The organism is Candidatus Pelagibacter sp. PS_06, assembly GCF_059418045.1.
Map to the genome: position 1 here is coordinate 1031264 of NZ_CM182078.1, position 57671 is coordinate 1088934.

At 27.8% G+C, this 57671-nt stretch carries 55 protein-coding genes, 2 tRNA genes and 1 other RNA gene (2 of these 58 running past the window's edge); 23 read left to right on the forward strand and 35 right to left on the reverse strand.

The annotated features are described in order from the left end of the window. Together AC5SLZ_RS05310 and AC5SLZ_RS05315 are read left to right on the forward strand one after the other, a co-directional pair. Positions 1 to 339 carry the 3' portion of an ATP-dependent helicase gene (locus AC5SLZ_RS05310; protein ID WP_494615266.1) on the forward strand. 1698 nt of this gene lie to the left of the window's left edge, so the window shows 339 of its 2037 coding nt (coding positions 1699-2037); the start codon falls outside the window, past its left edge; it ends in the stop codon at positions 337 to 339. Then, positions 336 to 2030 carry a M24 family metallopeptidase gene (locus AC5SLZ_RS05315; RefSeq protein ID WP_494615267.1) on the forward strand — a complete coding sequence of 565 codons (1695 nt, stop codon included), beginning with the start codon at positions 336 to 338 and terminating at the stop codon, positions 2028 to 2030. The genes AC5SLZ_RS05310 and AC5SLZ_RS05315 overlap by 4 nt, the downstream gene beginning before the upstream one ends. Here AC5SLZ_RS05315 and ligA read toward each other — a convergent pair. From ligA to AC5SLZ_RS05415, 20 genes are all read right to left on the reverse strand, one after another. Next, positions 2013 to 4043: an NAD-dependent DNA ligase LigA gene (gene ligA / locus AC5SLZ_RS05320; protein WP_494615269.1), complete on the reverse strand. Its 2031-nt coding sequence runs from the start codon at positions 4041 to 4043 to the stop codon at positions 2013 to 2015. The two genes, AC5SLZ_RS05315 and ligA, sit on opposite strands and share 18 nt — an antisense overlap. A 1-nt stretch (position 4044) precedes the next feature. After that, a complete protein-coding gene (locus AC5SLZ_RS05325; RefSeq protein ID WP_494615270.1) occupies positions 4045 to 4884 on the reverse strand; it encodes an outer membrane protein assembly factor BamD in 840 nt (279 codons plus the stop codon). Between the two features lie 46 nt (positions 4885 to 4930). Then, positions 4931 to 5851 (reverse strand): UDP-3-O-acyl-N-acetylglucosamine deacetylase, encoded by a 921-nt coding sequence (lpxC, locus tag AC5SLZ_RS05330; RefSeq protein WP_494615271.1) that lies wholly within the window; start codon positions 5849 to 5851, stop codon positions 4931 to 4933. 64 nt (positions 5852 to 5915) lie between these two features. After that, positions 5916 to 6611, reverse strand: a complete 696-nt coding sequence (locus AC5SLZ_RS05335) for a hypothetical protein (RefSeq protein ID WP_494615272.1) — start codon at positions 6609 to 6611, stop codon at positions 5916 to 5918. Next, positions 6604 to 7272: a cell division protein FtsQ/DivIB gene (locus AC5SLZ_RS05340; protein ID WP_494615274.1), complete on the reverse strand. Its 669-nt coding sequence runs from the start codon at positions 7270 to 7272 to the stop codon at positions 6604 to 6606. Before AC5SLZ_RS05340 ends, AC5SLZ_RS05335 begins: the two co-directional genes overlap by 8 nt. Beyond that, positions 7253 to 8167: a D-alanine--D-alanine ligase gene (locus AC5SLZ_RS05345; protein ID WP_494615275.1), complete on the reverse strand. Its 915-nt coding sequence runs from the start codon at positions 8165 to 8167 to the stop codon at positions 7253 to 7255. Before AC5SLZ_RS05345 ends, AC5SLZ_RS05340 begins: the two co-directional genes overlap by 20 nt. A gap of 1 nt (position 8168) precedes the next feature. Further along, positions 8169 to 9074 (reverse strand): UDP-N-acetylmuramate dehydrogenase, encoded by a 906-nt coding sequence (gene murB / locus AC5SLZ_RS05350; RefSeq protein WP_494615276.1) that lies wholly within the window; start codon positions 9072 to 9074, stop codon positions 8169 to 8171. Then, the gene (gene murC, locus AC5SLZ_RS05355; RefSeq protein WP_494615277.1) at positions 9071 to 10468 is read right to left on the reverse strand and encodes a UDP-N-acetylmuramate--L-alanine ligase; all 1398 of its coding nucleotides are present in this window, start codon (positions 10466 to 10468) and stop codon (positions 9071 to 9073) included. Before murC ends, murB begins: the two co-directional genes overlap by 4 nt. Beyond that, complete coding sequence (locus AC5SLZ_RS05360; RefSeq protein WP_494615278.1) at positions 10458 to 11525, reverse strand: UDP-N-acetylglucosamine--N-acetylmuramyl-(pentapeptide) pyrophosphoryl-undecaprenol N-acetylglucosamine transferase; 1068 nt, start codon at positions 11523 to 11525, stop codon at positions 10458 to 10460. Before AC5SLZ_RS05360 ends, murC begins: the two co-directional genes overlap by 11 nt. 1 nt (position 11526) lies before the next feature. Continuing rightward, positions 11527 to 12654 carry an FtsW/RodA/SpoVE family cell cycle protein gene (locus AC5SLZ_RS05365; protein WP_494615280.1) on the reverse strand — a complete coding sequence of 376 codons (1128 nt, stop codon included), beginning with the start codon at positions 12652 to 12654 and terminating at the stop codon, positions 11527 to 11529. Continuing rightward, positions 12644 to 13945: a UDP-N-acetylmuramoyl-L-alanine--D-glutamate ligase gene (murD, locus tag AC5SLZ_RS05370; protein ID WP_494615281.1), complete on the reverse strand. Its 1302-nt coding sequence runs from the start codon at positions 13943 to 13945 to the stop codon at positions 12644 to 12646. The genes AC5SLZ_RS05365 and murD overlap by 11 nt, the downstream gene beginning before the upstream one ends. Next, positions 13945 to 15030 carry a phospho-N-acetylmuramoyl-pentapeptide-transferase gene (mraY, locus tag AC5SLZ_RS05375; RefSeq protein WP_028036543.1) on the reverse strand — a complete coding sequence of 362 codons (1086 nt, stop codon included), beginning with the start codon at positions 15028 to 15030 and terminating at the stop codon, positions 13945 to 13947. Before mraY ends, murD begins: the two co-directional genes overlap by 1 nt. After that, positions 15030 to 17873: a UDP-N-acetylmuramoyl-L-alanyl-D-glutamate--2,6-diaminopimelate ligase gene (locus tag AC5SLZ_RS05380; RefSeq protein ID WP_494615282.1), complete on the reverse strand. Its 2844-nt coding sequence runs from the start codon at positions 17871 to 17873 to the stop codon at positions 15030 to 15032. The genes mraY and AC5SLZ_RS05380 overlap by 1 nt, the downstream gene beginning before the upstream one ends. 2 nt (positions 17874 to 17875) lie before the next feature. Then, a complete protein-coding gene (locus AC5SLZ_RS05385) occupies positions 17876 to 19564 on the reverse strand; it encodes a peptidoglycan D,D-transpeptidase FtsI family protein (protein ID WP_494615284.1) in 1689 nt (562 codons plus the stop codon). Beyond that, the gene (locus AC5SLZ_RS05390; RefSeq protein ID WP_297681176.1) at positions 19564 to 19869 is read right to left on the reverse strand and encodes a cell division protein FtsL; all 306 of its coding nucleotides are present in this window, start codon (positions 19867 to 19869) and stop codon (positions 19564 to 19566) included. Before AC5SLZ_RS05390 ends, AC5SLZ_RS05385 begins: the two co-directional genes overlap by 1 nt. After that, complete coding sequence (gene rsmH / locus AC5SLZ_RS05395; RefSeq protein ID WP_494615285.1) at positions 19866 to 20876, reverse strand: 16S rRNA (cytosine(1402)-N(4))-methyltransferase RsmH; 1011 nt, start codon at positions 20874 to 20876, stop codon at positions 19866 to 19868. The genes AC5SLZ_RS05390 and rsmH overlap by 4 nt, the downstream gene beginning before the upstream one ends. A gap of 18 nt (positions 20877 to 20894) precedes the next feature. Continuing rightward, positions 20895 to 22373, reverse strand: coding sequence for a cell division protein FtsZ (gene ftsZ / locus AC5SLZ_RS05400; protein ID WP_494615286.1), 1479 nt, complete (start codon positions 22371 to 22373; stop codon positions 20895 to 20897). 3 nt (positions 22374 to 22376) lie between these two features. Beyond that, on the reverse strand, positions 22377 to 22844 hold the full coding sequence (gene mraZ / locus AC5SLZ_RS05405; protein ID WP_028036537.1) for a division/cell wall cluster transcriptional repressor MraZ: 468 nt from the start codon (positions 22842 to 22844) through the stop codon (positions 22377 to 22379). A 252-nt stretch (positions 22845 to 23096) separates the two neighbouring features. After that, positions 23097 to 23451, reverse strand: an RNA gene (rnpB, locus tag AC5SLZ_RS05410) — RNase P RNA component class A. Positions 23452 to 23492: 41 nt separating this feature from the next. After that, on the reverse strand, positions 23493 to 24224 hold the full coding sequence (locus tag AC5SLZ_RS05415) for an N-acetylmuramoyl-L-alanine amidase (protein ID WP_494615288.1): 732 nt from the start codon (positions 24222 to 24224) through the stop codon (positions 23493 to 23495). A gap of 104 nt (positions 24225 to 24328) precedes the next feature. On the opposite strand from AC5SLZ_RS05415, the gene AC5SLZ_RS05420 reads away from it, so the two are divergent. Next, positions 24329 to 25126 carry an MlaA family lipoprotein gene (locus AC5SLZ_RS05420; protein WP_494615289.1) on the forward strand — a complete coding sequence of 266 codons (798 nt, stop codon included), beginning with the start codon at positions 24329 to 24331 and terminating at the stop codon, positions 25124 to 25126. Between the two features lie 14 nt (positions 25127 to 25140). Then, positions 25141 to 25731, forward strand: coding sequence for an MlaC/ttg2D family ABC transporter substrate-binding protein (locus AC5SLZ_RS05425; protein WP_494615290.1), 591 nt, complete (start codon positions 25141 to 25143; stop codon positions 25729 to 25731). Here the strand turns inward: AC5SLZ_RS05425 and AC5SLZ_RS05430 are convergent, their stop codons facing one another. From AC5SLZ_RS05430 to AC5SLZ_RS05455, 6 genes are all read right to left on the reverse strand, one after another. Further along, positions 25732 to 26187 (reverse strand): hypothetical protein, encoded by a 456-nt coding sequence (locus AC5SLZ_RS05430; RefSeq protein ID WP_155242574.1) that lies wholly within the window; start codon positions 26185 to 26187, stop codon positions 25732 to 25734. It lies immediately after the preceding gene. A gap of 87 nt (positions 26188 to 26274) precedes the next feature. Continuing rightward, a tRNA-Ile gene (locus tag AC5SLZ_RS05435) sits at positions 26275 to 26351 on the reverse strand. A gap of 59 nt (positions 26352 to 26410) precedes the next feature. Then, positions 26411 to 26485: transfer RNA gene (locus AC5SLZ_RS05440), tRNA-Val, on the reverse strand. 7 nt (positions 26486 to 26492) lie between these two features. Next, entirely contained in the window at positions 26493 to 28319 is a 1827-nt protein-coding gene (gene rpoD, locus AC5SLZ_RS05445; RefSeq protein ID WP_494615291.1) for an RNA polymerase sigma factor RpoD, read from the reverse strand. Positions 28320 to 28386: 67 nt separating this feature from the next. After that, positions 28387 to 30162 carry a DNA primase gene (dnaG, locus tag AC5SLZ_RS05450; protein WP_494615293.1) on the reverse strand — a complete coding sequence of 592 codons (1776 nt, stop codon included), beginning with the start codon at positions 30160 to 30162 and terminating at the stop codon, positions 28387 to 28389. After that, positions 30162 to 30623, reverse strand: coding sequence for a GatB/YqeY domain-containing protein (locus tag AC5SLZ_RS05455; RefSeq protein ID WP_494615294.1), 462 nt, complete (start codon positions 30621 to 30623; stop codon positions 30162 to 30164). The genes dnaG and AC5SLZ_RS05455 overlap by 1 nt, the downstream gene beginning before the upstream one ends. A 127-nt stretch (positions 30624 to 30750) precedes the next feature. On the opposite strand from AC5SLZ_RS05455, the gene carA reads away from it, so the two are divergent. Beyond that, positions 30751 to 31944 (forward strand): glutamine-hydrolyzing carbamoyl-phosphate synthase small subunit, encoded by a 1194-nt coding sequence (gene carA / locus AC5SLZ_RS05460; protein ID WP_494615295.1) that lies wholly within the window; start codon positions 30751 to 30753, stop codon positions 31942 to 31944. Further along, the gene (carB, locus tag AC5SLZ_RS05465) at positions 31922 to 35146 is read left to right on the forward strand and encodes a carbamoyl-phosphate synthase large subunit (RefSeq protein ID WP_494615296.1); all 3225 of its coding nucleotides are present in this window, start codon (positions 31922 to 31924) and stop codon (positions 35144 to 35146) included. Before carA ends, carB begins: the two co-directional genes overlap by 23 nt. Positions 35147 to 35166: 20 nt before the next feature. On the opposite strand, the gene AC5SLZ_RS05470 is transcribed toward carB, so the two are convergent. The 4 genes from AC5SLZ_RS05470 to AC5SLZ_RS05485 form a co-directional block, all read right to left on the reverse strand. Further along, complete coding sequence (locus AC5SLZ_RS05470) at positions 35167 to 35592, reverse strand: SprT-like family protein (protein ID WP_494615298.1); 426 nt, start codon at positions 35590 to 35592, stop codon at positions 35167 to 35169. A gap of 14 nt (positions 35593 to 35606) precedes the next feature. Beyond that, the gene (locus tag AC5SLZ_RS05475; protein WP_494615299.1) at positions 35607 to 36662 is read right to left on the reverse strand and encodes a D-alanine--D-alanine ligase family protein; all 1056 of its coding nucleotides are present in this window, start codon (positions 36660 to 36662) and stop codon (positions 35607 to 35609) included. A gap of 176 nt (positions 36663 to 36838) precedes the next feature. Next, entirely contained in the window at positions 36839 to 37501 is a 663-nt protein-coding gene (locus AC5SLZ_RS05480) for a hypothetical protein (protein WP_494615301.1), read from the reverse strand. Beyond that, complete coding sequence (locus AC5SLZ_RS05485; RefSeq protein ID WP_494615302.1) at positions 37501 to 38445, reverse strand: mitochondrial fission ELM1 family protein; 945 nt, start codon at positions 38443 to 38445, stop codon at positions 37501 to 37503. Before AC5SLZ_RS05485 ends, AC5SLZ_RS05480 begins: the two co-directional genes overlap by 1 nt. 21 nt (positions 38446 to 38466) lie before the next feature. Between AC5SLZ_RS05485 and trxB the strand changes: the two genes are divergently transcribed. Both trxB and AC5SLZ_RS05495 read left to right on the forward strand, forming a co-directional pair. Continuing rightward, positions 38467 to 39411, forward strand: coding sequence for a thioredoxin-disulfide reductase (gene trxB / locus AC5SLZ_RS05490; RefSeq protein ID WP_494615303.1), 945 nt, complete (start codon positions 38467 to 38469; stop codon positions 39409 to 39411). 41 nt (positions 39412 to 39452) lie between these two features. Further along, positions 39453 to 40472, forward strand: coding sequence for an NAD-dependent epimerase/dehydratase family protein (locus tag AC5SLZ_RS05495; protein WP_494615304.1), 1020 nt, complete (start codon positions 39453 to 39455; stop codon positions 40470 to 40472). A 3-nt stretch (positions 40473 to 40475) separates the two neighbouring features. Here the strand turns inward: AC5SLZ_RS05495 and AC5SLZ_RS05500 are convergent, their stop codons facing one another. Together AC5SLZ_RS05500 and AC5SLZ_RS05505 are read right to left on the reverse strand one after the other, a co-directional pair. Beyond that, the gene (locus AC5SLZ_RS05500; RefSeq protein ID WP_494615306.1) at positions 40476 to 41129 is read right to left on the reverse strand and encodes an NAD(P)H-binding protein; all 654 of its coding nucleotides are present in this window, start codon (positions 41127 to 41129) and stop codon (positions 40476 to 40478) included. Next, entirely contained in the window at positions 41129 to 42328 is a 1200-nt protein-coding gene (locus AC5SLZ_RS05505; protein WP_494615307.1) for a pyridoxal phosphate-dependent aminotransferase, read from the reverse strand. The genes AC5SLZ_RS05500 and AC5SLZ_RS05505 overlap by 1 nt, the downstream gene beginning before the upstream one ends. 35 nt (positions 42329 to 42363) lie before the next feature. Between AC5SLZ_RS05505 and uvrB the strand changes: the two genes are divergently transcribed. From uvrB to pgsA, 5 genes are read left to right on the forward strand one after another with little or no spacing between them, the layout of a single operon-like run. After that, positions 42364 to 44535, forward strand: coding sequence for an excinuclease ABC subunit UvrB (uvrB, locus tag AC5SLZ_RS05510; protein ID WP_494615308.1), 2172 nt, complete (start codon positions 42364 to 42366; stop codon positions 44533 to 44535). Continuing rightward, on the forward strand, positions 44517 to 45269 hold the full coding sequence (locus AC5SLZ_RS05515; RefSeq protein WP_494615309.1) for an SDR family oxidoreductase: 753 nt from the start codon (positions 44517 to 44519) through the stop codon (positions 45267 to 45269). Before uvrB ends, AC5SLZ_RS05515 begins: the two co-directional genes overlap by 19 nt. Continuing rightward, on the forward strand, positions 45266 to 45691 hold the full coding sequence (locus AC5SLZ_RS05520) for a dihydroneopterin aldolase (RefSeq protein WP_494615311.1): 426 nt from the start codon (positions 45266 to 45268) through the stop codon (positions 45689 to 45691). Before AC5SLZ_RS05515 ends, AC5SLZ_RS05520 begins: the two co-directional genes overlap by 4 nt. Further along, positions 45678 to 47513: an excinuclease ABC subunit UvrC gene (gene uvrC / locus AC5SLZ_RS05525; RefSeq protein ID WP_494615312.1), complete on the forward strand. Its 1836-nt coding sequence runs from the start codon at positions 45678 to 45680 to the stop codon at positions 47511 to 47513. The genes AC5SLZ_RS05520 and uvrC overlap by 14 nt, the downstream gene beginning before the upstream one ends. Before the next feature lie 2 nt (positions 47514 to 47515). Then, the gene (gene pgsA / locus AC5SLZ_RS05530) at positions 47516 to 48100 is read left to right on the forward strand and encodes a CDP-diacylglycerol--glycerol-3-phosphate 3-phosphatidyltransferase (protein WP_028036516.1); all 585 of its coding nucleotides are present in this window, start codon (positions 47516 to 47518) and stop codon (positions 48098 to 48100) included. Here the strand turns inward: pgsA and AC5SLZ_RS05535 are convergent. Next, positions 48097 to 48978 (reverse strand): branched-chain amino acid aminotransferase, encoded by an 882-nt coding sequence (locus tag AC5SLZ_RS05535; RefSeq protein ID WP_028036515.1) that lies wholly within the window; start codon positions 48976 to 48978, stop codon positions 48097 to 48099. The genes pgsA and AC5SLZ_RS05535 overlap by 4 nt on opposite strands. Positions 48979 to 49050: 72 nt before the next feature. Between AC5SLZ_RS05535 and AC5SLZ_RS05540 the strand changes: the two genes are divergently transcribed. Genes AC5SLZ_RS05540 through AC5SLZ_RS05550 form a run of 3 tightly spaced genes read left to right on the forward strand, consistent with a single transcriptional unit; the run spans position 49051 to position 51458 of the window. Further along, positions 49051 to 49488, forward strand: coding sequence for a MarR family winged helix-turn-helix transcriptional regulator (locus AC5SLZ_RS05540; protein ID WP_494615313.1), 438 nt, complete (start codon positions 49051 to 49053; stop codon positions 49486 to 49488). Next, on the forward strand, positions 49481 to 50158 hold the full coding sequence (locus AC5SLZ_RS05545) for a response regulator (RefSeq protein ID WP_494615315.1): 678 nt from the start codon (positions 49481 to 49483) through the stop codon (positions 50156 to 50158). The genes AC5SLZ_RS05540 and AC5SLZ_RS05545 overlap by 8 nt, the downstream gene beginning before the upstream one ends. Next, positions 50139 to 51458, forward strand: coding sequence for an ATP-binding protein (locus AC5SLZ_RS05550; protein WP_494615316.1), 1320 nt, complete (start codon positions 50139 to 50141; stop codon positions 51456 to 51458). Before AC5SLZ_RS05545 ends, AC5SLZ_RS05550 begins: the two co-directional genes overlap by 20 nt. Here the strand turns inward: AC5SLZ_RS05550 and AC5SLZ_RS05555 are convergent. Next, positions 51436 to 51681 carry a hypothetical protein gene (locus AC5SLZ_RS05555; RefSeq protein ID WP_028036511.1) on the reverse strand — a complete coding sequence of 82 codons (246 nt, stop codon included), beginning with the start codon at positions 51679 to 51681 and terminating at the stop codon, positions 51436 to 51438. The two genes, AC5SLZ_RS05550 and AC5SLZ_RS05555, sit on opposite strands and share 23 nt — an antisense overlap. A gap of 32 nt (positions 51682 to 51713) precedes the next feature. Between AC5SLZ_RS05555 and lgt the strand changes: the two genes are divergently transcribed. The 7 genes from lgt to ychF are packed head-to-tail and all read left to right on the forward strand — an operon-like array spanning position 51714 to position 57634. Next, entirely contained in the window at positions 51714 to 52487 is a 774-nt protein-coding gene (lgt, locus tag AC5SLZ_RS05560) for a prolipoprotein diacylglyceryl transferase (protein ID WP_028036510.1), read from the forward strand. After that, positions 52474 to 53526 carry an SAM-dependent methyltransferase gene (locus AC5SLZ_RS05565; protein ID WP_028036509.1) on the forward strand — a complete coding sequence of 351 codons (1053 nt, stop codon included), beginning with the start codon at positions 52474 to 52476 and terminating at the stop codon, positions 53524 to 53526. Before lgt ends, AC5SLZ_RS05565 begins: the two co-directional genes overlap by 14 nt. Then, positions 53519 to 54277: a peptidoglycan editing factor PgeF gene (gene pgeF / locus AC5SLZ_RS05570; RefSeq protein WP_028036508.1), complete on the forward strand. Its 759-nt coding sequence runs from the start codon at positions 53519 to 53521 to the stop codon at positions 54275 to 54277. The genes AC5SLZ_RS05565 and pgeF overlap by 8 nt, the downstream gene beginning before the upstream one ends. Before the next feature lie 7 nt (positions 54278 to 54284). Then, positions 54285 to 55217 carry a ribose-phosphate pyrophosphokinase gene (locus AC5SLZ_RS05575; protein WP_494615318.1) on the forward strand — a complete coding sequence of 311 codons (933 nt, stop codon included), beginning with the start codon at positions 54285 to 54287 and terminating at the stop codon, positions 55215 to 55217. Positions 55218 to 55262: 45 nt separating this feature from the next. After that, a complete protein-coding gene (locus AC5SLZ_RS05580; protein ID WP_028036506.1) occupies positions 55263 to 55961 on the forward strand; it encodes a 50S ribosomal protein L25/general stress protein Ctc in 699 nt (232 codons plus the stop codon). Positions 55962 to 55997: 36 nt separating this feature from the next. Then, positions 55998 to 56561: an aminoacyl-tRNA hydrolase gene (gene pth / locus AC5SLZ_RS05585; protein WP_028036505.1), complete on the forward strand. Its 564-nt coding sequence runs from the start codon at positions 55998 to 56000 to the stop codon at positions 56559 to 56561. Next, entirely contained in the window at positions 56561 to 57634 is a 1074-nt protein-coding gene (ychF, locus tag AC5SLZ_RS05590) for a redox-regulated ATPase YchF (protein WP_028036504.1), read from the forward strand. Before pth ends, ychF begins: the two co-directional genes overlap by 1 nt. On the opposite strand, the gene AC5SLZ_RS05595 is transcribed toward ychF, so the two are convergent. Next, a protein-coding gene (locus AC5SLZ_RS05595; RefSeq protein ID WP_028036503.1) for a cytochrome c1 crosses the window boundary here: on the reverse strand, positions 57611 to 57671 show its 3' portion. It continues 719 nt past the right edge of the window; 61 of the gene's 780 nt are visible here — the last part of the coding sequence; its start codon lies off the right edge, out of view — the gene reads right to left on this strand; it ends in the stop codon at positions 57611 to 57613. The genes ychF and AC5SLZ_RS05595 overlap by 24 nt on opposite strands.

Genomic DNA, 57671 nt, shown 5'->3' on the forward strand with positions numbered 1-57671 from the left:
CCTGGTTGGGAAGAAGGTTTATTTCCACATCAAAAATCAATTGAAGAAAAAGGCCAAAATGGTTTAGAAGAAGAGCGCCGTTTAGCCTATGTTGGAATTACCAGAGCTAAAAAAAAAGCAATAATTTCATTTTCAATGAATAGATTTTACCAGGGTGATTGGATTGATAGCATGGCCTCAAGATTTATAGAAGAATTACCAGAAAAACACTTAGAAAAAAATTCTTTTTTTGATGATGAAGTTGATGTTGATCAGGATTTTGATTTTAATCAAGATTTTGAAATTGAAGAAGGAACAAGAAGCCCTGGGTGGATACGATACCAAAAGAGAATTAAATGAAAAAAGAAGTAAAAGAATTAAGAAAAAAATTTAAAAAATACGATATTGATGGATATATTATACCCAAAAATGATGATTATTTTACAGAATATTCAAAAATAAATAGATTAAAAATTATTTCAAATTTTACTGGCTCTGCTGGCTTAGCTATTGTTTTAAAAGATAAGAACTATTTGTTTACAGATGGTAGGTACACTATTCAAAGCGAAAATGAGAGTGGAAAATATTTTAAGATTATTAACTATGAAAAAATAATTAATTGTAATTTGTTTAAAAATCTAAAACTAGGAATAGACCCAAAATTATTCACACATCACCAGATAAATAATTATTTTTTAAAACATAACAAAGTTAAGTTTTTGTCAAATAACTTAATTGATGAAATAAAAATCTCAAAAATTACAAACAATGTTCCTTTTTTTTCAATCAAAGATGAAATTATTGGAGAAAACAGCAAATCAAAAATAAATAAAATTACAAAATACTTAAAAAAGAATAAAGCTGATAATTTATTTGTATCTGCTCCAGAAAATGTAGCTTGGATTTTAAACATTAGAGGTGGTGATGGTCCAAATAGTCCTCTACCAAATTCAAGACTAATCATAAATAAATCAAAAAAAATCTTTTTAATAACAGAACCTCAAAAAGCTAAAAAACTAATAAAAGAAAAAATAATTAATAAAAATCAATTAGTAATCACAAATGATTTGCCAAAAAAGATTATGACTTTAATTGGTAAAAACTTCATAATTGATAATAAATCTTGCTCTATTTTTTATGAAAATATTATTAAGTCTAAATTTAAGGTTATAAAAAGAGTAGATCCAACTTATCTTTTAAAAGCTATAAAAAATAATATTGAAATTAATAATATGATTAAATCTCATATTATAGATGGTGTGGCACTAACAAAATTTATTTATTGGATTAAAAAATTAAATAAAAAAAAGATTACTGAAGTTGATGCTCAGATTAAATTAGAAAAATTTAGAAAAAAAAGTAACAAATACTTATATCCAAGTTTTGAAACAATTGCAGGTGCTGGAGAAAATGGTGCTATTGTTCATTATAGAGCCAAAAAAAGAGATTGCAGAATAATAAAAAAAAATGATATTTTTTTATGTGATTCTGGTGGTCAATATGAATATGGTACCACTGATGTCACTAGAACTATCTGTTTTACAAAACCAAAACAGAGTATCAAGAATATTTACACTAAAGTATTAAAGGGACATATAGCTGTAGCAAATACTGACTTAAGATTTGATAATACAGGTCTAAAAATAGATAAAAGAGCAAGAAAATATTTAAAGGAAAGTAAATTGGATTATGCTCATGGTACAGGACATGGTGTTGGTTTCTTTTTAAATGTCCATGAAGGACCTCAATCAATCTCCAAACTAAATAAAGTCAAAATTCAAAAAGGTATGATTTTAAGTAATGAACCAGGTTATTATAAAAAAGGTTCGTATGGTATTAGAATAGAAAATCTTGTTTTTGTTAAACAAATCAAGAAAAAAATTTTTTTTGAAAATTTAACACTTGCTCCAATAGAAAAAGATTTAATTAATTATGATCTTTTGACTAGCTCAGAAAACAATTATCTATTTAAATATCATTTAGATGTTTATATAAAACTTTCTAAGTATCTTTCTCCAAATGAGAGAAAATGGTTAGCTAGTTATATTTAACAGCTTCAAAAAATCACTTTGATTTAATATTGTAACATGAAATTCTTTAGCTTTATCAACTTTCTTTTTAGTTGGTTTTTCACCTATGATTAGATAATTTAATTTTTTTGTTACAGTACTCACAGAAGTACCAGAATTTTCTTCTATTAAAGATTTTACCTCCGCTCTACTAATGCCATTTAACTTTCCAGTTACCATAAATGTTTTTTCATTTAATAATCCATTTTTATTTTTAATTATAGTATCTTTGACTTCTAAAATTTTTTGTAATTTCTTCAAAATATTTATATTAATTTTGTTTTCAAAAAATTTTTTTACTGACTTCAGCTGAGTTTCTCCAATTCCATCAATATTCAATATGTCATCTAAAATTTCTTCATTAGAAAAACTAATAAACTTTGAAAATGTTTTAAAATATTTTGATAAAATTTTTGCATTTTCTAAACCAATATGCCTGATACCTAATGAGTAGATCAATCTTTCTAAAGAAATATTTTTTCTTTGATTAATAGAGTATTTTAAATTTTCCATTGATTGTCTACCCCAACCTTCAAGATTTTCTATCTTTTTAAAATCTAGATTAAATATATCCTGTGGTAATTTTATTAAATTAAGTTTCCAAAAATTCTCTACAATTTTTTTTCCAAATCCATCAATATTAAATGCATCTTTTGAAACAAAATGTTTTAATTTTTCTATTGCAATTTTTTCACACTCATATCCTTCGTTAGAACACCTTCTTACTGCATCTTCTTTTTTGGTAATATTATTAAAATCTTTAATTGTTTTTGAGCCACATGATGGACATTTTTTTGGAAAAATAAATTTTGTTGATTTTTTATCTCTTTTAATTTTATCTACTGAAAGAATATGAGGTATTACATCACCCGCCCTTTCTATAGTTGCTAAATCTCCTATTCTTATATCTTTTCTATCAATCTCATCTTCATTGTGCAGAGTAGCATTAGATACAATTACTCCTCCAATATTAATTGGTTTGATTTTTGCAACTGGTGTCAAAGCTCCAGTTCTTCCTATCTGAATTTCAATATTAAGAATTTTAGATACAGCTTTGTTAGAGGAAAATTTATGAGCAATAGCCCACCTTGGAGAATTTGCAACATTTCCAAGTCTTTTTTGAAGTTCAAAGTTATTAATTTTATAAACTATACCATCAATATCAAAATCAATTTTTGCTCTATCCTTTTCTATCTTGGAATAATTAATCAACAAATCATCAACACCTACAAATAGTCCATTCAAAGGATTTGTTTTAAACCCCCAATCATCTAAATTTTTTAAAAAGTCTGTTTGATTTTTTGCCTTAAGACCTTTTTCATAACCAAAAGTATAGGCAATAAATTTTAGGGGAATTTTTTTTGTTTCATCTGAATTTTTTTGTCGTAATGATCCAGATGCAGCATTTCTTGGGTTTGCAAATTTTTCCTTTAAATTTTTAAAATCACTATTTTGTATAAATACTTCACCTCTTATATCAATTTCTTTAGGAAAATCTTTTAGCTGAATTTTTTTTGGAATGTCTTTAATAGTAGCAAGATTAGCTGTTATATCCTCACCTTCTTTTCCATCACCTCTTGATAATCCAATTTTAAACTCACCATTTTTGTAAATTAATGAGGCTGATATACCATCTATTTTTGGTTCAGCACTATAAGAAAGCTTATAGTCCTCATTCTTAGATAAAAAATTTAATATTTTTTTTTCAAAATTAATTAGATCTTCTCTTCCAAAAGCATTTGCCAAAGACAACATTGGAGCTCTATGAGTTATCTTTTGGAAATTTTTAGATGGTTTAAATCCAACAACTTTTGATGGTGATTTTTTCGAATTAAGAAAAGTATATTTACTTTCTAAAACTAAAATACTATTTTTTAAATCATCATATTCTTTATCTGATACTAATGGTTTACTAGTATCATAGTAGTTTTTATTATAGTTGGTTAATAACTTTATTTTTTTTTTATATTCAGATTCTAGATTTTTTTTTATCATCTCAACTAAATAGAGACTTAAATTTTTCTATTATAGAATTATTTTCTTTTTTGATATCTTTTATAATATTTTTTTTATATTTTCTGTTAAATATAATAAATGATTTTTCATACCACTCAGATGACTGGTAATTATATCCTAATAAGTTAGCATATTTTTTTGCTTCTGTTTCAATTCCTAGAATATAATAAATTTCAACCAATCTATGTATGGCTTCCTCCACATATATGGTAGTCTCATAATCATCGATAACAACTCTAAATCTGTTTATTGCTGGAATCCATTTTTTTTTATCAAAGTAGTATCTTCCTATAAACATTTCTTTACCAGCAAGAATTTCATTAATCAGATCAATTTTAAATGCTGCATCAGTAGCAAATTCTGAATCAGGATACTTAGATATAAGACTTTCAAAGGTTGTTTTGGCATTTACAATGGATTGAAGATCTTTTTTTGCATCAATAATTTGTTCGTAATAACACAATCCTAATAAATATTCTGCATAAGCAATATCTTTATGGTTAGGGTAAACTCTCGAAAATCTTATTAATTCAGCCATCGCATCTCCATAATAATTTTGAGAATAATATGAATAGGCCGCCATCAATGCAGATTTTGGTGCATACTCTGATTGTGGAAATAAAGTTTCTGCCTCATTAAATTTTTTTGCTGCGAACAGAACATCGCCAGCTTCTAATTCCTTCAATCCATCCTCATAAGCCTCTATCATTTGTGACTCTAAATTTACTTCATTGATATTAGATTTTTCAATTTCCTTTTTGGAACAAGAAAAACAAAATAAAATAATTATAAAAAAATAAAAATAATTCCGATAGATCATGACTAGTTATACCTTTAATTTATATCTTTGAAAATATATGTTTAGCTTAGGCTATTGATTTTAATAATTTTCTATGAATTAAAGTATGAGGAAGGTTTTTTTCTTTTATTTCAAGAATAGAAAAGTTTTCTTTGTTTTCGAATACTTTTCTCAATAATTGATTTGTAAGATAGTGGCCACCTTGAGAACATTTAATTTTAGCAATTATTCTATAACCTGAAGTAAACAGGTCACCTATACAATCAAGTATTTTATGATTAACAAATTCTTTGTCATTTCTTAAACCCTCTTTATTTAAAACTTTATTATCATTTACTACTATTGCATTTTGTAAGCTTCCACCTTTTCCTAGTCCTTTTTTTCTAATTAACTCTACATCTTCAAATAAACAAAATGTTCTTGAATTAAAAACATTAGTTAAATCATCTTCAAAAACTTTAACTTTGTTTCTTTGATTTCCTATAATTTGATTTTCATATTTTAATTCAAAATCTATATCTAAACTTAAAGTGGAAGGCTCTATCTTGATAAATCGATTGCCGTCTGAAAACTCAACCTCTTTATTGATTTTAATAACCTTAATAGGAGCTTCACTAACCTCAAGTCCACAATTAATAATTTTTTCAATAAATTCCTTCGCAGATCCATCTAGAATTGGAACTTCTTCATTATCAATTTCTATTAGCGCATTATCAATACCTAGACCAAATAATGCACCCATCAAATGTTCAATAGTTGAAACTTTAACCCCAAATTCATTTTCAATTGTTGTATTAAGCAATGTATTTGTGACATTCATAAAATTTGGGTAAACTAGATTGTTTTCTTTATAATCTGTTCTTTTAAAGACTATTCCAAAATTAGGCTCAGCTGGTTTAATACAAATATTTACTTTTAATCCACTGTGCAGTGCAATTCCGTTAAAGAGTACATTGCTTTTAATTGTTTTTTGAGTCAGATAAGACATTAAAGACTTTTAATTTGCTTTAGATAAATTTTGAAAACAACAATTATTACCAGAAAAAACAGTTTCAGCTAAATAGTTGAAAAAATCTTTCAAAAAAACGCTTATTTTTTGTATTTTTTGAAACAAGTCTAACCTCATTTTTATTAAAGCCATTATTTATTTGATTTGCCATTTTTGTTAATTCATTTTCGTTTTCACTTAAAAAACTTTTTATATAGCCACCTGACATATATTGTTCAATTCTGATTTGATGCTTTTCTAATAATTTATCATAAATAAAAGTAAAGCTATCTTGAATAGAAATAAAATTAACTTCTAAATAAAGATAGTCATCATTAATATTATCATTATTAGAGAGTAAATTATTTTCATTTTTATCTTTATTGATAATAACCATATGCATAACATTATGGTTCTGATAATTTTCTCTAAATATATCTTTTACTTCTTTTAAATTTTTTTCTAAATGTTTTTGATAAATATTTTTTTCATAATTTTTTTTTTTAAATGATATATCTACACTTAAAACTTTATCGTTCTCTATTATTAAAATTATACTTCTAATAAAGTTGTTTATCGTTTTTTCAATTTTATAAATATTTTCATCAAGAAATTTTGAAAGATTATAAAGCTCAATTTCATCATCAATTCTTATTTCTTCATTGTATATATTTTTTAAATTGTTTTTATCATAAACGAATATTTGATATTTGTTTTTAGAAATATAAAGAAATGTTTTAAAGTGAGATTCTTCAATCATTCAAAATAATTTGATTTTCAATTCTTGCATCTATTATTTTATCATCTTTAAATTTTCTATCATTCAAAAATTCTATTGCTAAATTAAGTGCAAGATAGGTATTATCATTTGGTAATTTTATAATAGTATTGTCCTTTAATTCTAAATCCCATCTTCTAGATGGAAAAAAATATAAATTTTTAATTTCTTTGTATGAAATTTTAGACTGATCAATAATTTTTTTAATACTGAAAAATTGAATTACATCTGGATTTCCAAAAATAAAAGGCAATTGTTTTTTTGAAAAATCATTTTTTATAAATTTTCCATTTGAACCTAAATAAAAAATTTCCTCATTTTTATTTATTTTTGCTAAAAATTTTGTTTTTTCTATATTTATATTTAATGAAGATGGGTATTTTTTAAGAATGAAATATTTTTCTACCAAAGCATTTGACTCAATTTCTTTTATTAGATCATCTTTATTAATTGAAAAAATATTGTATAAATTAAAGTCTACTTTATTAAGTAAATTTCTCTTATCTTCATTATCTAATCCAATAATATTAACATTGTGAATATTATGTAATTTTAAATCATTAAGATTGATATTGTTAATTGAGCCAACTAACAGCAGTAAAAAAAAATATTTTAAAATTTTTTTACTTTTTCGTTTTTGCATCTTTTAAAATCCACTCAATTAATTTTATAAAAGATATTCCATTATATTTTGCTATTTCTGGAACAAGAGATAGTTTTGTCATACCTGGTTGAGTATTAATTTCTAGTAAATAAAATTTATTTTCATAAAATTTAAAATCTGATCTTGTAACCCCATTACATCCAATAGTTTTATGTGCCTTCAGTGAAAGGCTCATCACTTCATTTAATTTATTATTTGAAAGTTCAACTGGAATTATATGTTCTGTTTTTGCATCAACATTATACTTAGCTTTGTAATCATAAAATTTTCTTTTTGGTTTAAGTTCTATTGCTCCTAATTTTTTGTTTCCCATAATTGCAACTTGAATTTCTCTACCACCAATAAACTCCTCTATCATTATCTGTTTATAGATTTTCATTGTGCTTAGGATTCGTGAAATATTTTTTTTTGTACAAATAAATACATTTACACTTGAGCCTTCATTAATTGGTTTTATTACAACTGGAAATTTTAACTTTTTTTCAATGTTTTTTATTAAATCAAAAATATTTTCTTTATAAGAATACTTAATATATTTTGGAGTATTGATTTTATTTTTTATAAAAATTTTTTTTGATATCTCTTTATCCATTGCTATTGAAGAAGCAATTACCCCCGAATGAGTGTATGGTATTTTAAATCCTTCTAAAATGGTTTGTATATAGCCATCTTCACCAAACTGTCCGTGTAACGCATTAAATATAACATTAGGTTTAAATTGATTAATATTTTTTGACAAATTTACATTTGGTTCACAAATTTTTACTTTGTAACCATTTTTTTTTAGTTCTTTTGCAACTTGTGCTCCCGTGTCCAGACTAATTAATCTTTCTTTCGAAACTCCACCAGCAAGTATTAATATTTTTTTTTTCAATTTATTCTAAAATTTTTATTTCAGTTTCTATCTTTACACCAGTTTTTTTCAAAACACTTTCAGATACAAATTCTATTAATTTTTTCATATCATCAAACTTAGCATTACCTTTGTTAACAAAAAAATTACAATGTTTTTCTGAAATACATGCGTCTCCAAATGATTTTTGCAAAGGGACCGATTCTTTTATTAACTGCCAAACTTTTTTATTCGATTGACCTAATGGATTTCTAAATGTGCTCCCACTAGTTTTAATTCTTGTAGGTTGTGATTTTTCTTTTTTTTCTTTTAATTTTATAATTTCATTTTTAATTAAATTTGATTTTTTTTTAAAACCCTTAAAAGATGCACTCAAAAAAATTAAATCATTTGATAGTCCGCTATCTCTATATTTAAAATTAATTTCTTTTGTTGGGATCGTAATAACCTGCCCTGATTTACTGATAGCTTGAACAGAAATTAGAATATCTTTAAATTCTCTATCAAAACACCCTGCATTCATTCTTATTCCTCCTCCAATTGTACCAGGTATGCAAGATAAAAATTCAAATCCACCTAGACTATTATCCATTGCAAATTTTGAAAGTGATTTATCACTAACGGCACTTCCAGCAATAATTATATCTTCTGATAAAAGCGAAATATTATTAAAATTTTTAGATAGTTTAACAACAACACCATCATAAGTTTTATCTGTAATCAGAGTATTTGATCCTCCACCTAAAACAAATAATCTCTCCTCGTTTCCAATTATTTTTAAAAATCTGATTAATTCTTTTAAATTTTCTGCTTGATAGAAAATCTTTGTATTACCACCAATATTAAACCAGTTTTTTTTTTTTAAATTATAATTAAATTTTATATTTTCATTAAATTCTATCAATAGATCATCTTGATTTATACTCATGATAAATATCTTGGCATTTCTCTCATCCATGTTGAGATGGTTCCAGCACCCATTCCAATAACTATTTTTTTTCCATAAATATTATTTTTAATATATTTTGATAATTGAAATTTATCATCTACTAAAAATAGTTTTACTTTTGAGTTTTTGATTATTTCTCTTGCAAAATTTTCATATTTAAATCCTAATGATATTTTTTCTCCAGCAGTATAAATAGGAAGTAAAATTACTTTATCTGCATTTTTGAATGCATAAGTGAATTCTTTTTTTAAATCTTTCAATCTTGAAATTCTATGTGGTTGAAAAATACATACTTTTTCATAACCTTTATAAACATTATTTACTCCATCTAATACGACTTTGATTTCTGTTGGATGATGAGCATAGTCATCAAAAAAATCAACTTTATTATACGTAAAAATTTTATTAAATCTTCTTTGAACTCCCTTAAAGTTTTTTAAACCTTTTTTAATATTTGAAACAGTCAGTCCAACAGTAATAGCCAAAGCTGATGCAGCAACTGAATTTCTAATATTATGCAATCCTAATAATGGAATTTTAATTTTTTTAATTAATTTATCTTTTTTATTAGGCAAAATTATTTTTAAATCAAACATAGAATAGTCTTTTGATTGTCTAATATTTTTAATGCAAAAATTTGATTTTTTTTCAATTCCATATGTATAAAAATTTTTATTACTTAGTTTCTTAATCAAATTTTTATTATTCTTATCGTCTATACAAATAAAAGATTTTCCAAATGATGGGACCTTATTTACAAACTTTATAAAATATTTATTCAAATCATCCATAGAACTATAAAAATCCATATGTTCTCTATCTATATTGGTTATTATTGAGTAGGTGGGTGGAATATATACAAAGCTACCATCAGACTCATCTGCTTCTAGGATCGACCAATCACTTTTGCCAAGTTTAGCAGAATTGTTGATGGAATTTATTACGCCTCCATTAATAATAGTTGGATCTATTTTAGTCTCTTCAAAAATGGAGGCTATTAGTGATGTTGTGGTTGTTTTTCCATGAGAGCCAACAACTACAATATTTTTTGTTAGAGAAACAATGTTTGCTAGCATTTCTCCTCTTTTATAAATTGGTAATTGTTTTTTTTTTGCCTCCATTAATTCTGGATTATTTTTTTTAATCGCTGAAGAAATTACAATAATGGTAGCTTTATTTATATTTTGTTTTTTTTGTCCAATTATAATTTTTATTTTTTCTTTTTTTAATCTTTCAATATTTTTATTGCTAGCGATATCACTGCCTTGAACCCTAAATCCTTTGCCCTTCATTATAAGGGATAATCCACTCATGCCTATTCCACCAATACCTATAAAGTGAATAATCTCAGATTTTGCTAATTTAATTTTCATTAATAATATTTAATAATTTTTGATTAACATTATTCCACGTGTTTTGATAATTTAATTTTTCTAAATTATTTTTTTTTAAAAGTATTTCGTCTTTATTGCATAATATATTTAATAATAAATCTTCAAATTTTTTTTTGTCAAAATCAATTTGATTCACAATCCAACAACAACCTTTATTTTTATAATAATTAGCATTTTCTAATTGATGATTATCCTTAGAGGTTGGTAATGGAATAGCTATAAATGGTTTTTTAGATAGAGAAATTTCAGCCAAACTAGAGGCACCAGCTCTCGTTATGCATAAATCTGCTTGATCTATTAATGAATTAAGATTTTGATCAAAACTAAAAACAGTATTATCAATCTTATTTTTTAAATATAGATTTTTGAGAACATCTATATTTTTTTGATTTGTTTGATGAATTACATTTAAAGGTTTAATTTTTGAAACTTTAATAATTGACTCATGTAAAATTTTATCAAATATTTGTGCACCTTGACTTCCACCAATTATTATTAAAGTAAATCTTTCATTATCATTTTCTTTTAATTTTTTGTTATAATATTTCTTTCTTATAAGTGGATTTGTAATCATTAATTTATTTTTATACTCTTTTGGAAAACCGATAATATTCTCTGAATAACATATAATTTTTTTACAAAATTTAAGAAAAAGTTTATTTGCTCTTCCAATTACCATGTTTGGTTCTAACAAATAAACTTTAATGTTTAGTATTCTTGCGGCTATACATAATGGTAACGACATATATCCACCTGTCGAAATAAGAATTTGAATTTTTTTATTTTTTAATATTATCAATGATCTTAGTGTTAAAAAAAATACTTTTAGAATTGATAAAGGCAGTAAAATTAAATTATTCAACTTGGGTGTATCAATAACTAGGATGTTATAAAATTTATCGTCAAGATATTTAAGACCTCTAATATCACTTGAGATTACTATATCATAATTTTCTATTAAATGATCATGTATTGTTATTGCGGGAATAACATGTCCCCCAGATCCTCCGGTGGAAATAAGAATCCTTCTTTTCATTTTAATTTTCTATTTTTCTTTTAGTTAAATTTAAGATTATTCCTGATAGTATTGAGATACTTACTATAGAAGAACCTCCATAGCTCAAAAATGGCAATGTCATACCTGTAGTAGGAAATAACCTAATATTAACACCTATATGAATCGTCGCTTGCATTAAAATTAAGCTTACACATCCAATCAAAACAAGTTTAATTTTGTCATCTTTTTCATAATTTATTTTTTTAAAAACCATGTGAATAAATATTAAAAATAATAATAATATTAATATTATGGCAACAACACCAAACTCTTCAGAAATTACAGATATAATATAATCGGTATGTGCTTCTGGCACACGATTTTTTAGGGTTCCTTCACCAATTCCTTTTCCAAAAAAACCCCCACTTGTAATGGATTCAATAGCTTTATCAGATTGAAAATTATGTGTACCTACATCTCTATTAAAAAATGAAAAAATCCTACTTTGAATATAATCAAACTTAGGAACATATATAATTAAATAAGCTAGTGAAATAAAAGCAAATATAGAAAGGCTAAAAAGAAAAAAGATATTGATTCCAGAGGTAAAAATTAAAACAGCCCAAGAAAAAATGATAAGAAGAGTCTGACCTATATCTGGTTGCATTACAAGAAATAAAGAAATTACCGAAACTATTATAATTGATAATAAATATTTTAAATAAAGGTTTGAACTTCTAACACTACAAAGAATGCTTGAAATTATGATAATTAAAAAAGGTTTTAATAATTCAATTGGTTGAAATCTTGGTAAGAAAAATAAATCTATCCATCTTTTTGATCCTTTTACTTCAACACCTATAATAGGAACTAAAAATAAAGAAATTAAAGCAATAAAAAAAAAGAAATATGAATAATAAAATAATTGATTAGTTTTCAAAGAAGAAAAAATAAAAATTATAATTATTCCAATAAAAATATAAATCAAATGCTTAAAAAAAAAGAAATAGCTATTTGTATCTAATTTATCTGAAGCAATTAATGAAGTTGAAACTAATGAAAAAAAAAGTCCAATTATAAATAACAAACTAATTAGTAATAATATTGACTTATCTATATTTTTCCACCACTGATAATAAAATTTATATAGAAAGCTATTATTTTGCATTAATAAATTTTTTAATTAATTGATTAAAATATTTACCTCTATCTTCAAAATTTTTAAAGTTATCAAATGATGCGCCTGCTGGACTAAAGAAAATAATATTTTTTTTTATTTTCTTATTTTTTAAATCAAGAAAAATTTCTTTTAATATGTCTTTCAAATATTTTAAATGCTTTACTGGTATCTTATTTTTAATATTTTTTTTAAATTCTTTATAATAATTACCAAAAATAAATGTTTTAAAATTCTTACAATTTTTCTTGGATAGATTTAACTGATCACCTTTTTTGGGAATACCACCTAAAATCCAATAAACATTTTTTAAGTTTTTTAACATATTTTCTGATGAAGCAAAACTTGTTGACTTAGAGTCGTTAATTATTGTTAAATTTTTATTTTCATAGATAATTTGCTGTCGATATTTTAATCCTTTAAATCTATTTAAAGTTTTGAGTAATTTTTTACTATTTAAATTTAATGTTTCAGAAATCTTTAGAACAAATGACAAATTTTCTAAATTTCCTGCTGACATAAAATACTTATTTTTTAAATGTTTAATTACCTTATTTGCTTTTTTTAAATCAACTTTGATAATTTTAGGATTATATTTTTTACTTTTTAATTTTTTATTTATTAGTAAATCGCCTTTTTTTACAAATGATATAGATTTCTTAGACTGATAATCTAATAATTTAAATTTAGCGCTAACATAATTTTTTAAATTTTTATGTCTCTCTATATGATCTGGGCTAATATTAAGTATTGCTGAGTATTTTGAAGTAAATAATTTGCTATAATCTAATTGGTATGATGAGGCTTCGATCACAAATATAGTGTTCTTAGTAATTTTTTTTTCAGATAATGCTGGGTTACCAATGTTTCCAATCAATCTACAGTCATAGTTTTGATCTAATAAAACCTCATGCAATATTTTAGATGTAGTTGATTTTCCATTAGTTCCCGTAATGGTGATACTTTTATTTTTATAAAATGAATAGAATATATCCAAATCCGTATAAATTTTAGAATTATTTTTTTTAAGAAATTTAGATAATTTACAATTTAAAATATCAATTCCTGGACTAATAATAACCTTATCAAACTTGATTTTGGATATTTCTTGAATATTTCTTATCTTTTGATTTGGTTGATGTCCAAATTTTTTTTTAAAAGTATCATCAAACCAATAAACCTTAGCTTTGTTATTTAAAAATTTATATGATGAAATTCCACTTTTACCTAAACCGTAGATTAATATCTTTTTTTTCAAAAAAATATTTCTATTGTTTGTCATTATCTTAATTTTAAAGTAGCCAGACCAATCATTGCTAAAATAATTGAAATGATCCAAAATCTAATTACAACTGTTGACTCAGGCCATCCTTTTTTTTCGAAATGATGGTGTATTGGTGCCATTCTAAAAATTCTTTTTCCTGTTAATTTAAAAGAGATTACTTGTATCATCACAGATACAGCCTCAAGGACAAATAGCCCACCAGTAATTGCTAATACTATTTCATGTTTTGTTATTATTCCAACAGCGCCTAAAGAGCCACCAAGTGCTAAAGAACCTGTGTCACCCATAAAAATTTTTGCTGGTGGCGCGTTAAACCACAAGAACCCTAAGCACGATCCTATTATTGCACCACAAAAAATAGAAACTTCACCAGTACCTTCAATGTATGGGATTTGTAAATAATCAGAAAAAACAATATTGCCAGTTACATAACTTATAAAAGCAAAACAACCAGCAACTAAAATTACCGGTACAGTGGCCAATCCATCAAGCCCATCAGTTAAATTAACTGCGTTTGAGGAACCTACAATAACAAATACCGAAAAAGGAATAAAAAACCATCCAAGATTAATTATTAAATTTTTAAAAAATGGAAAATATAAATTTGTAATTTCTTTATAATCAATAAAATAAAAAAATAAGCTAATACCTATCGTAGCTAACAAAACTTGTGATATTATTTTAAATTTAGATGAAATTCCTGAAGAATTATTTTGTTTTATTTTTTTATAATCGTCAAATGCTCCAAGTACACCAAATGAAATGGCAATATAAATGCAAAATAAAACACTAGTGTTAGATAGATCCCCCCAACACAAAACAGAAAATAGCAATCCAAACAAAATTATTACTCCACCCATTGTTGGAGTACCAATTTTTTTTATAATATGATCTTGTGGACCATCATCACGTATAGGATTTACAAATTTTCTATTTGAAAAAAAATTTATAAAAGGTCCTCCAATTAACAAAACTATAATTAATGAGGTAAATAAGGATAATCCTGTTCTAAAAGTGATGTATTTAAAAACATTTAAAAATCCAAAGATATCAACAAAATTAAGTAAAAATTGATAAAGCATTATTTCGAACCTTTAAAACTATTGATTATCTTATTTATTCCTGTCGCATTTGAGGCCTTAACCATAAGATAATCATTATTATTTAAATCGTTTTTAATCAAATCAATAATTTGTGAGTTGTTGTTTAATACCCTACCTTTTTTCTTTTTTGAAATAGAATTGTATGTGAACAATACCTCACTTCCTTTAACAAAAATTTTATCAATTTTTGTATTATTGATTATTTTTCCAATAGATTGATGAAGTCTTTTTGAGTGTTTACCAAGTTCTAGCATATCACCTAATAATAAATATTTTTTTCCTTTTTTAATTTTAATTTTATCAAAATTTAAAATTGCGGATTTAAGTGACAACGGATTTGAATTATAACTTTCATCTATTAAGTATAAATTTTTATTATTAATCTTAATTTTAGTAATATCCCCCCTCCCATTGGGTGTTTTAAAACCCATAAAAATATTTTTATTTAATTTAGATATATCTAAAAAAATACTCAAAACAGTCAAGGTAGCCAAAATATTTAAGATATTATTTTGAAAATTATTAGAGATAAAAAAATAAGTCTTAAAATTATTTATTATGATAGTTGCTTTAAACTTATTAGAAATTTGTTTGATACTTATAAGTTTTATATTTGCATTTTGATTTACAATACCAAATGATAAGATTTTAAGCTTTCTTTTACTGGCTATATTTTTATGTAAAGCAAAGAAATCATCATCGGCATTAAGGACAATTGAACCATTAACTCTTGTATTGTTAATTATTTCTGATTTAGCTAGAGCAATTTGTCTTAGATTCTTAAAATTTTTAGCATGGGCATAATTAATGTTAGTAATCACACTAACATCTGGTTTAACAATTTTAGAAAGATAATCAATTTCACCTTTTTTATCCATTCCAATTTCTAAAACGCCGTAATTATTTTTTTGATCTAAATTAAAAAGACTTAAAGGAACTCCAAACTTATTATTATATGATTGAGGTGAAATACCTACTTTTGATAATTTTTTTAATGAGTTACCTAATAATTCTTTTAATGTGGTTTTTCCACAACTTCCAGTTATAGCAATTATTTTTGTTTTAATATTTTTTCTATATAACTCTGAACTTTTTGTTAAAAATTTTAATGGATCTTTAACTTTAATTTGACAAGAGATATTTATTTTTTTTTCAATTTTATTAACTACTGCAATCGACGCATTTTTTTTAAAAGCTTCACTTATAAATTGGTTACCATCATTTTTTTTTCCCTTAATCGCAAAAAAAACATCGTTTTTTTTTATCTCTTTAGAGTTAATTCTAGCCTTTTTGAAAATAATATTACTAGATATTTTTTTTTCTCCACTAAGTTCATTAAATATATTAACCTTTAGATTATTTGATAAAGAAAAATTTTTAATTTTTATTGCATCAAGAATAATTTTTTTATCTGAAAAAAAAAATTTTTTCCCACCTATTTCTTGAACTTTTTCGTGACCTTTGCCAGCAACGATTAAAATTTCTCCTATTTTTAAGTGTTTTATTGCTTCTGATATTGCCTTTGCCCTATTTGGAAACTCTAAAACTTTTTGTTTTTTTATTCCTTTTTTTATTTCTTTTCTTATTTTACTAGCCTGTTCTAACCTTGGATTATCATCAGTAAGATATATTTTGTCTGAAAAAAGGTCAGCAATTTTACCCATTTTTGCTCTTTTATTTTGATCTCTATTCCCCCCACAACCAAATACTAAGTTAATTTTGTGACCTACAAATTGATCTCTTATATCTTTAAGACAAGTTTTTAATGCATCTGGTGTGTGTGCATAGTCTACAATTACTTTTGAGTTATTTTTAATTTTGCCAACTTTTTCAAACCTTCCCTCTACAGATTTTATTTTTGGTATTACATTAAGTATGTCTTTGATATTGATATTACTTCTGATTGACGCAATAACCGCCATTAATACATTTTTAAATTGAACTTTTCCTATCAAGTTAAGTTTGATTATGTGTGTTGAATCATTATATCTAATCTCTAATAATTGGGACTCTCCTTTATATTGATGAGACAAAAATTGAAAATTATTTTTTTTTTCCAATAATGAAAAAAGGTTTAGGCCTTTATTAGATGCTATATCTTTAATTTTTTTAAATTCAGGTATTTTTTCATCAGTTATTATATTTCCATTTTTTTTTAGTAATTTTTCAAACAAATAAAGTTTAGCTTTAAGATAATTTTTTTTATTCTTATGATAATCTAAATGGTCTTGAGATAGATTTGTAAATATCCCTGTGTTAAAGGATAAACCATCCAGTCTGTTTTGGCTCAATCCATGGCTGGATGCCTCCATAATAACATTATTAACTTTTTGTTTTTTTAAATTACTTAAAATTTTACTTAATTGAATTGGATCTATAGTAGTATTTGATAAATCCTTTTTAAATTTTTTTGATTTAATTCCCAATGTTCCAATTGATGCAACTTTTTTATTATTCAAATCTAAAATTTGATAATAAAAATCTGCAATAGATGATTTTCCGTTTGTACCAGTAACAGCAATAATATTGTTTGGAATTTTTTTAACGATTTTAAACGATATTTCAGCTAATAATTTTCTGATATTATTTGATTGAATAAATAAAATACCGTTTTTAAGTCTATTTATTTTTTTTTCAGTTATAATTATTTTTGCACCATTGGAGATTGCAGATGATATAAAACTATTACCATCTATCTTATTTCCTTTGATTGCAAAAAAAATATTATCTTTTTTTATCTGATTACTATTAAATGAAATTCCTGAAAAATAAACTTGCTTATAATTTTTTTGAATATTGTTGAAGTAATCACCTAGAAACATAGTTATTTAATTTCTAGATATTTTGTGGCTAAAATAGGCCCAATTTTATCAATTATTTTTCCAGCCACTTCTACTGATGTCCATCCAGCTGTATTGTATAAAGTTCCTTTCCATCCACCCTTTTGATGTCTATATTTATAATAATAATCTTTCGCCTTTTGAGGAGTATCTAACATAACAATAAATACAAATTGTGGATTTGATGTTGGAAATATTGAAGCAAACGTATTTATCTTTGCTTCAGAATAAGAGCCTTCTTTTGGTTGGTCTGCAGTCCCTGTTTTGCCACCAATTTCGTAGTTTAAAACATCGGCAAATTTTGCTGTTCCTTCGTCTGTGCTAACAATTTTTCTTAAAGCTTTAACAACTTGGTTGGAAACATCTTTATTAATTAGTCTATTCTTTTTTTCATTTTCAATTTTTTTATCAATTAAAGTTGGTTTAACTTCATAACCTCCATTAGATATTACCGCATAACCTCTTGCTAGCTGCAAGATTGTAGTTGCGATACCATGGCCAAAGGAAGATGTGGCTAATTTACATTTCCCAAAATTATAATCCTTCTGAGGAGCAACTTCCTCAATGTCAAAATCAATTGAGCTCAATACTCCAACTTTTTTTAAAAACGACTTATGTTTTTCTGGTCCAACTAATTGAGCAATTCTTACCGAACCAATATTTCCTGATCTAATTAAGATCTGTTCTGCTGTTAAATCAGATGGAATTTTATTATCATACTCTCCAATTTGGTGTTTATCACAACTAATAGATTTTGGTAAATCTAAAAATTCAGTTTCAGGTTTTATTAATTCTTCATTTAAAGCACTTGCAAATGTAAATGGTTTGAAAACTGAACCAAGCTCATAAGTTCCTTTAGTTACTCTATTTATAAAATTAACATCAGTTATATTTTGTCTTTTATTTGGATTAAAATCAGGTAATGAAATTAGTGAAAGTATATTTCCATTATTACTATTCATTAATAAAGCAGCGCTACCCTTGCTTTTAAAAATTTCTTGATATTTGATTAACTCTTTTCGAATTAAAAACTGTATATCTTTATCGACTGTAAGTTTGATGGGATTTTTTGAATTTCTAAGGGCTCCATTAAATGATTTTTCTAAACCTGAAATTCCAGTGTTGTCATCATCTATTTGACCAATAATATGACTAAAAAGATTTTTTTGCGGATAAATTCTTAATACCTTTTCCTCAGGTTTAATAGATTTATCTCCAAGTTTCATTAATTTTTCATAATTTTCTTCTGAAATTTTTTTTTCTAACCAAAAAAACTTTTTTGTATCAAGTTGTTTATTAATTTTTTCAAAATCTTTATTTGGAAATATAATATTTAAACTTAATAAAAGTTTTTTCTTATCTATTATATCTGATGTCTTAATACCTATATCAATAGATTTAACTGTTTTAGCTAAATAATTTCCATCTATATCAATTATATCTGCTCTATAAAGTTTATTACTAAATGTAGGCAAAATATCTTTCATTTCTACATTTGATTTCCGTGATCCAAGATGAATTAAATGAATAGTGTAAATTAGATAAATAATAAAAAAAAAGAAAAATATAAAAGCTACTCTATTAAATTCTATATCTAAATTAATATCATTTTTTTTATAATCAAAATTATTTTTATAGTCTTCAATAATAATTTTTGATCCTAATTTTTCCATTAATCTTTAATTATTTTTAAATTTTTAATCTTTTTATCTTTCTTTGTGATTTCAAAAACTTTTATATTTTCAATTTTTTTTTGTACTAAATCATTTTCAAAATATAATGATTGAAATTCCAGCAATTTATCTGAGGAGCTTAAATAATCGAATTCTAGTTTGATTTTCTCGAATTCTGAATTTAAAACTCTAATATTTTCTTTTACTGTAAAAATTTTATCCTCATTTTTTTTTGCAGAATTCTTAATAATAGCTGTTGATAAAATTAATGAAAAAATGACAAATACTAAGACGATTTTTTTCATAGTTTGTTCCCAAAGTTTTCTATCTCAATTAAATTTCTAAATTGATCTAGAATGTCAGTTTCAAAATCATAAAAGTCTTTTTTTTTAATCGCATATCTAAGTTTAGCCGATCTTGAAGGTGAATTTTCTTTAATTTCATCATCAGATGGCACGATTGGTTTTTTTTTGGTTAATTTAAGTAATGTTTCAGGTTGCTCGGTAATAGGGGCATATCTTGATATACTTTTTTTCTCAGATAGACTTTTGAAAAAATATTTAACAATTTTATCCTCCAAAGAATGAAATGTAACTACTGCTAGAACACCATCTTTTTTTAAAACCTTGGTTGCATTAATAAGACCAATAATTAATTCACTTATTTCTCTATTAACTAAAATTCTTAAAGCTTGAAAAACTTTAGTGGCACTGTGAACTTTGTAATTTTTTTTTCTTTTTGTATTCTCTATGATCTCAACAAGTGTTTGTGTATCTATCTTTTTCTTAGATCTCTCCTTAATAATATTTCTAGCTATAAATTTACTTTCTTTTTCTTCACCAAAAAACTTAAATATTTTATCAAGTTCTTTTTCTTCTAACTTGTTAATTACATCTTCAGCAGAATAATTATTTAAACCCATTTGCATATTTAAATTTCCTTTAGACTCAAAAGATAGTCCTTTTTTAGGATCTTTTATTTGAACATAAGAATAACCAAGATCAAATATTACTCCTTTAACATTCTCGTTTTTAAGTTTTAGATTATTCAGTTGGCTAAATTTAATATTTTTAAATAAAAATCTGTCTTCAAATTGATTTTTAATTTGATAAGCTTTTGACTCACTTTCAATATCTCTATCTAAAGCGATTACTTTAGTATTTTCAAAATCTAGGATTTTTTTTGAATAACCACCTTGACCAAAAGTACAGTCAATAAATGTGCCACCATATTGAGGGGAAATAATGCTAATAATTTCTTTTAGCAGTACCGGGTAATGCTTTCGCACTTTCGGTACTATGGTGGCTTCCATTTATTTCTTTAAAGACCATTAATTTTTTTGTCTTCTTAAAAATGCTGGTATCTCAAGATCATCATCTTCTTCATCGCTTGAAGATAATAAACCCTCTGAGCTTGAATTTTCAGTTTCTGAACTAAATAAATCTGGTGCATCCGAATCTACACCAAATTCTTTTAGATCATTTGAAACATCTTCTTCTACACTCTCTTCAACCATTTGTTCTTGGGGTGTTTCTACGGCTTCTTGTGTAAAAGATTTTTCCATTTCATTTACAGAACTATCTTCAACAACACTTTCAGTTTCAAGATTATTGTTATGTATTGCCTCTTCAGATGAAACATTTGAGCTAAAATGATCTTGATTTTGTTCTTGAACAACCTCATTATCTAGTTTTAGCGCATTAGCTCCATGTGAAACAGGATTTGAAATTGAATTTGAAAAGTTAAAAGATGCAGATGATCCAAGATTTGAAAAATCTGAATAACCTGGGTTTCTATTTTGAATACGGTGCACCATATTTATCACAGATTTGGTTTCTGGTTGTTGACCATCTAAAGATGTAGCTACAATCGAAACTCTCATTTTTCCATCTAATTCAGCGTCAGTAATTGCTCCAATAATTAATTCTGCTTCTGGATCAACTTCAGCTCTAACCTTATTGACTGCTTCATCAACTTCAAAAAGTTTAAGATCTTTACCACCAGTAATATTAACTAATAATCCTTTTGCTCCCTTAAGAGTATAATCATCAATTAGTGGGTTACTCACCGCCATCTCTGCTGCTTTAAGTGCTCTACCTTCTCCTTCTGCTTCACCAGTTCCCATCATTGCTTTACCCATTGAAGCCATAACAGTTTCTACATCAGCAAAATCAAGATTGATTAAACCTGGTCTCACCATTAGATCAGTTATACTTTGAACACCATGCATCAAAACATTATTTGAAAGATTGAATGAGTCTTCAAATGTTGTTTGTTCATTGGCAATTTTAAATAAGTTTTGATTTGGAATTACTATAATTGTATCAACATGCTTTCTTAATTCTTCCAAACCTTGTTGTGCTCTTCTCATTCTAGAGGGGCCTTCATATAAGAATGGAAGTGTCACAACACCTACAGTTAAAATATTTAGTTCTTTTGCAGCTCTGGCGATTACATGAGCAGCACCAGTGCCCGTTCCACCACCCATACCAGCAGCAATAAAAACCATGTTTGCACCTTGCAAAGTATTTATAATTTCGTTTAATGACTCGTCTGCTGCTGCTTGACCAATATCTAGTTTTGCACCAGCTCCTAAACCCTTAGTTAAATTTAATCCAATTTGAATTCTTGTTTTGGCTTTACTTAACTTTAAATCTTGCGCATCAGTATTGACTGCAATAAATTCTACACCTTGTAGATTACTTTCAATCATTTCATTAATCGCGTTTCCACCTGCTCCACCAACTCCCATTACTAAAAGTCGTGGCTGTAGCTCCTTAATTTCCGGTGCTTTAAAGTTAATTGTCATCTGTTATTTCCCCTCGTTATTGTTAAAATGTTTTTCCCATTTAAGGTTTGCTCTGTTTAAATTTGCTTTTTTTTTTGCTGTTACCTTAAATTTTTCAAATGTTGCTGGCTCCCAAATTTGAAAGGTTTGGCCTTGGCCAACAAATAGCATGCTATTTTTTATTTTTGCATGTTTTAATAATTTTGATGAAATTAAAATCCTTCCTTCGCTATCAAATTGTAAATTAGTACTCTCAGCTAGAATAGATGTGGCAAAAAAATCTCTTTTTTCTTCAAATGGATTTAAAGAATCTATAGCTGTTGAAATTTTTTCAATTCTATCTTGAGAGCATGCTTCAATTGATGAATTATTAAATGATGGATAACAAATAACTCCATTGTATCCTAAATTAGACAAATGAGATCTAAAACTAGCAGGCACAGAAACTCTCCCCTTTTTGTCTAATTTGTTCTCGTAAGTTGATAAAAACATATATTTTATAATTATAAAATTCCATAATTGGGAATATATGGGAATATATGGGTTATTTAATATTGTGTCAAATACTGATTATTATTGATTTTTCACAGTTATTTGTAATTTTTTTTGATATCAAACGTTTAATAAAAATCAAATTAAAATGACAGATTACAAATGATAAAAAGAATAAATAAGAACAAAGCTGACTCAATAGTGAATCAAAGTAAGAACATTTGCTTATGTTGAAAATTATCTTTAAGGACTTTTGCCAGATAAACTATAAGCCGGGTTCTGTCATTTAAACCTATCATTTGTCTAGGCTTAAGATCACTCTTAAGCTCAAGCAACTAACCCTGATGACTAGCCAAGGATGGCTTTTAGTTTTGCAACAATGTCATCTCTACTTAGTCTTGCTCCCAGTGGGGTTTTCCAGCGTTCATTGTTACCAATAGAACCGGTGTGCTCTTACCACACCTTTTCACCCTTGCCATGTTATGGCGGTTTATTTTCTGTGGCACTATCCCTAGGGTTACCCCCGCCAGGTATTATCTGGCACTGTATCCTTGTGGAGCCCGGACTTTCCTCTTTAATATTTTAAAGCGATAAATCATTTATCTGGCAACCAAAACATATTACTAAACCTAAAAATTTCAAGAAAATTTAATTAAATTTTTTAATTAGATTATGGCTTATTAATAAACATTCTTTATCAATAGTCCCGTTTATTAACTCTTGTCTAAATCGTCTTTGAAAAGCTTTTGTTAAAATTTTAGTATATCTAGTTTTGGGAATTTTGATATTTCTTGGATATCCCATCTTATATAAATAACTAATAAAATTTTTTTTATCCAATTCTTTTATATTTTTCATTCTTTCTTCTTTAATCTTTTTATAATCTAAATCATGCCATAGACCAATTTTTTTTTTAGCCAAATATTTCCAAGGAAATTTTTCTCCAGGATCCATCTTTCTATCTGGAGCAATATCTGAATGTCCTAAAATAAAATTAGATTTTATTTTATATTTTCTTATTAAAAAATTACTCAATCTTGCAATTGATTTTATTTGTTTTTTATTAAAATTTTCATAATCATAATCATGTCCAATATTACTAATTTCAATACCAATAGAATATCTGTTTATAGATTTAAATTTTTTCCAACTTGAAATTCCAGCATGCCAAGAAGTATATAGATCGGGAACCAGAGTTAATATTTCTCCATTCTTTTTTATAAAATAATGACTACTTACTTTTGACCCTTCGTTTGTTAATTTATTAATTGCATCAATTTCTTTTTTCATTCCTGTATAATGAAAAATTATAAATTTGATATTCTTTGGCTTTCTTTTTTTTGGGTCAAAATTTGGTGAATATTTTATTTTCGTTTTCATATATGTGTAGAGGTATAATTTTGACTTTTTATCAACACTTTAAAGACATCATTTATAATTAAAAAAATATTTAATAATTAACTTTAATATAATATAATAAATATATGTTTAAAAATTTAATTCTTATAATAATAGGTATTTGTTTAGTGTCTTTTAATGTCTATGCGGGTTCGGATGGAGAATTGACTTTAAACAAAGAGCAGCCTGAAAAAATAAAAGATTGCTTTGAAAAACTTAACAGAGTTACATTTTCATTTAATCAAAAAATTGATAAATCGATCATTAAACCAGTCGCCAAAAGTTATAGAAATTTACCTGATCAAATCCAGAAAAGTGCTGGTAATGCTGTTACTAACTTATCCAATCTAATAACAATACCTAATAATATTTTACAAGGAGACATGCGTACGGCAATTATAAATACCGCAAGACTAGCTCTAAACTCAACTCTAGGACTTTTTGGTACCATCGATGTTGCAAACAAATTAGGTTTTCCAAAATATGAGAGAGAAGATTACGGTCAAACTTTGGGTGCTTGGGGTTTTGGACCTGGTTGTTATTTTGTTCTTCCAGTCTTAGGTCCTTCAACAATTAGAGATACTGCTGGATCTTTTGTAAATGTAATGGGTGGAGACCCTTGGTATAACGCATCAGTTCATGGAAATAATGAATTTTTAAGTGAAGGATTATTCATGGGCTCCAAGGCTGTTAGTGGTATTGATTTTAGAGCAAATAATATTGAGTCATTTGACAACCTTGAAAATAATTCCTTAGATTTTTATGCTTCTATAAGGAGTTTATATTTGCAAGATAGAGAAAATAAAATTAAAAATAATCAACAAGGAAATTTAGAAATACTTTATAAAGATGAAGACGGTTGGGAAGAATTAGAAAATCAATAAAATCTAAATAATCAATGAATATTAAAAAAATTTTTATTTTATTACTATTGTTAAATTTAAATTATGTTTATGCTCAATCTGTTGAGCCAGATGTATTTGTTCAATCTACAGTAAACAGAGCTTCAGAGGTTCTTGCTAAAAACATTTCTAAAGAGGATAAAATTAATAAATTAAAATTAATAGCTAAAGATACTGTTGATATAAGAGGTATTGGATTTTATACGCTAGGATCCTTTAGAAAAAATTTAAGTGAAAACCAAAAAAATGAGTATTTAGATTTATTTGAGGATTATTTTTTAAAAAGTTTTTCAAGTAGGTTATCTGAGTACACTAATCCAAAGATTGAAGTCCAAAATAAAAAAGTTTTAAGTAAGAACTACACGATAGTTAACAGTTTGCTAGTTGGAACATCTGAAAGACCAGAAGTTAAAATTGATTGGAGAATCTACACAAAAAATCCTGATAATCCATTAATTAGAGATTTAATTATTGAAGGACTTAGTTTGGTAAGAACTCAAAAAGAGGAGTTTGCATCTATTCTAAATTCAAATAATGGAGAGATTAATTCTTTATTTAAAGTATTAAAAGAATTTATAATTAAATAATTATTTTTTGCTAGCTAATTGCTGTAAAAGAAAAATCTCTTTATCAGTAAGAGAATTCCTATCCTCTTTAATTAAATCAACTAAGCTAAATAATGCTATCAAATTGACTATTCCTGCAATTCCACTCAGAACTATAAATGAGATTAAACTTGGATTTACAATTATTAATATAATAAATAAACTAGACCATCCAATGAAAATACCTCTAATAATTGTCCTCTGACTTATAAGATCTTTAATTTTTATAAATTGAAAAAAGAAAACAATTAACAATAACATTACACCTGCAAGTGCTGCTCTTAGAGATACTAAAACATCCATGCCATCTCCATAGAGCTCTTTATGAATTAAATAAGTAACAACTGCTTTATATGAGAAATAAAAAAAAATAATTGAAGCAATTAGAGATGAAACTAAATAAGCATATTTTGGTAGTATTTTTAAATTGATATTCATCTGAAAAACATCTTTTATTATAATAAATAAATTTAATACATTTTAAATTAAATTATTAATAAACCTCTAGTTGAATTAATAAATTTTTGGTGGGCCCGCCAGGACTCGAACCTGGGACCAATACATTATGAGTGTACTGCTCTAACCAACTGAGCTACAGGCCCAAAATTTACTTTTAACTATACCATTTTTGTTAGGTTATCAATTACAGATAATTATAAAATGGTGGGCCGTGTTGGTTACGCTCCAACTACCCCTGCAATGTCAATGCAGTACTCTACTATTGAGCTAACGGCCCAGTAAGATTAACTTTCTAAGAAACTTTTTAACTGTTTAGATCTGCTAGGGTGTTTCAGTTTTCTAAGAGCTTTTGCCTCAATTTGTCTAATTCTTTCTCTAGTAACAGAAAACTGAAGACCAACTTCTTCTAATGTATGATCTGTGTTCATTCCAACTCCAAACCTCATTCTTAAAACTCTTTCTTCTCTTGGAGTTAATGTCGATAAAATTTTAGTTGTTGCTTCTCCAAGATTAGATTTAATAGCTTGCTCCAAAGGTGCTAATGCCTTTGTGTCTTCTATGAAATCTCCTAAACTGCTATCCTCTTCATCACCTACTGGTTTTTCAAGAGAAACTGGTTCTTTTGAAATTTTTAAAACTTTTCTTACTTTATCTAGTGGCATTCTAAGTTTTTGAGCTAATTCTTCAGGGGTTGCTTCTCTTCCAAACTCACTTAAAATTAATCTTTGTGTTCTAACAATCTTATTGATTGTTTCAATCATATGAACTGGAATTCTAATAGTTCTGGCCTGATCAGCAATTGATCTTGTAATAGCTTGCCTAATCCACCAGGTAGCATAAGTAGAAAACTTGTATCCTCTTCTGTACTCAAATTTATCAACCGCTTTCATCAAACCAATATTACCCTCTTGAATTAAATCTAAAAACTGAAGACCTCTATTCGTATATTTTTTAGCAATTGATATTACTAATCTTAAATTAGCTTCAACCATTTCTTTTTTAGCAATTCTTGACTCTTTTTCACCTTTTTGAACTCTGCTAACTAATTTTTTAAAATCAGTTACAGACATTCCTAATTTATAACTAATCTCAATTAATCTTTCTCTAATATTTTTGAATTCATCCTTATTTTTTGCAAAAAACTGTTTCCAAATTGAATTGGTATCTAAAAATTTTTTTAGATTAGGGTTAATTTCATTACCAATATAAAACTTAATAAATTCATTTCTTGGAATGTTGTGATCCATCGCTAATCTTAAAAGATTTCCTTCTAAAGATATAATTTTTTTATTTTCAACATAATGTTTTTGAACTAACCCCTCTAAAACTGAAGGCGATAATTGAAGCGATTTAATATTTTCCAAGATATCATCTACAATTTTTTGATATCCTTTTTCTTTTGCGGGAGAAAAATTTTGAGAATTCAAAACACAATCAAGTTTTTCTTTTTGGTATTTTATTAATTTTGTATATTCTTTAGTTAATGTATTAACTGTTTTTAAAACTTTTGGTTTAATTTCAGTTTCCATGGCAGCAAGTGTTGGGTTAAAATCATCATCATCACCATCACTAGAGTTTTCATCTTTGTCTGTCTCACCTGCATTTTTTTGTTTTGCGCTAGGTCCTGTCGACTCGTCTTCCATATAATTAGTATCAATATCAATAATTTCTCTAACTAAAATTTCATCTTTCTGTAATTGATCATTCCATTCGTAAAACTGTTGAGCGGTCATAGGGCTCTGAGACAATGCAATCAACATTACATCCTTCCCAGCTTCAATTCTTTTTGCAATTGCAATTTCACCTTCTCTTGAAAGTAACTCTACACCTCCCATTTCTCGTAAATACATTCTGATAGGATCATCACTTTTCTCCATCGTCTTGCCTTCTTCTTTAGACGATCCTTCTTTTTTTCTTAAAACCTTGAAATCAGATTTCTTTTCAACTAATGCAACACCTTCATCCAAGATATGAATGAATGCTTGTGATAAATTTTCATCAGATAGATTTCTTTTTCCTAGTGATTTATTTAATTCTTCGTAAGTTATGAATCCTCTATGGGTTCCACGACCCATTAATCTAGCAAATGATTTAGTAATTATTCTTTCCACAGCAATATAAGTTTGAAAGACTTATATAATATCAAATTAACAAAAATCCATTGCTAATTTATTCAGATTAATTGATTTTTCTCTCGTTTTTAAGCTCTTTTAGCTCATTAAATGTTGTTTCGCTCATATCCTTTGAAAACCTAGATTCTAATTCTTGTATTCTGAACTCTAAATCATAATTGAATAAATCTTTTGAAATATCATCTAGCAGTTCAATCACTTGATCATCATTATCAGGTTTATTTTTAAGAATATGTTTGATTGGAGCAAACTTATTTATTTTATCTAATAGTTGTTTATCCAAATTTAGACCTTCGATAGTCATTTGCTCACCAGTCTTTAATCTCTCTATAATAGAGTTGAATATTTGTTTATTTATTTCTGTGAATAATTTAATGTTTTCAATTAAGTGAATATTTGCTTGGAAAAAAGATAGGTTATTCAAAAGTAAATACAGTAAGGAAAACTCTTTCAACTCTACACCTGATATGGACTGGCTTTCATTAAAATATTTTTTAGTTGAATCAAGTGATTTTGTATTTTTTACATAAAACTTTTTTTTATTTTGATTAGAATGAGGTGTTAACTCTGCAATTTTCTCCAAAAAATATTCAAGGACGTATTTTTTAATAAAATCATCTTTAATCGTGTTTGCTATAGATCTAAGTTTTTTCTCAAATATTGCCATTGAAGAAGGATTATTTTCAGTTTGTTTTTTATAGTGACCAAAAATAAATTGATGAATGGATAGTTTGCTTTGTTTTGTAAAATCTACAAAATAGTTTTTGCCGTGTTTATTAACATAACTATCAGGATCTTCTTTATCTGGTAAAAATAAAAACGATATTTGTTTTTCAGGTTTTAATTCCCTTATAGAGTTTTCAGCAGCTCTAACAGCAGCTTTATATCCGCTCTCATCACCATCAAAACAAATTATAATATCATCAAAGAACTGATTTAAAGTAAGGATTTGTTTATCTGTAAGTGATGTTCCAAGGTTAGCAACCACATTTTCAATTCCATTTTTACTCAATCCAACAACATCCATATATCCTTCAACTAAATAAATGTGATCTAATTTATTAGATAATTTTCTAGCTAAATCTAAATTGTATAGATTTGAACCCTTTTTAAAAAAAATTGTTTCAGGTGAATTAATATATTTTGCTAAGTAATCTAAATTTTCTATTATTCTTCCACCTAAAGCAATGGGTTGTCCAGAAATATTATTTATTGGAAAAATTAACCTGCCCCTAAATCTCTCTACATATATATTCTTTTTTTCATCTAGATAAAACAATCCACTTTCCACTAAAGCTTGTTCGCTGAATTCATTTTTTAATTTATCAAAAAAACTAGGATTTTTTTCTATGTAGCCAATTTTAAATTTTTTAACTTCTTCTCTGCCTAAAGATCTATTTTTTAAATAGTCTCTAGCGTTTGAATATTTTTCATTTTTTAAAAGCTCACTATGATAAAAATCAACATATTGGCTATAAATTGATAAATATTCTTTCCATTTTTTTTCTCTCTCCTCATCTTGTTTTGAAAACATGTAAGGTTGCATGCCTGCTAATTGAGCTAAATGTTTAACTGCTTCACCAAACTTTAAATTTTGAGTTTTCATTACAAAATCAAAAATATTTCCATGCTCTGAGGTTGCAAAACAATGGTAAAATTCTTTTTCGTCATTGACAGTAAAAGAAGGAGTTTTTTCTGTTTTAAAAGGAGAGAGGCCAACATATTCTTTGCCTCTTTTTTTTAAAGCTACGGACTTAGATACAACTGTTGAAACTTTGAGCCTTGTTTTAATTTCATCAAGATACTCTTTTGGGTATTTCATTAACTATTTAATAATTCCTTAATTAGAGGACCTGCTTTTGCAAAATCAATATCATCAGCATGTATTTTTTTTAGTTCTCCCATTACCTTGCCCATATCTTTCACTGAACTTGCCCCAAGTTTTGAGATAACATCAGCGCATATTTTTTTCGTTTCTTCTTGACTAAGTTGCTTAGGTAAAAAACCCACTAAAATATCAAGTTCATTTTGTTCAACTTCTAAAAGATCTGTTCTGTTATTTTTTTTATAGATATCTATCGATTCGGCTCTTTGCTTAACCATTTTTTTTAAAAGCTTCTTGATATCCTCATCATCAGTATCTTTCTTGTTAGGACCTGACCTGTTCACAATATCTAAATCTTTAATCGATGATAAAATTAACCTGTAGGTTGATATTTTAGTTTTATCTTTAGCTTTTAAAGCATTTTTGTATTCAGTCTCGATAGTTTCTTTCAATGTCATAATTTTTTTAATCTACTTGAAAGATAAAATTCTTCAAAAGAAAAATTGTTTTTTTACAATTTTATAATACATCTCTGTTGAGATAATAATGCAATTATTGTATTAACCTCTAACTCAAGAGTTGTAATTGATTAAAAAAGCAAAAAAATCTAACTCAAATAATTCACAAATCAGCACAGGCATTTTAGTTCTTGAAAACAAAAGGGTTTTTAAAGGAATAGGGATTGGTTACCAGGGTAATGCTACAGGAGAAGTTTGCTTTAATACATCATTAACAGGCTACCAAGAAATTATGTCAGATCCTTCTTATGCTGGGCAAATCATAAACTTTACCTTTCCTCATATTGGAAATGTTGGAACAAATAAAGAAGATCACGAGTCTGATAAAATATGGACTAAAGGAGTAGTGATTAATTCAGAGATAACTTCTCCCTCGAACTATAGATCTTTTCAAAATCTAGATGCGTGGCTGAAGAAGAACAAAATAGTTGGAATTACAGGATTGGATACCAGAAGTTTAACTAATTTCATAAGAGATAAAGGTGCCCCAAAAGGAACTATTGCTTACAACAAACATGGTAAATTCAATATTAGCAAATTAACTAATTCAACAATTAAGTGGAGTGGATTAAAAAATCTTGATCTTGCAGAAAAAGTTACAACACCAAAGAGTTATATTTGGAAGGGCCTTAAAACTTGGAAAAAAGAGGCAGGTTTCATTAAGAATTACAATAATATATTTCATGTAGTTGCAATTGATTATGGGATTAAGAAAAATATTTTAAGATATTTTTCTGACTTTAATTGTAAAGTAACTGTTGTCTCATGCAAAACACCTTCTGATAAAATTTTAGCTCTTAAGCCAAACGGTATATTTTTATCTAATGGTCCAGGAGATCCTGCTGCAACTGGCAAATATGCAATTAATATAATTAAAGATTTAATTAAAAAAAATTTACCAATATTTGGTATTTGTTTGGGTCATCAAATTCTTGCATTAACATTAGGTGCTAAGACCAAAAAAATGAAATTGGGTCATAGAGGAGCTAACCATCCAGTTAAAAATTTAATTCATGATAATGTTGAAATTACTAGTCAAAATCATGGCTTTGAAGTAGTTAAAGAAAATTTACCAAAGAGTATTCAGGTTACACATAAATCTCTATTTGATAACAGTATTGAGGGTATCAAATTAAAAAACAAACCAATATTTTCTGTTCAATATCACCCTGAGTCAAACCCTGGACCACAAGACAGTGTTTATTTATTTCAAGAATTTATTAACAACATGAAAAAAAATGCCAAAAAGAAAAGATCTTAAAAAAATATTAGTTGTTGGAGCTGGCCCAATTATTATTGGTCAAGCTTGTGAATTTGATTACTCAGGAACACAAGCTTGCAAAGCTTTAAGAGATGAAGGTTATAAAGTTGTGCTTATCAACTCAAATCCCGCAACGATAATGACTGATCCTGATGTTGCAGATAAAACTTATATTGAGCCTATTACTTTAGAAGTTTTAGAAAAAATTCTTAAAAAAGAAAAGCCAGATGCAATTCTTCCAACGATGGGTGGTCAAACAGCCCTTAACCTTTCAATGGAAGCTGAGAAAAAAGGAATTCTTAAGAAATATAAAATAGAATTAATTGGCGCAAATTCTAAAGCTATATCTAACGCTGAAGATAGAAAGAAATTTAGAAAAAATATGATCGATATTGGTTTAGATCTACCTAAATCTGAAATCGTCAATAACATCAACCAAGCATCTAAAGTTTTAAAAAAGATAGGATTGCCAGTGATTATTAGACCTGCTTTTACACTTGGAGGTCTTGGTGGTGGAATTGCTAAAAATGAAAAAGAATATCTAAAAATTATAAAAAGCGGATTGCACGAATCTCCTGTCAGCCAAGTTCTAGTTGAAGAATGCTTAGAAGGTTGGAAAGAATTTGAGATGGAGGTTGTAAGAGATAAAAAAGATAATTGTATCATTATCTGTTCAATTGAAAATATTGATCCGATGGGAATTCATACCGGGGACTCAGTGACTGTTGCCCCTGCTCTCACCTTAACCGATAAAGAATACCAAGTAATGAGAAATGCATCTATTGCATGTTTAAGAAAAATTGGAGTTGAGACAGGTGGATCAAATGTTCAGTTCGCAATTAATCCAAAAAATGGTCGAATGGTTGTAATTGAGATGAACCCAAGAGTTTCACGTTCATCTGCACTTGCATCAAAAGCAACTGGATTTCCAATTGCAAAAGTTGCAGCAAAACTTGCTGTTGGTTACACTTTGGATGAATTAAAAAATGAAATCACAAAAGTAACACCCGCATCATTTGAACCTAGTATTGATTATGTGGTAACTAAAATTCCAAGATTTACATTTGAAAAATTTTCAACTTCTCCTGCAACTTTAGGCACATCAATGAAATCTGTTGGTGAGGCAATGGCAATCGGTAGAAACTTTAAAGAGTCGCTTCAAAAAGCACTGGTTTCTCTTGAAACAGGGTTTTCAGGATTAGATAGAATATTTGATCTAAACAAAAAACAAATTGAAAAGAAACTTAAAGAAAGTATTCCAAATAAAATCTTACTAGTTGCTGAAGCAATTAGAAAAAAGATCGATTTAAAGAGAATATTTACATTATCTAAAATTGATCCATGGTTCTTAGAACAAATTAAAGAAATTGTAGATAATGAAACTAAAATTAAAAGCAAAGGATTACCTAAAGAATTTAATGAGTTTAACCGTATTAAATCAATTGGTTTTTCTGATAAAAAGCTGTCTGAACTTACAAAAACTTCTGAAGATGTTGTTAGACGAAAGAGAACAGCACTTAAAATATTACCGGTATTTAAGAAGGTTGATACTTGTGCAGCTGAATTTAAATCGTTTACTCCTTATATGTATTCAACTTATCAAAGAAATTTTTCATTAAATTCAGAATGTGAAGCCGATCCATCAGCTAAGAAAAAAATCATAATATTAGGTGGAGGACCCAATAGAATAGGACAAGGAATAGAGTTTGATTATTGTTGTTGTCAGGCAAGTTTTGCATTGAAAGACGCTGGTTTTGAGACAATTATGATTAATTGTAACCCTGAAACAGTTTCAACCGATTATGACACCAGTGACCGGTTATACTTTGAACCTTTAAAAGAAGAATATGTCTTTAATATTATAAAAAAAGAAAAAGAAAAAGGAAACCTAATTGGGATTATTGCTCAATTTGGAGGCCAAACTCCAATTAAACTTGCTAAATTTTTACATGAAAACAAACTTCCAATTTTAGGAACGCAGTACACATCAATTGATTTAGCAGAAGATAGAAATCTATTTAGAAATCTTCTTAATAAATTAAAGTTAAAGCAAGCTGAAAGTGGAATTGCCAAAACATATAAGCAAGCTATCCAAATAGCAGAGAGAATTGGTTTGCCATTAATGGTTAGACCCTCTTATGTATTAGGTGGAAGAGCAATGGAAATTGTTCATGAAAAAAGTCAGCTTAAAAACTTTGTGGAAGAGGCCTTTAAGGCAGCTGAAGAAAACCCAATTTTAATTGATAAGTTTATCGATCATGCAATGGAAGTTGATGTTGATGCAATATCAGATGGTAAACAAGTTCATGTGGCAGGTATCATGCAACACATTGAAGAAGCTGGAATTCACTCTGGAGACTCTGCGTGTAGCTTACCACCAATATCAATTAAACCATATTTAATTAAAGAAATTGAAAATCAAACTAAGAAATTAGCTTTAGCTTTAAAAGTTAAAGGTTTTATGAATATTCAATTTGCAATTAAAAAAGATGAAATCTATGTAATTGAAGTAAACCCTAGAGCAAGTAGAACTGTGCCATTTGTATCTAAAGCAAAAGGTCTTCCGCTTGCTAAAATTGCCTCACGGGTAATGGCTGGTGAAAAATTATCTAAATTTAATTTAAAGGATAAATCTAAAGGAATGTATGCAGTAAAAGAAGCAGTATTTCCTTTTAACAAATTTCCAAACAGTGATTTACTTCTAGGGCCTGAAATGAAATCAACCGGTGAAGTAATGGGATTTGATAAAAACTTTGGAATGGCATTTGCTAAAAGTCAAATTGGTGCTGCAAATTCTCTTCCTAAACAAGGGCTTGCATTCATTTCATTAAAAGACTCACATAAAGATGAAGGAATAGATTTGGCAAAAGAGCTAATTAAATTAAATTTTACAATTTGTGCAACCAAAGGTACTGCAGAATATTTTAGAAAGTATAAAATTAAATGCAGAGTTATCAATAAAGTAAGTAGTGGATCTCCTCATATTGTAGATGTTTTAGATTCTAAGAAAATTGCACTAGTTATAAATACTGGTGGTGGAAATAGTGAACACAGATTAAATGATGCTATAGCACTTAGAAGAGCAACACTAAAAAATAAAGTCCCTTATTGTACCAATATGTCTACCGCTCAAGCATGTCTTGAAGCTATTAAATCACTAAAAACTAAAAAATTAGAAGTAACTGCACTTCAAGATATCTGAGTATAAGTAATAATTTTTAATTAATAGCTAAGAGTTAAATTTAACTTTTTAAATTTTGGCTTAAAACTAAAAAAAAGCTTATTATGACTACCAGTATCCTTCATAACAGTTTGTTGCCAAAGATGAACCATTTCATGAGAAAGAGTATTTAAAAACTCTAATTTATTTTTATATTTAGGCATCATTTCAAGAACAAAAAAACTTGTTCCCTTATAATAATCAATATTTTCAACACATTGACCTGAAGCTTTAACTAATCTTTTGATTTGAATATCATTAAAGCTGTTGAGCTTATCTTTAAATAAAATTTTATTAAAATATTTAAAGTATTTTTTAATATCCCTATAGGTCGCAATATATTTTTTATCAGATAACTCTGTCTCTTTTAAAATTTTTTTTTTTACTCGAATGATAATTCTTCTATTTCGGTCTTTAATTTTATTCATGAAATAAATATAATTTAATGAGAGGATAAACCCGTATTTGCTATACTAAAAATCATATCATCATAACTCATATCAAGATTTAATACACAAGATCTATAAAAGTATCCTTTTCTAAGACCTGGCATTAAATTAGCTTCAATAAAATGAGGCTCACCTAAGTGGTCCATTTTAATATCAATTCTTCCCAAAGATTTTCCCCCTAAAGCTACAAAAGAATTTTTTGCAATCTCTGAAAGTTTCTTAAATATTTTTTTGTCACTTACTAAAACTACTTCCTCCTCATCATTTTTTTTTACATCAAAATCAAGTATGCAATAACCATCTATATTTTTTTTAACAATAATTTCAATAGGCATTGCTCTTAAACTACCATCAATACTATCTTCAAAAATACCTACACTGTATTCTTTTCCAGCTAAATAAGTTTCTACTAAAGATGAAGTGTTTAACTTCAATTTAATATCTAATACTTTTGCTGTAAATTCCTCAAAATTAAATACTAATGAATTTTTGTCTACACCTCTACTGTCACCACCGGTTATTGGTTTAATAAAAAGAGGAAATTTTATTGGAATTGAGGACTCTTTTATATATTCGCCTGGGTTTGTAATAAAATAATCTGCAGTTCTAATATCATTTTGTTGCATAATTTTTTTTGCTCTATTTTTATTACTTTCATTATCAAGAGCAGCTTTGCTAGAAGCAATGTATGGAATTAAAAAAATTTCTAGATAATCATTTAACCATATTTTTTTATTGTTAAAACAAAAATACTTTACCCCTGAGAAAACTAAATCAGGCTTTCTTCTTGCTAGTTGCTCAAGGTCATCCATAGAATTAATTTCAGTAATTAAAACATGTTTATATCTTTTAGATAAAATTCTTTGAATTTTTTTTTCTTCAAGAATAATTCCCACATTATCTTGATGGGAATTTGGTTCTCCTAAGTTTGGAACGACGACTATTTCTATTTTCTTATCAATTTTTATTGGAATAATATTATCTTTACTTATTGGTAAAATGTTTCCTGCTATTGGAATTTGCTGTTTGTTTATGTCTTTTATAATCATAATGGGACCAATTCATTATTTATGCAAAAATACATAAATGATGAATTCTTTTAATTAAATTGTTTTCTAAAAAATTATTGCCCGAATGATGCTGTTTATAATTATCTGGCAGTATCTAAAAAACTAAGTGTACGATTTATAGATATAGAAAGATACAAGTCATTAAGGCTTAAATATTACTCAACTTTCCAATCCGTAGGAAAAGTTACATAATTTAGCTGTATGCAACGTCTTTCTTTAACTATTGTCTTTTTTTCCATGCCATGCCAGGTATTAGGTCCACTTGTAAACATATATCCGTAGTTATTTCTATAAGGAACTGTTTTAACTTTTTCTAATTTTTCATTATAAAAGTCTGTGCCTAAATCCTCAGATTCGTTAGCATTATTTACAAATATTAAGCCTGACATTAGCTTTTCTTTAATATCACAATGAGGCTTTAGCCAAAAACCCTCTCGATCACAGATAACTTCAACTCTTACAAATGAGTTTGATAAATCTTTATTAATCATTTTTGAGATAGTTTGATGTACTTCTTTGGATTGTAATTCATTAATAAATTTAACTAAGTGTGGAAATTGTTTTCCATTCTCTTTAGTAACAAAACATCTAAATTTAATTGCCTCACCCCCTGATGCTATCCCTTCTCTAAATTCAGCTGCACCACCATCGATTGCTCTCGTCCCATCATAATTAAGATTATGTTTACTAACATCAGGAATATCTGCTTTAATAATTTCTTCAATACCACCATCAGATAATGCATTATTATATTCCCAATGATCAAAAGGAAATTCATGTTTTTTGGATTGATTTTGAATTGAATTTAAAAATGACATTAAGAATTAATTTTTTGTTTGATAATACTTGCCACTCTATTTGTTTCATCTAGCTTTTCATAGGTCCAATTTTCAACTTCTTCACCTAAATTTCTAGTTATATTTAATTCCCTAAATAAATTTCTAAAACTTTGAAATCTTTTATCATTTTTTCTAGGCAAAATGCTGGCAATATAAATTGGCTTACCAGTTAAGGCTGCTTCAGAAATCATTGAACTAGAATCGCATGTAACAATAATATTTTCAGATAATGCTAAAGCTGATAAATAGGCTTTTTTATCAACATCCATTATAATGGTGTGATTATCTCCAAAAAATTCTCTAGCATAATGTATAGTATTTATTGGTGTTCTCATTGATGGAATTACTACAAGCTGAAAATCATGTTTTTTTAATAATTTGTATAGAGATGTAAAAATATGTTTCATATTTTTTGTTGAGTAATCATAATACTTTGTTGGACCACCTAATATTAAAGTCCAAATCTTTCTTTCATCCTTTTTAATAAATGAATTTAAATAATCTTTATTTTCACTAATCTCATTTTCAGTAAGATAATGAATAGCACCCTTTGTGCTAATAACATTTTGACCTTGTATTGCATCATGTTCTGGGGCAACAATAAAATCAAAATTATCTAAATCTACTTTTGGATCTTGAATGTGAATATTAAATACCTTTTTATTGGCTGTATTTTTTAAATGAATAGAAGGAATAACACTTTTACGCCCACATGAGATAATCACATCAAAATCATCATGATTAATTTGTTTAAATACATTTTGTGAAACTGGACTTAGATTTGGTGGAATGAATTTCCATATATGATTTAGTTCAACCTTGTGGTGTGTAAAATCTACATCTAAGGCTTTAGCCAAACCTTCTACTTGGCTAATCATGCCATGCATACCTTCGGTCAATAATATCCCTTTTAATTTTGCCATTTATCCTTATATAACTTTTGTATGAGTGATAATCCAACAAAACACACAAAAGTGTTGATAATTGGATCCGGTCCAGCCGGATACACTGCAGCTGTTTATGCGGCTCGTGCAATGTTAAATCCTGTTTTAGTTTATGGTTCTGCACCTGGTGGACAATTAACAACAACTACTGATGTTGAAAATTATCCAGGATTTTCAGATGTTATTCAAGGTCCATGGTTAATGGATCAAATGAGAGATCAAGCTAAAGCTGTTGGAACAGAAATGATTGAGGATCATATCTCATCTGTAAATTTAAAATCTACACCCTTTGAAGCTATAGGTGATAGTGGTCAAAAATATACCGCAGATAGTATAATTATTTCAACTGGTGCTCAAGCAAGATGGTTGAATTTAGAGTCTGAGCAAAAATTTAGAGGTTTTGGTGTTTCTGCTTGTGCAACATGTGATGGTTTTTTCTTTAAAGAGAAAGTTGTGGCAGTTGTTGGCGGTGGTAATGCTGCTGTTGAAGAAGCAATGTTTCTTACAAAATTTGCATCAAAGGTAAAACTTATCCATAGAAGAGATGAATTAAGAGCTGAAAAGATGCTTCAAAAGAAATTAATGGAAAATAAAAAAATTGAAATTATTTGGGATAGTGCAGTCGATGAAGTAATTGGGGACGGTGAACCCAAAAATGTTACAGGTATCAAAGTTAAAAATCTAAAGACTAATAATGTAGAAGAAATGAAAATTGATGGTTTATTTATTGCAATTGGTCATGATCCAGCAACTGCTTTATTTAAAGAACAATTGGATATGGATAAAGAAGGTTATTTATTAACTAAACCCGATTCTACCGAAACCAATGTCCCTGGAGTTTATGCTGCAGGCGATGTTAAAGACAAAACTTTTAGACAAGCCGTTACAGCTGCAGGAATGGGTTGTATGGCAGCATTAGAAGCCGAAAAATTTCTATCTCACTAATTCGAGATTAATAACTAATAATAAATAGAAGGGTAAATATAATGGCAGATAAAGTATTATTAACTGGAATAAGTGGATGGATAGCAAAACATATAGCTATTGAATTATTAAATGATGGATATGAAGTTTTAGGAACTGTAAGAAGTCAAAATTCATTAGAGAAAACAAAGAAAACTCTAAGCGAATATGTTTCAACAGATAAATTATCATTTGTTGAATTGGATCTTTTAAAAGATGAGGGTTGGAACGAAGCTGCAAAAGGTTGTAAATATATTATACATACTGCTTCTCCTTATCCCATGAAAAGTTCAAGAAATAGAGAGGCTTTAGTTCCAGCTGCTAAAGGTGGAACTTTAAGAGTTTTAAATGCAGGTATAGAAGCTAATGTTGAAAAGATAGTTCTAACATCATCAATAGCTGCAATGTTTAAAAGACCTAATAGAACTAATCCTTACAATGTTGGAGAAAAGGATTGGTCAGATACTGAATGGAGTGGATCTACTGATTATATTGTATCCAAAACTAAAGCTGAAAAAGTTGCCTGGGAATTAATGGAAAGTAAAGGATTGAAAGATAAATTAACTGTAATTAATCCAGGTGGTGTTAATGGTGATGCATTAGATGATAAAGAAAATACATCAACTAAATATGTTCAACTTTTCCTTAAAGGAAAATATCCAATGGCTCCAAATTTTGGGATATTGATTTCTGATGTAAAAGATGTTGCAAAAGCACATGTACTTTCATTGAAAAATTCTAAAGTAAATGGAAGACGTTTATTAATTGGTTCAGAAGTTAAAAAAATGCTCGAAATTTCTAAAATTATGCAAGAAGAGTTTCCACAGTACGCAAAAAAACTACCAAAAAAAGAAATGCCAAACTTTATGTTAAAGTTGATTAGTTACTTAGACTCATCTGCAAAACTTATGGTACCTGAACTGGGAATTTTAATGCAAACAGACACTTCTTATGCTGAAGACTTATTGGGGATAAAATTTAAAACAGCACGAGATAGTATCAAAGATGCTGGAAACTCGGTAATAAGACTTGGTTTGGTTTAAAGGTTAGTTAATTATTTCTGATATCTCGTTAGACTCAAAAATTGTTTGTGAACTGTCATTTTGAGTAATCGCAATCATTGCTTTTGCAACAGTTTCTGAGTGAATTGGTTTCATTTTCTTTAAAGGCCCTAAAAATAAAGGAGATAATAATTTAAATACAAAAATTCCTATTTTCTCCCCCACTCTTTTTTCTTTTCTATCACCTAATAAAAAAGAAGGTCTCATTATTCCAAGTTTTGAAAAATTTAGTCTTTTTAATTCCTCTTCAACTTCACCTTTAAACTTTAGATAATCTCCTGAGCTTTTGGGATCTGCATAACCAGATGAGACAAAAACAAATGAATTTACTGAGTTTGATTTGGCAATTTGAGCAATTTCTTTAGGTACATCAAGTTCTACTCTTCGATATTCATTTTTATCAGGTGAATTTTGCTTTGTAGTACCAATACAAAAAAAACAATCATCTCCTTTGATATCTTCTTTGTGATTTTCTAAATTATTAAATTCAGTTTTGATAATTTCAACTTTTGGATCATTATTTTCAGGTTCTGAACGAACAAATATCTTTATTTTATTATAATCATCATTTTCAATTAATTGACTAAGAAGATGTCCGCCTACTAAACCAGACGAACCAAAAACTAAGGCTGTTTTCATTAACTTAGGCTTTTACAAAAAGTAGATATTTTCTCTAAAGCTTTTTTAAGGTTTTCCATTGAAGTAGCATAAGAAATTCTAAAAAAACCTTCTAAGCCAAACGCAGAACCTTGAACAACTGCTATACCACTGTTCTCTAATAAAGATTGAACAAAATCAGTATCTGTTTTCAATTCATTTCCATTTGAGTCTTTTTTACCCATTAAACCTTTGCAACTTGGAAAAACATAAAATGCACCATCTGGATTTAAACATTCAATTCCATCAATTTCATTTAATGCTTTAACAACAAAGTCTCTTCTTTCTTGAAAAGAAGTTGCTCTTTCTTTTATAAAATCTTGTGTTCCACTCAATGCTTCAACTGCAGCTGCTTGACTAATTGAAGATGGGTTAGTTGTTGATTGTGATTGAATTTTTGCAATTGCTTTAACAATTTCTTTAGGACCTGCTGCATACCCTATTCTCCATCCAGTCATTGAATAAGCTTTACTTACACCATTCATGGTAAGCACTCTATCTTTCAAGTTATCAATTTGAGCGATGGTAAAAAATTTAAATCCCTCATAAGTTACATGCTCATAAATATCATCACTTAAAATATAAATATGTGGATGTTTTTCCAAAATTTTTGCAATCTCTCTAATATCTTCTTCTGTATAACAAGCGCCTGTTGGATTTGAAGGTGAGTTTAATATAATCCATTTAGTTTTTGGAGTTATAGATTTTTCTAATTCAGTTGGATTAATTTTAAATCCTTGTTTTTCATTACACTCTAAAATAATTGGAGTTCCACCTGCTAACAAAACCATATCGGGATAAGAAACCCAATAAGGAGCTGGAACAATAACCTCATCTCCTTCATTAAGAGTTGCCATCATTGCATTATAGATTACATGCTTTCCTCCTGCTCCAACTGTAACTTGATCAGTTGTATATTCTAAATTATTTTCTTTTTTAAATTTTTCTACGATTGCCTGCTTTAAAGCTGGTGTTCCATCAACAGCTGTATATTTGGTATCTCCATCATTAATGGCTTTAATTGCAGCTTGTTTGATATTATCTGGTGTATCAAAATCAGGCTCTCCTGCACCAAGTCCTATTACATCTTTACCAGCAGCCTTTAATTCTCTTGCTTTTTGAGTTACAGCAATCGTTGGTGATGGTTTAATCTTTTTTAAACTGTCTGATATTATGCTCATTGAAATATAATTTTAATCTAATAGTTTTATAAATAATGCAGAACACTTATCAAGATCTAATTACAGCTGTGCAGAATAAAAATCCTGCAATAAGCCCTAAACTAGAAGGTGGAAAAAAGTTTCAGATGAAAACTGATTTTAAGCCCGCAGGTGATCAACCTGAGGCTATAAAACAGTTGGTAAATGGTGCCAATAAAGACCAGCTTAGCCAAGTTTTACTTGGTGTAACTGGATCTGGAAAAACTTTTACAATGGCTCAGGTTATTGAAAAAACAAATAGACCAGCACTTATTCTTGCGCCCAATAAAACATTAGCAGCTCAACTGTATGGGGAAATGAAATCTTTCTTTCCTGATAATGCTGTTGAATATTTTGTATCCTACTATGACTATTATACTCCAGAGGCATACGTTCCACGATCAGATACTTATATTGAAAAAGAAGCGTCAATTAATGAACAAATAGATCGAATGCGTCACTCAGCAACAAGATCACTTCTTGAGCGAGATGATGTCATTATTGTTTCAAGTGTTTCTTGTATCTATGGTTTAGGTTCTGTTGAAGCTTACAGTAAGATGACTTTAAGCTTAAAAACCAATTATGATTATAACAGAGAAGAATTAATTAAATCTTTAGTCGCACTTCAATATAAAAGAAATGATCAAAACTTTTATCGAGGAACTTTTAGAGCACGTGGTGAATATCTTGAAATTTTTCCATCTCACTTAGAAGACCGTGCTTGGAGATTAAGTTTGTTTGGAGATAAATTGGAAAAGATAGAAGAGTTTGATCCATTAACAGGAGACTTAGTTAGTGAACTTGATGTAATAAAAGTTTATGCAAATAGTCACTACATCACCCCAAAACCAACAATTGAACAAGCAATAATTAAGATTAAAAGAGAATTAGAAGCAACATTAAAAAAATTTAAAGAACAAAATAAATTACTTGAAGCACAAAGATTAGAGGAAAGAACTAAATTTGATTTAGAAATGATTGAAGCAACTGGATCTTGTGCTGGTATTGAAAATTATTCGAGATTTTTATCAGGAAGAAAACCAGGAGAACCACCTCCTACCTTATTTGAATACTTTCCAGATAATACTTTAATTTTTGTGGATGAATGTCATGTAACTGTTCCTCAACTAAATGGAATGTATAAAGGTGATAGATCTAGAAAAAGTAATTTAGCAGAATATGGTTTTAGACTACCTTCATGTATGGATAACCGTCCTCTAAAATTTGAAGAATGGGATGCAATGAGAACTCAAACAGTATTTGTGTCAGCTACACCTGGGCCATGGGAATTAAAACAAACAAAAAATAAATTTGTAGAGCAAATCATTAGACCAACAGGATTAATTGATCCACCAGTTGAGATTAGACCAGCTAAAAACCAAGTAGATGATTTAATGCACGAGTGTGTAAAAGTAATTAACAACAACTTTAGAGTATTAGTCACTACTTTAACTAAAAAGATGGCAGAAGATCTAACTGAGTATCTTCATGAAAATGGCATCAAAGTTAGATATATGCACTCTGATATTGATACTTTAGAGCGGATTGAGATCATGAGAGATCTAAGGCTTGGAGTGTTTGACGTACTGGTTGGAATTAACTTACTTAGAGAAGGACTTGATATTCCAGAATGTGCATTGGTTGGAATTTTAGATGCTGATAAAGAAGGTTTTTTAAGATCTGAAACTTCTTTAGTTCAAACTATTGGAAGGGCCGCAAGAAATCTTGAAGGTAAAGTTATTCTTTATGCTGACAAAGAAACAAAAAGTATCAAAAGTGCAATCAAAGAGACAGATAGACGGAGAACTATTCAAGTAGCTTACAATAAAAAACATAATATCACTGCAAAAAGTGTCCAAAAAGGAATTGGAGATGTTCTTGAGAGTGTTTATGAAAAAGATTATGTCAAAGTTGGAACAGACGAGAATATTGGGGGTAATCTTAAAAAACATTTAAAAGCACTTAATAAAAGAATGAAAGAATCTGCGACTAACCTTGAATTTGAAGAAGCGGCTAAGATTAGAGATGAAATAAGAAAACTTGAGGCCTCTGAATTAGAAATTACTTTAAATCCTAAGGTAAAAAAATATAGTTCAAATAATAAAATGTATCCAAAAGGTAGGTCAACTATGGGTCTTCCTGGTACTAGAGCACAAAAAGGCAAAAAAAAGTGGAAGCAAATAAAATAATTGTTACTGGAGCAGCTACTAGAATGGGTGCTGCGATTGCTAAAAAGTTATCAGGTCCAAATGTGGAAATTGTTATTCATTATAATAAATCAAAATTAAATGCTGAAAAATTACAAAAAGAATTAAAGAAAAATAAAACAAAAGTTTGGTTGATTAAAGGAGACTTGTCCAAAGAAAATGATTTAAAAAAAATTATTAAGTTTGCAAAATCAAAATTGAAATATTTCGATTGTTTAATTAATAATGCTTCTTTGTTTGAAAATGATAGTTTAAAAAGCTTTACATCTAAAAGTTGGGATAATCATTTAAATGTAAATTTAAAAGCCCCTGCTTTCTTAACAAAAGAATTTGCTAAAAATATTAAAGGTAAAAACAATAATATTATAAATATTATTGATCAAAGAGTTTTTAAACTAACTCCATTTTTTACTTCATACACATTAAGTAAAACTGGACTTTATACACTAACAAAAACTAGTGCTATGAGTTTGGCTCCAAGCATTAGAGTAAATGGCATAGCTCCTGGGCCAACAATAAAAAATAAACGACAAACAGATAAGCATTTTAAAAAACAATATTTAGCAACGCCTTTAAAGCATCAAGTAGATGTTAATGAAATATGTAATGCTGTTGACTTTTTTATTAAAAACAGCTCTATTACAGGTCAAGTTTTAGCTATCGATAGTGGACAAAATTTAAACTGGCAAACACCAGATGTAATAGGAAAAGAATGAAAAAAAATAATCTAAAAATTGTAAAAATAGATAAAAATAAAAGTCTATTTAATTATGAAAAAAAAATTCTAATTAAAGAATTAACTTTAGATTTAAAACTTGGTTACTATGATTTTGAAAAAGAAAAACCCCAAAAAGTCAAATTTAGCTTAGAAATATATTATGAGGATAAAAAACCAACAAGCGATAAGGATATTAAATCTATTGTAAATTATGGGCAGGTTGTAAAATTGATAAAAAAACTAACAAAAAATAAACACTATAATTTTTTAGAAACGCTTGCAGAAGACGTTTTTGATATTTTGTTTAAAGACAAGCGTATTGGTAAAATAATGTTACAGATTGAAAAACTGGAGATATTAAAAGAATGTACCTCTGTTGGTATTCAAATTACCAAAAAAAGAAGTCATGAAAAGCTCTGAACTTGGAAAAGAAGTAATTAAAAAAGAACTTCCCCTAATTCCTAAAAGCCCTGGCGTTTATAGAATGCTAAATCATAAAGATGATATTCTTTATGTTGGTAAAGCTAAAAACCTTCCAAATAGGCTGAAAAGTTATGTGTCAGAAAAAAATCATATTATTAGAACTGAAAGAATGTTGTCTCAAACGTTTAAATTAGAGATTACAACTACAGCAAATGAAAGTGAGGCCCTACTTCTAGAGGCTAATTTAATCAAAAAACATAAGCCAAAATTTAATATTTTACTTAAAGATGATAAATCATTTCCCTTCATATTTATTGGTGAAAAAGAACAATGGCCAAGAGTAATGAAACATAGAGGAAAAAAAGAAAAAGAGGGGTTTTACTTTGGTCCTTTTGCATCTGCAGGAACTGCTAATTGGACTATTAAGATGCTTCAAAAAATATTTCAATTAAGAGTTTGTGATGATGGAACTTTTAAAAATAGAAAAAGACCTTGCATACTTTATCAAATAAAAAGATGCTCAGGTCCTTGTGTAGGTTACATAGATAAATCAGATTATAAAAAAACTGTAGACCAAGCAATTCTATTCGTGTCAGGCAAATCAAGAGATATACAAAAAAATCTTTCAAAGGAAATGGAAGCAGCAAGTGATGAACTTGATTTTGAAAAAGCTTCAATTTTTAGAGATAGAATAAAATCTCTAAACATCATTCAATCGTCACAAAGAATCAATGAAGCAAATCTGGTAGATGCTGATGTGATTGCTGGATACAAAGAATCTGGAAAAGCTTGTATTCAAGTTTTCTTTTATAGATCAAAACAAAACTGGGGAAACCAAGCTTATTTTCCAAAACATGATCCAGATCAAGATGTTTCGGAAATTATGTCTTTTTTTTTAATGCAATTTTATGAAAATAAAACTGTACCCAAATTAGTTATTATCAATGCTGACATTAAAGATAAGAAATTAATAGAGGAAACTCTAAGTAAAAAAGAAGGAAATACTATTTCCATCAATACTGCAAAAAAAGGAACGAAAGCAAAAGTTGTGGCAATGGCTGAAAAAAATGCAAAAGAGTCATTAAATAGAAAACTTTATGAAACAAATAATAATAAAAATTTATTTGAAGGTGTTGCTAAAAAATTTGATCTAAAAAATGTCATCAATCTTGTTGAAGTTTATGATAACAGTCATATTTCAGGAACCAACAGTGTTGGGGCAATGGTTACATTTGGCAATGAAGGTTTCGTTAAAAAGAGATATAGAAAATTTGATATAAAAACAAAAGGTGCTGAGCAAGATGATTTTGCTATGCTTAAAGAAGTTTTGTCTAGAAGGTTTAAAAGAGCAATTTTAGAGAAAGGTAATTTTTTAACCTTACCAGATTTAATACTAATTGATGGTGGAAAAGGACAATATTCTTCAGCAAAAGAAGTGTTGAATGAGTTAGGCCTATATGACCTTCCAATGATCGCTATTGCAAAAGGTAAAATGCGAAATAGTGGAGACGAAACATTTTTCTACAATGGTAAAAGCTATAAATTTGAGAAAAATGATCCAACTTTATTTTTTATGCAAAGACTTAGAGATGAGGCACATAGATTTGCGATTACCTCGCATAGAGCAAAAAGAGCTAAAGGATTATCAAAATCATTATTAGATCAGATCGATGGTATAGGTGCTATTAGAAAAAGGGCCTTATTGAACCATTTTGGTTCTGCAAGATCTGTTGAGTCTGCTAGTTTTGATGAGATAAAGTCTGTAGAAGGTGTTGAGGAAAAAGTTGCAAAAAAGATATATAACTTCTTTCACGAATAATTATGCTTAGAAAAATTCCAAACATACTAACAATTGGACGAATAATAATTGTCCCCTTCTTTGTTTTAGCCTTCTATCTCCCTGGTTTTTATGGAGATTTAACTGCTTTAATATTATTTATAGTAGCCTCATTTACTGATTTTTTAGATGGAATGTTAGCTCGAATGCTCGGAGAGGAGTCTAAATTAGGAGAATTGTTAGATCCAATTGCAGATAAAATTATAGTTGCTACAGCATTAATCTTATTAGTAATGGATGGAACCATTAGGCATTATGAGGTTATTGCGGCAATAATTATTCTTACTCGTGAAATATTAATTTCAGGATTAAGAGAATTTCTAGCTAAAGGGCAAATAAAACTTCCTGTATCCAATTTAGCAAAACTAAAAACTGTTTTACAAATGGTTTCTATTGCTCTTTTACTTTCGGGAGATACGGGTAATAAGATTATAAACTTTCAAAATTATAATGCTCAAACTATAGGAATTATACTTCTTTGGCTTTCAGCATTTTTAACTCTTTTTACTGGATATGATTATATGCGTAAGGGAATAGATCACGCAATGTCAGAAGATAATAAAAATTAAGCTGCTTTTTTCTTTCTTACTAAAGCTTGATAACTTTCATTTAGATCAATTATAGTTTCACATACTTTAAATTGATTTTCTGCAATACATGAGACCGGTGTCACTTCTGCTGCTGTGCCAGTTAAAAAACATCCTACAAAATTGGATAGTTCAGATGGATTTATTTTTCTCTCATGGACTTTAATGTTTTTAGATTTTGCAATCCCAATAACTGTTCTTCTTGTTATTCCATCTAAAAAAGAGTCTGGAATAGGAGTGTGAATTTCTCCATTTTTATCTTTAAAAAAAATATTTGCTCCAGTTGCTTCAGCAACATTTCCATCGTGATCTAACATTAATGAATCCGTGTAACCTTGTTTTTCTGCTTCATGCTTAGATAAAGTGCAAATCATATAAAGACCTGATGCTTTTGTATCCCAAGGAATTGTATTTGGAGCAGGCCTTCGCCAATTAGAAATATTTAGTTTTATTCCCTCCACTTTTAGTTTTGGATCAAAATAAGAACCCCACTCCCAAGTTGCTATAGCAACATGAATTTTTGTTTGTTGTGCAGAAATTGCCATCATTTCACTTCCTCTCCAAATAGTAGGTCTTACATATCCATTTTCTACGTTTTGAACTGAAATAATTTTGTTACAGGCATCATTAATCTCTTTTTCACTGTAAGGAATTGTCATGCCCATTCTTTCTGCCGAATAAAAAAGTCTTGAAGTGTGTTCTTCTAATTTAAATATTGAGCCATCATAAACTCGTTCTCCTTCAAAAACACAACTTGCGTAGTGAAGTCCATGATTTAAAACATGTATCTTAGCATTAGCCCAATCAACAAGCTCACTATTATACCAAATCTTTCCGGTTCTTTTATCGTACGGTTCCATGTATGAAATTTTTTAAAATTATATGTGAAAAATATCTTTGTATCTGTAATATGTCAATATAACTTACCTATAATGAAAGAACTTTTATATTTAAAAGACGAACAACTAAAAGATTTAATTGAAAAATTATTTGTTAGCTACAGAGAAACATTTTCAGATGCAAAAAAGATATTGGATAGATACTCTATTGGTTTGGCGCACCATAAAGTTATTCACTTACTATCAATGTACCATGGAATTTCGATTTCTGAGCTTTTGAAACGATTAAAAGTAACAAAACAAAGCCTCAACAGAGTACTCAAAGATTTGATCAAATTAGAAATTATAATTTTTAAAAAGGATGATCATGACACTAGAGTGAAACATATTTTTTTAAATGAAAAAGGAAAAAAAATATTTAATGAAATTTTCAATTTACAAAAAAAAAGAATTTACAACGCATTACTTAATTCAAGTTCAGAAGAAGTAATTAATTTTGACAATGTTTTAACCAAAATTATTAATGGATAAATTTATTGCTCATATCCTAGTTGTTGACGATGATGATGGAATAAGATCTTTGGTGAAAAAATATTTAAATGAAAATAATTTTTTAGTTACGACAGCTGATAGTGCTGAGGATGCATCAGAAAAAATTAGTATTATTAAATTTGATTTAATAATACTAGATATAATGATGCCAGGTAAAAGTGGACTGGAATTTATAAAGGATCATAAAAAAAAATTAGACACTCCTATTATTCTTTTAACTGCAAAAGGAGAAGCAAGCGAGAGAGTTGAAGGTTTAGAAGTTGGAGCTGATGACTATTTACCAAAGCCGTTTGAACCAAAAGAGTTAGTTTTAAGAATTAAGAATATTTTAAATAAAACTTTAAAAACTGAACAGGTCAGAATTATTGAGTTTGCACATGTAAAAATTGATTTAAATAAACTTTTGATTATTAAAAATAACAATGAATTTAAAATTAATAATACAGAAAAAATAATTTTAGAAAAAATGATTAATAATCCAGGTAAAACATTTTCAAGAGAAGATATTGGTCAATTAATTGAACTAGACAAAGAAAGATCTATAGATGTTATTATCACAAGGTTGAGAAAAAAAATTGAAATCGACCCTAAAAATCCAAAATTTTTACAAACAATAAGAGGTGCTGGATATGTTCTTTGGATTGAGTAACTTTTTTAAAAGGATACTACCTAAAAGATTATTTTATAGAGCTCTTCTAATTGTTGCTGTGCCTATTTTGGTGCTTCAATTAGTTATAACAATAGTATTTTTTGACAGCCTTTGGATTAAAACTAACAAAGGAATGACTAGAGCGTTAATTAATGAAATTAATTTATTTGTTGAAGTTTATGACAATAAAAAAATAGACAAGGATGAATTAAAAAACCTCTTTTCTTTGTTTATAAATTTAAATATAGAGCACGTTAATAAAGAAAGCTTTAACAGCGAATACATTAAAAGAATATTCAGCCCTATTGATCGAACTTTAAGAAGAGAATTAAAATCAAATTTTAATCCTGGTGATTTTTGGTTTGATACCACAAGTTATAAAGAATTAATTGATATAAGAATTAAGTATGAAGATGGATACTTTAAATTTTTAGTTCCAAGAGATAGGGTAACAAGTTCATCTGCAAGAATTTTTGCACTCTGGATCACTGTTCCAGCAATTATAATGGTTATAATTTCATTAATATTTTTGAAAAATCAAACTAGACCAATTATTAACCTAGCCCGTGCAGCAGAAAGGTTTGGTAAAGGTGAAGAAATAGAGGAGTTCAAACCATCTGGAGCATTGGAAATCAGACAAGCAGGTCATGAATTTGATAAAATGAGAAAAAGAATACTTCGACATTTAAATCAAAGAACAGAAATGCTATCTGGCATAAGTCATGACTTGAGAACTCCACTTACAAGGATGAAGTTACAAATTGCTTTTATTAAAGATAAAGATTTAACCAAAAAGTTAGCAGAAGATATTAATGAAATGGAAAAAATGCTTAATGAATATCTTCAATTTACAAGCTCGTCTTATATGGAAAAAGATGAAATGTTCAACATATCAGAATTGATAGAACAAGTTGTTGGTAAGTACAATAATCAGAATATTAAAAAAGATTTACTACCAAGAATTTACATCAATGGCAGAAAAAACTTAATTAACCGTTGTTTAAATAATATAATTGATAATGCATTGAAATATGGGAACAAAGTTAAAATAAAACTCAGTAAAGAAAATACTAATTTATTTATTACAATCGATGATGATGGTTCTGGTATACCAGAAGAAGAACATGAAAATGTATTTAAACCATTTTACAAGATTGACAAAGGAAGAGCAGAGTCAAAGTCGAGCGTAGGTCTTGGGCTATCTATAGCATCAGATATCATTAGATCACATGGTGGAAATATTGTTCTTGATAAATCTGAAATGAATGGATTAAGTGTTAAGATTTTTTTATCCGTTTAGTTTTTTTTTTTGTTTCTAATTTTTTTATTTTATTTTCTAAATTTTCAACACGTTTAGATAATACTTCGAATTCATCTTTGCTAACAAGTTTCATCTTAAAAACAAATTCATCTCTTTTAGATTTTAAAACATTAAATAGTTCTGAACTAAGATCTTTTGAAGAAACAATACCTTGTTCAAAAAGCTTACCAAGTTTATCAATTATAAATTTAGAATTTTTCATATATAAGATATATATTATAAGTATTATTTAAAATGTTCATCAATAATTTTGACCCAGTCGCTTTTCAAATTATGTCATTTGAAATTAGGTGGTATTCCTTAGCTTATATTTTGGGAATTGTAATTGGTTGGATCCTATGCAAGAAAATATTTATCAAAAATTCAGATATAAGAAAAGAATTTGATGACTATATTACTTACATTATCATTGGAATAATTTTAGGTGGAAGAATAGGCTATATATTATTTTATAACTTCTCTTATTACTCAGAAAATATTTTTGATATTTTTAAGATTTGGCAAGGTGGGATGTCGTTCCATGGCGGTTTGCTTGGGGTGTTTGTTTCAAGCTATATTTTCGCAAAAAAAAATAATCAAAATATATTTTTTTATTTAGATCAAATATCATTAGTTGCACCGATTGGAATCTTTTTTGGAAGATTGGCTAACTTTATAAATTCAGAACTTTATGGAACAGCTACAAATGTGCCATGGTCAGTTATATTTATAAAAATAGATAATTTGTCTAGACACCCCTCACAATTATATGAGGCAATCTTAGAAGGTATAATTTTGTTCTTAATATTAATGTACTTTATGAATAGGAATTATTTAAAAAAACCTGGGTTAATTTCAGGGCTATTTTTAATTTTTTATTCTCTATTTAGATTCTTTGTCGAATTTTTTAGAGTTCCAGATGAACAACTAGGCTATTTAATTTTGAATTTAACTATGGGCCAAATAATAAGCTTAGTATTTATTTCGGGAGGAATAACTATTTTTTACATTAAAAATGAAAACAGATAATAGAGAATTACCCTTAGACCAATTCATAGAATTAGCTCTTTACGATAAAGATGAGGGATACTACATGAAAAAAAATCCTTTTGGAAAAGAAGGTGATTTTATTACTGCTCCAAATATTACAAGAGTTTTTTCAGAAATAATAGCAATATGGGTAGTAACCTTTTGGAAAAGTCTTGGATCACCAAAAAAGTTTAACTTATTGGAGTTTGGGGCTGGAAATGGTGAGATGATTAAAGTTATTATTGAAACATTAAAGAATTTTCCAGAGTGTTTTATGAATTGTAATTTTCAAATTCATGAAAAAAGTGACCTATTAAAAGAAAAACAACAATTAAATTTGAAATCTGAAAAGATAACTTGGATAGAGGATATAAAAAAAAACAATTCACATCCAACAATTTTTTTAGCCAATGAATTTTTTGATGCACTCCCTGTAAAACAATATTTTAAAAAAAAAGATGGTTGGGTTGAAAGATTTGTCAATTTTAAAAATAAAAAAGAAGCTGAATTTAAAGAACATCCTACTGATATAGGAAAAATTGAACAAAACTTAAATTTTAATATTTCAAATGAGCAAGAAATTATTGAGTATTCACCAGGTTCTTTTAAATATTTAAAAAATATTTGCAGCTTATTAAAAAAAAATGATGGTGGAATATTAATAATTGATTATGGATATCTAGATATTAAGATGCATGAAACTCTACAGGCTATTAAAGATCACAAATATTCAAACATTTTGGAAAATATTGGAGACTCTGACATAACTTACAATATTAACTTCAACATATTTAAAAAATTTATAGATCAATTTGATCAATTAAATTCTTTAATTAGCAATCAAAAGAAATTTTTAACAAGTATGGGTATAGTCCAAAGAGCTGAAATTATAAGTGAAAATATCCCTTTCTCAGAAAAATCAGATTTATTTTATAGAATTAGACGTCTAATAGACGAAAAACAAATGGGTGAACTATTTAAAGTAATGTTAATAAAAATGAAAAAAAATAAATTTAAAACAGGTTTTGAAATTGATTAGATCAAAAAAATTAACAAAAATAAAAAATCTTAAACATTGCTTTTTTAACAGTATTGGTGGTCACTCTAAAGATATTTATAAAAGTTTAAACTGTGGTCCTGGCTCAAAAGATAATAAAAAAGATATTAAAAAAAACTTACAAATAGTAAGAAAAAAGATTGGCAAAAAAGCAAAAAATATTTTTTTAGTTAATCAAATACATAGCAATAAGCTCATATTCATTAATAAAACATATAATAATAAAGTAAAACCTAGAGCTGACGCTATAATTACTGATCAAACAAATATTCCTATTGCTGTATTAACGGCTGATTGCACTCCAATATTAATTTACGATAACAAAAAGAGGATGATAGCAGCAATTCACGCTGGCTGGAAAGGTGCTTTCAAGGGGATTACCACTAAAGTAATTAAGTTCATGGTCAAAAAAGGCTGTAAGTTAGAAAATATTATAGCAGTTATAGGCCCATCTATTTCTCAAAAAAATTATGAAGTGAAAGAAGATTTTAAAAGAAAATTTATTCAAAAAAACAAAAAAAATTATATATTTTTTAAGAATAAAAAAAATAAATTATACTTTGATTTAACCAACTATATATACGCTTCTCTAAAAGCTGTTAAAGTTAAAAATATAGATTTTTTAAAAATTGATACTTTTGATATAAAAAATAAATTTTTCAGCGCTAGAAGAGCTTTAAAATTAAAACAAAATGATTATGGTAGAAATATATCAATAATTATGCTTAATTAGGTTTTTAATGAAATTATTATCCGGTAATAGCAACAAACCTCTTAGCAAAAATATTGCAAAATATTTAAAGTCTAAACTAGTAAACTCAAGCATCAGAAACTTTTCAGATGGCGAAATTTATGTTGAGATTAATGAAAATATTAGAGGAAATAGCATTTTTATTATTCAATCAGTTTCATCTCCTGCTAATGATAATCTTATGGAACTTTTGCTATGTATAGATGCATTAAAAAGATCATCTGCAAAAAATATTACTGCTGTTATTCCATATTTTGGTTATGCAAGACAGGACAGAAAAGTTGTCCCAAGAACTTCTATCTCTGCGAAACTTGTGTCAAATCTAATCACTAAAGCTGGTGCAGATAGAGTTGTAACTGTTGATCTGCATGCTGGCCAAATTCAAGGTTTTTTTGATATTCCAGTTGATAATTTATTTGCGACCCCAATTTTTGCAAGACATGCAAAAAAGAAAATAAAAAATAAAAATATTATTTGTGTTGCACCAGATGTTGGTGGAACTGAAAGAGCTAGAGCCTTAGGAAAACTATTAAATGTAGGGCTTGCAATTGTTGACAAAAGAAGACCAAAACCAGGCCAATCACAAGTAATGAATGTAATTGGAGATGTTAAGGGTAAAACGTGTATAATTGTTGATGATATTATTGATTCAGGTGGAACAATAGTTAATGCTGCAAAAGCACTTAAAGATAGGGGTGCAAAGGAAGTTTATGTTTATATCACGCATGGAGTATTAAGTGGTGAGGCTGTAAAAAAAATTAAAAATTCAGTAATCAAAAATCTTGTTATTACTGATACGATTGACAACAATGACAAAATTAAAGATGCTAAAAACATTGAGGTTCTGCCAATTTCTGGCTTAATGGGAGAAGCAATCAAAAGGATTTCCAATTCAACATCCGTTTCGGATTTATTTAAATAATTACCTTGAGTTATTAAAGAACTTGGGCTAAAAACCCATGATTTTATGATTTCATTAGAAGCAAACATTAGAAATACTAAAACTAAGGGTGAACTTAGCTCACTTAGAAATAATGGTGGTGTACCAGCCGTGATTTATGGTGGTGAAGCACAAAATGAAACAGTATCAATTTCAAAAAAAATATTAAAATCTTTAATTGATAAAGAAAATTTTTTATCGAATATAGTAACTTTAAACGTTGATGGAAAACCACAAAATGTACTTCCAAGAGAAATTAAATATCACATCGTTTCAGATGAACCTATTCACGTAGACTTTTTAAGAGTAGTTCCTGGTGTAAAAATAAGAATTGAAGTACCTGTTCAATTTATTAACCACGAAAAATCTCCAGGTTTAAAAAGAGGTGGGGTTTTAAACATTGTTAGAAGAAAAGTAGAATTAAGATGTCCAAGTGAAAAAATTCCTGAAAGTTTGGTAATTGATCTTGATGGTGTTGAAATAGGTGAAAGTTTCAAAATATCATCAATTAATTTAGAAACAGATGTAACTCCAACAATTAAAGGAAGAGACTTTGTTATAGCGACATTGGCTGCACCAACAGTAATGAAAGAACCTGAAAAACCAGCTGAAGCAGAAGCTGCAGAAGGTGAAGCAGGAGCAGAAGCAGCAGAAGGTAATAAACCAGCAGCTGAGGGTGAAAAAAAAGAGAGTGACGATAAAAAAGCTGCTGAAGAAAAGAAATAAACTGTCAAAGTTAAATTTTACTATCCATTAAAAAATATGCTTTTATTTGTAGGCCTAGGCAACCCAACACCAGATAGTGAAAACAATAGACATAACGTTGGCTTTAAAATTATCGACTCAATTAATAAAAATTTTGGTTTATCTAAACAAAAACCCAAATTTAAAGGATTACTCACAACTGGAAATGTTGGTGATCAAAAAATCTATGCAATCAAACCTCTAACATTTATGAATAATTCAGGAATTTGTATAAGAGAGCTTATTGAGTATTTTAAAATAGATGCAGAAGACGTGATTGTTTTTCACGATGATTTGGATGTTGAATTTGGAAAAATTAAAGCAAAATTTGGTGGATCAAGTGCAGGGCATAATGGCATTGCGTCTATTGATAAATTTATTGGTAAAGATTATTCAAGAGTGAGGATTGGTATCGGTAAACCAAAAGAAAATATAGAAGTAGGAGATTTTGTTCTTCAGAACTTTGAAGAAGATGAGTTAGCTGGTATTGAAAAAATCTCAAATGATATCAATGACTCAATTTCCATACTGGTAGAAAAAAAATTAGATCTATTTTCTAGCACAGTAAATAACAATAAATAATGAGCTTTAAATGTGGAATTGTTGGTTTGCCCAATGTAGGTAAATCTACTTTATTTAATGCATTAACAAACTCAAGCAAAGCTCAAGCAGCTAATTTTCCTTTTTGCACAATTGATCCAAATGTTGGTGTTGTTCCAGTGCCTGATGAAAGATTAGATAACCTATCTAAAGTTTCAAAATCAAAAAAAATCATAAATACTACTATTTCATTTGTCGATATTGCCGGATTAGTAAAGGGTGCTTCTAAAGGTGAGGGATTAGGTAATAAGTTTTTATCACATATTAGAGAGGTGGATGCAATTATTCATATGATTAGATGCTTTGACTCTGATGATATTCAAAATGTTAACCCAACAGTAGATCCTATCAGAGATTTAGAAATTATTGAGACTGAAATGATGTTGGCTGATTTGGAGTCAATCCAAAAGAGATTAGAAAAAAGTAATAAAAAAAACGTAGATGAGGAACAACTAAAGATATTAGAAGTAGCACTAGAATGTATTGATAACGACAAAGATATTTCTATTCTAAAATCTCAATTTGAGAGCAAACAACTTGATCAGAGTGGTTTATTATCAATTAAACCAAAAATATTTGTATGTAATGTAGACGAACAAAGTGTTCAGAAAGGTAATCAATATACAAAAGATTTTATAGAAAAATTTGGTGAAGAAAATACTTTAATTGTGTCAGCTGATATAGAAAATCAAATCAATGAACTAGAGTCCTCAGAAAGAAAAAACTATATGGAAATGATTGGTTTGAAAGAAACTGGATTAAGCATGTTAATTCAAAAAGGTTATAAAATATTAGAATTAGATACCTATTTTACTTCTGGTCCAGAAGAAACAAGAGCATGGACTATACAAAAGAACTGTACAGCCCCTAAAGCTGCTGGTGAAATTCATACTGATTTTGAAAAGGGTTTTATAAGAGCAGAAACAGTTTCCTATGAAGATTTCGTAGCAAATGATGGATGGCTCAATTCAAAAACTAACGGGAAAATGAGACTAGAGGGTAAAGATTATATAGTTAAAGATGGTGATGTATTAAACTTCAGATTCAACACGTGACCATATTCTTTTCATGCTGAAATAAACTAAGATAGTT

Bases quoted from the DNA above. Each gene is read 5' to 3' on its own strand.
- AC5SLZ_RS05315 (WP_494615267.1), top strand. From the start codon at position 336: ATGAAAAAAGAAGTAAAAGAATTAAGAAAAAAATTTAAAAAATACGAT.
- ligA (WP_494615269.1), bottom strand. From the start codon at position 4,043: ATGATAAAAAAAAATCTAGAATCTGAATATAAAAAAAAAATAAAGTTA.
- AC5SLZ_RS05325 (WP_494615270.1), bottom strand. From the start codon at position 4,884: ATGATCTATCGGAATTATTTTTATTTTTTTATAATTATTTTATTTTGT.
- lpxC (WP_494615271.1), bottom strand. From the start codon at position 5,851: ATGTCTTATCTGACTCAAAAAACAATTAAAAGCAATGTACTCTTTAAC.
- AC5SLZ_RS05335 (WP_494615272.1), bottom strand. From the start codon at position 6,611: ATGATTGAAGAATCTCACTTTAAAACATTTCTTTATATTTCTAAAAAC.
- AC5SLZ_RS05340 (WP_494615274.1), bottom strand. From the start codon at position 7,272: ATGCAAAAACGAAAAAGTAAAAAAATTTTAAAATATTTTTTTTTACTG.
- murB (WP_494615276.1), bottom strand. From the start codon at position 9,074: ATGAGTATAAATCAAGATGATCTATTGATAGAATTTAATGAAAATATA.
- murC (WP_494615277.1), bottom strand. From the start codon at position 10,468: ATGAAAATTAAATTAGCAAAATCTGAGATTATTCACTTTATAGGTATT.
- AC5SLZ_RS05360 (WP_494615278.1), bottom strand. From the start codon at position 11,525: ATGAAAAGAAGGATTCTTATTTCCACCGGAGGATCTGGGGGACATGTT.
- AC5SLZ_RS05365 (WP_494615280.1), bottom strand. From the start codon at position 12,654: ATGCAAAATAATAGCTTTCTATATAAATTTTATTATCAGTGGTGGAAA.
- murD (WP_494615281.1), bottom strand. From the start codon at position 13,945: ATGACAAACAATAGAAATATTTTTTTGAAAAAAAAGATATTAATCTAC.
- mraY (WP_028036543.1), bottom strand. From the start codon at position 15,030: ATGCTTTATCAATTTTTACTTAATTTTGTTGATATCTTTGGATTTTTA.
- AC5SLZ_RS05380 (WP_494615282.1), bottom strand. From the start codon at position 17,873: ATGTTTCTAGGTGATTACTTCAACAATATTCAAAAAAATTATAAGCAA.
- AC5SLZ_RS05385 (WP_494615284.1), bottom strand. From the start codon at position 19,564: ATGGAAAAATTAGGATCAAAAATTATTATTGAAGACTATAAAAATAAT.
- AC5SLZ_RS05390 (WP_297681176.1), bottom strand. From the start codon at position 19,869: ATGAAAAAAATCGTCTTAGTATTTGTCATTTTTTCATTAATTTTATCA.
- rsmH (WP_494615285.1), bottom strand. From the start codon at position 20,876: ATGGAAGCCACCATAGTACCGAAAGTGCGAAAGCATTACCCGGTACTG.
- ftsZ (WP_494615286.1), bottom strand. From the start codon at position 22,373: ATGACAATTAACTTTAAAGCACCGGAAATTAAGGAGCTACAGCCACGA.
- mraZ (WP_028036537.1), bottom strand. From the start codon at position 22,844: ATGTTTTTATCAACTTACGAGAACAAATTAGACAAAAAGGGGAGAGTT.
- AC5SLZ_RS05415 (WP_494615288.1), bottom strand. From the start codon at position 24,224: ATGAAAACGAAAATAAAATATTCACCAAATTTTGACCCAAAAAAAAGA.
- AC5SLZ_RS05420 (WP_494615289.1), top strand. From the start codon at position 24,329: ATGTTTAAAAATTTAATTCTTATAATAATAGGTATTTGTTTAGTGTCT.
- AC5SLZ_RS05425 (WP_494615290.1), top strand. From the start codon at position 25,141: ATGAATATTAAAAAAATTTTTATTTTATTACTATTGTTAAATTTAAAT.
- AC5SLZ_RS05430 (WP_155242574.1), bottom strand. From the start codon at position 26,187: ATGAATATCAATTTAAAAATACTACCAAAATATGCTTATTTAGTTTCA.
- dnaG (WP_494615293.1), bottom strand. From the start codon at position 30,162: ATGAAATACCCAAAAGAGTATCTTGATGAAATTAAAACAAGGCTCAAA.
- AC5SLZ_RS05455 (WP_494615294.1), bottom strand. From the start codon at position 30,623: ATGACATTGAAAGAAACTATCGAGACTGAATACAAAAATGCTTTAAAA.
- carB (WP_494615296.1), top strand. From the start codon at position 31,922: ATGCCAAAAAGAAAAGATCTTAAAAAAATATTAGTTGTTGGAGCTGGC.
- AC5SLZ_RS05470 (WP_494615298.1), bottom strand. From the start codon at position 35,592: ATGAATAAAATTAAAGACCGAAATAGAAGAATTATCATTCGAGTAAAA.
- AC5SLZ_RS05475 (WP_494615299.1), bottom strand. From the start codon at position 36,662: ATGATTATAAAAGACATAAACAAACAGCAAATTCCAATAGCAGGAAAC.
- AC5SLZ_RS05480 (WP_494615301.1), bottom strand. From the start codon at position 37,501: ATGTCATTTTTAAATTCAATTCAAAATCAATCCAAAAAACATGAATTT.
- AC5SLZ_RS05485 (WP_494615302.1), bottom strand. From the start codon at position 38,445: ATGGCAAAATTAAAAGGGATATTATTGACCGAAGGTATGCATGGCATG.
- trxB (WP_494615303.1), top strand. From the start codon at position 38,467: ATGAGTGATAATCCAACAAAACACACAAAAGTGTTGATAATTGGATCC.
- AC5SLZ_RS05495 (WP_494615304.1), top strand. From the start codon at position 39,453: ATGGCAGATAAAGTATTATTAACTGGAATAAGTGGATGGATAGCAAAA.
- AC5SLZ_RS05500 (WP_494615306.1), bottom strand. From the start codon at position 41,129: ATGAAAACAGCCTTAGTTTTTGGTTCGTCTGGTTTAGTAGGCGGACAT.
- AC5SLZ_RS05505 (WP_494615307.1), bottom strand. From the start codon at position 42,328: ATGAGCATAATATCAGACAGTTTAAAAAAGATTAAACCATCACCAACG.
- uvrB (WP_494615308.1), top strand. From the start codon at position 42,364: ATGCAGAACACTTATCAAGATCTAATTACAGCTGTGCAGAATAAAAAT.
- AC5SLZ_RS05520 (WP_494615311.1), top strand. From the start codon at position 45,266: ATGAAAAAAAATAATCTAAAAATTGTAAAAATAGATAAAAATAAAAGT.
- uvrC (WP_494615312.1), top strand. From the start codon at position 45,678: ATGAAAAGCTCTGAACTTGGAAAAGAAGTAATTAAAAAAGAACTTCCC.
- pgsA (WP_028036516.1), top strand. From the start codon at position 47,516: ATGCTTAGAAAAATTCCAAACATACTAACAATTGGACGAATAATAATT.
- AC5SLZ_RS05535 (WP_028036515.1), bottom strand. From the start codon at position 48,978: ATGGAACCGTACGATAAAAGAACCGGAAAGATTTGGTATAATAGTGAG.
- AC5SLZ_RS05540 (WP_494615313.1), top strand. From the start codon at position 49,051: ATGAAAGAACTTTTATATTTAAAAGACGAACAACTAAAAGATTTAATT.
- AC5SLZ_RS05545 (WP_494615315.1), top strand. From the start codon at position 49,481: ATGGATAAATTTATTGCTCATATCCTAGTTGTTGACGATGATGATGGA.
- AC5SLZ_RS05550 (WP_494615316.1), top strand. From the start codon at position 50,139: ATGTTCTTTGGATTGAGTAACTTTTTTAAAAGGATACTACCTAAAAGA.
- AC5SLZ_RS05555 (WP_028036511.1), bottom strand. From the start codon at position 51,681: ATGAAAAATTCTAAATTTATAATTGATAAACTTGGTAAGCTTTTTGAA.
- lgt (WP_028036510.1), top strand. From the start codon at position 51,714: ATGTTCATCAATAATTTTGACCCAGTCGCTTTTCAAATTATGTCATTT.
- AC5SLZ_RS05565 (WP_028036509.1), top strand. From the start codon at position 52,474: ATGAAAACAGATAATAGAGAATTACCCTTAGACCAATTCATAGAATTA.
- AC5SLZ_RS05575 (WP_494615318.1), top strand. From the start codon at position 54,285: ATGAAATTATTATCCGGTAATAGCAACAAACCTCTTAGCAAAAATATT.
- AC5SLZ_RS05580 (WP_028036506.1), top strand. From the start codon at position 55,263: ATGATTTCATTAGAAGCAAACATTAGAAATACTAAAACTAAGGGTGAA.
- pth (WP_028036505.1), top strand. From the start codon at position 55,998: ATGCTTTTATTTGTAGGCCTAGGCAACCCAACACCAGATAGTGAAAAC.
- ychF (WP_028036504.1), top strand. From the start codon at position 56,561: ATGAGCTTTAAATGTGGAATTGTTGGTTTGCCCAATGTAGGTAAATCT.